Source organism: Streptomyces sp. V4I23 (assembly GCF_030817975.1).
Classification (GTDB): domain Bacteria; phylum Actinomycetota; class Actinomycetes; order Streptomycetales; family Streptomycetaceae; genus Streptomyces.
Map to the genome: position 1 here is coordinate 7,410,202 of NZ_JAUSZW010000004.1, position 57,671 is coordinate 7,467,872.

The 57,671-nt window shown below is 72.2% G+C and carries 44 protein-coding genes and 1 pseudogene (1 of these 45 running past the window's edge); 23 read left to right on the forward strand and 22 right to left on the reverse strand.

All coding sequences use genetic code 11. The features are described from left to right. Window positions 1-447 precede the first annotated feature (447 nt). Both tgmA and tgmB read left to right on the forward strand, forming a co-directional pair. Window positions 448-639, forward strand: coding sequence for a putative ATP-grasp-modified RiPP (gene tgmA / locus QFZ82_RS36060; protein WP_177148025.1), 192 nt, complete (start codon window positions 448-450; stop codon window positions 637-639). A 15-nt stretch (window positions 640-654) separates the two neighbouring features. Beyond that, window positions 655-1,584, forward strand: a complete 930-nt coding sequence (gene tgmB / locus QFZ82_RS36065) for an ATP-grasp ribosomal peptide maturase (protein ID WP_307717134.1) — start codon at window positions 655-657, stop codon at window positions 1,582-1,584. A gap of 66 nt (window positions 1,585-1,650) precedes the next feature. On the opposite strand, the gene QFZ82_RS36070 is transcribed toward tgmB, so the two are convergent. Both QFZ82_RS36070 and QFZ82_RS36075 read right to left on the reverse strand, forming a co-directional pair. Then, entirely contained in the window at window positions 1,651-2,049 is a 399-nt protein-coding gene (locus QFZ82_RS36070) for a DUF1992 domain-containing protein (RefSeq protein ID WP_177148027.1), read from the reverse strand. A gap of 71 nt (window positions 2,050-2,120) precedes the next feature. After that, entirely contained in the window at window positions 2,121-4,199 is a 2,079-nt protein-coding gene (locus tag QFZ82_RS36075; RefSeq protein ID WP_307717135.1) for a neutral/alkaline ceramidase, read from the reverse strand. A gap of 175 nt (window positions 4,200-4,374) precedes the next feature. Between QFZ82_RS36075 and QFZ82_RS36080 the strand changes: the two genes are divergently transcribed. The 6 genes from QFZ82_RS36080 to QFZ82_RS36105 all read left to right on the forward strand — a co-directional run bounded on the left by QFZ82_RS36080 (window position 4,375) and on the right by QFZ82_RS36105 (window position 8,867). Beyond that, window positions 4,375-5,439: an AraC family transcriptional regulator gene (locus QFZ82_RS36080; protein ID WP_307717136.1), complete on the forward strand. Its 1,065-nt coding sequence runs from the start codon at window positions 4,375-4,377 to the stop codon at window positions 5,437-5,439. Between the two features lie 150 nt (window positions 5,440-5,589). Further along, on the forward strand, window positions 5,590-6,045 hold the full coding sequence (locus QFZ82_RS36085; RefSeq protein WP_307717137.1) for a hypothetical protein: 456 nt from the start codon (window positions 5,590-5,592) through the stop codon (window positions 6,043-6,045). Between the two features lie 116 nt (window positions 6,046-6,161). Then, on the forward strand, window positions 6,162-6,569 hold the full coding sequence (locus QFZ82_RS36090) for a phage holin family protein (protein ID WP_307717138.1): 408 nt from the start codon (window positions 6,162-6,164) through the stop codon (window positions 6,567-6,569). After that, on the forward strand, window positions 6,566-6,874 hold the full coding sequence (locus QFZ82_RS36095; RefSeq protein WP_307717139.1) for a DUF3618 domain-containing protein: 309 nt from the start codon (window positions 6,566-6,568) through the stop codon (window positions 6,872-6,874). Before QFZ82_RS36090 ends, QFZ82_RS36095 begins: the two co-directional genes overlap by 4 nt. Then, a complete protein-coding gene (locus QFZ82_RS36100) occupies window positions 6,874-7,989 on the forward strand; it encodes a YihY/virulence factor BrkB family protein (protein WP_307717949.1) in 1,116 nt (371 codons plus the stop codon). The genes QFZ82_RS36095 and QFZ82_RS36100 overlap by 1 nt, the downstream gene beginning before the upstream one ends. Window positions 7,990-8,054: 65 nt before the next feature. Further along, window positions 8,055-8,867 (forward strand): SDR family oxidoreductase, encoded by an 813-nt coding sequence (locus QFZ82_RS36105; RefSeq protein WP_307717140.1) that lies wholly within the window; start codon window positions 8,055-8,057, stop codon window positions 8,865-8,867. A 40-nt stretch (window positions 8,868-8,907) separates the two neighbouring features. Here the strand turns inward: QFZ82_RS36105 and QFZ82_RS36110 are convergent, their stop codons facing one another. Next, complete coding sequence (locus QFZ82_RS36110; RefSeq protein ID WP_307717950.1) at window positions 8,908-10,743, reverse strand: SpoIIE family protein phosphatase; 1,836 nt, start codon at window positions 10,741-10,743, stop codon at window positions 8,908-8,910. Between the two features lie 137 nt (window positions 10,744-10,880). Further along, window positions 10,881-12,854 carry an FUSC family protein gene (locus tag QFZ82_RS36115; protein ID WP_307717141.1) on the reverse strand — a complete coding sequence of 658 codons (1,974 nt, stop codon included), beginning with the start codon at window positions 12,852-12,854 and terminating at the stop codon, window positions 10,881-10,883. Window positions 12,855-13,056: 202 nt separating this feature from the next. Between QFZ82_RS36115 and QFZ82_RS36120 the strand changes: the two genes are divergently transcribed. The 3 genes from QFZ82_RS36120 to QFZ82_RS36130 all read left to right on the forward strand — a co-directional run bounded on the left by QFZ82_RS36120 (window position 13,057) and on the right by QFZ82_RS36130 (window position 16,827). Continuing rightward, window positions 13,057-13,935 carry a PP2C family serine/threonine-protein phosphatase gene (locus QFZ82_RS36120; protein WP_307717142.1) on the forward strand — a complete coding sequence of 293 codons (879 nt, stop codon included), beginning with the start codon at window positions 13,057-13,059 and terminating at the stop codon, window positions 13,933-13,935. Between the two features lie 429 nt (window positions 13,936-14,364). Next, complete coding sequence (locus QFZ82_RS36125) at window positions 14,365-14,676, forward strand: hypothetical protein (protein ID WP_307717143.1); 312 nt, start codon at window positions 14,365-14,367, stop codon at window positions 14,674-14,676. Window positions 14,677-14,769: 93 nt separating this feature from the next. Next, complete coding sequence (locus tag QFZ82_RS36130) at window positions 14,770-16,827, forward strand: SpoIIE family protein phosphatase (RefSeq protein ID WP_307717144.1); 2,058 nt, start codon at window positions 14,770-14,772, stop codon at window positions 16,825-16,827. Here the strand turns inward: QFZ82_RS36130 and QFZ82_RS36135 are convergent. The 5 genes from QFZ82_RS36135 to QFZ82_RS36155 all read right to left on the reverse strand — a co-directional run bounded on the left by QFZ82_RS36135 (window position 16,824) and on the right by QFZ82_RS36155 (window position 22,566). Next, window positions 16,824-17,480, reverse strand: coding sequence for a pyridoxamine 5'-phosphate oxidase family protein (locus QFZ82_RS36135; RefSeq protein ID WP_307717145.1), 657 nt, complete (start codon window positions 17,478-17,480; stop codon window positions 16,824-16,826). The genes QFZ82_RS36130 and QFZ82_RS36135 overlap by 4 nt on opposite strands. A gap of 392 nt (window positions 17,481-17,872) precedes the next feature. Further along, window positions 17,873-18,724, reverse strand: a complete 852-nt coding sequence (locus QFZ82_RS36140) for a GNAT family N-acetyltransferase (RefSeq protein WP_307717146.1) — start codon at window positions 18,722-18,724, stop codon at window positions 17,873-17,875. A gap of 149 nt (window positions 18,725-18,873) precedes the next feature. Next, entirely contained in the window at window positions 18,874-20,217 is a 1,344-nt protein-coding gene (locus tag QFZ82_RS36145) for an amidohydrolase family protein (protein ID WP_307717147.1), read from the reverse strand. Between the two features lie 218 nt (window positions 20,218-20,435). Continuing rightward, on the reverse strand, window positions 20,436-21,731 hold the full coding sequence (locus QFZ82_RS36150) for an amidohydrolase family protein (protein ID WP_307717148.1): 1,296 nt from the start codon (window positions 21,729-21,731) through the stop codon (window positions 20,436-20,438). A gap of 139 nt (window positions 21,732-21,870) precedes the next feature. Next, window positions 21,871-22,566, reverse strand: a complete 696-nt coding sequence (locus tag QFZ82_RS36155) for a GntR family transcriptional regulator (RefSeq protein ID WP_307717149.1) — start codon at window positions 22,564-22,566, stop codon at window positions 21,871-21,873. 21 nt (window positions 22,567-22,587) lie between these two features. On the opposite strand from QFZ82_RS36155, the gene QFZ82_RS39885 reads away from it, so the two are divergent. The 4 genes from QFZ82_RS39885 (at window position 22,588) to QFZ82_RS36175 (ending at window position 29,131) form a co-directional block, all read left to right on the forward strand. Next, on the forward strand, window positions 22,588-23,142 hold the full coding sequence (locus QFZ82_RS39885; RefSeq protein WP_373429372.1) for a hypothetical protein: 555 nt from the start codon (window positions 22,588-22,590) through the stop codon (window positions 23,140-23,142). Next, window positions 23,073-24,803 carry a cytochrome c oxidase subunit I gene (ctaD, locus tag QFZ82_RS36165; protein WP_307717150.1) on the forward strand — a complete coding sequence of 577 codons (1,731 nt, stop codon included), beginning with the start codon at window positions 23,073-23,075 and terminating at the stop codon, window positions 24,801-24,803. The genes QFZ82_RS39885 and ctaD overlap by 70 nt, the downstream gene beginning before the upstream one ends. Before the next feature lie 96 nt (window positions 24,804-24,899). After that, window positions 24,900-26,738: a glycoside hydrolase family 15 protein gene (locus QFZ82_RS36170; protein WP_307717151.1), complete on the forward strand. Its 1,839-nt coding sequence runs from the start codon at window positions 24,900-24,902 to the stop codon at window positions 26,736-26,738. Beyond that, a complete protein-coding gene (locus tag QFZ82_RS36175) occupies window positions 26,738-29,131 on the forward strand; it encodes a SpoIIE family protein phosphatase (protein ID WP_307717152.1) in 2,394 nt (797 codons plus the stop codon). The genes QFZ82_RS36170 and QFZ82_RS36175 overlap by 1 nt, the downstream gene beginning before the upstream one ends. Window positions 29,132-29,152: 21 nt before the next feature. Here the strand turns inward: QFZ82_RS36175 and lpdA are convergent, their stop codons facing one another. Then, window positions 29,153-30,553, reverse strand: a complete 1,401-nt coding sequence (lpdA, locus tag QFZ82_RS36180) for a dihydrolipoyl dehydrogenase (RefSeq protein ID WP_307717153.1) — start codon at window positions 30,551-30,553, stop codon at window positions 29,153-29,155. 146 nt (window positions 30,554-30,699) lie between these two features. After that, window positions 30,700-31,221 carry a hypothetical protein gene (locus tag QFZ82_RS36185; protein WP_307717154.1) on the reverse strand — a complete coding sequence of 174 codons (522 nt, stop codon included), beginning with the start codon at window positions 31,219-31,221 and terminating at the stop codon, window positions 30,700-30,702. A gap of 305 nt (window positions 31,222-31,526) precedes the next feature. Here QFZ82_RS36185 and QFZ82_RS36190 point away from each other — a divergent pair, with 305 nt between their 5' ends. Then, window positions 31,527-33,008, forward strand: a complete 1,482-nt coding sequence (locus QFZ82_RS36190) for a short-chain fatty acid transporter (protein WP_307717155.1) — start codon at window positions 31,527-31,529, stop codon at window positions 33,006-33,008. Between the two features lie 45 nt (window positions 33,009-33,053). Here QFZ82_RS36190 and QFZ82_RS36195 read toward each other — a convergent pair whose 3' ends face one another. Both QFZ82_RS36195 and QFZ82_RS36200 read right to left on the reverse strand, forming a co-directional pair. Next, window positions 33,054-34,553 carry a SulP family inorganic anion transporter gene (locus tag QFZ82_RS36195; RefSeq protein ID WP_373429373.1) on the reverse strand — a complete coding sequence of 500 codons (1,500 nt, stop codon included), beginning with the start codon at window positions 34,551-34,553 and terminating at the stop codon, window positions 33,054-33,056. Between the two features lie 207 nt (window positions 34,554-34,760). After that, window positions 34,761-35,357 (reverse strand): carbonic anhydrase, encoded by a 597-nt coding sequence (locus QFZ82_RS36200; protein WP_307717156.1) that lies wholly within the window; start codon window positions 35,355-35,357, stop codon window positions 34,761-34,763. A gap of 382 nt (window positions 35,358-35,739) precedes the next feature. Here QFZ82_RS36200 and QFZ82_RS36205 point away from each other — a divergent pair, with 382 nt between their 5' ends. The 3 genes from QFZ82_RS36205 to QFZ82_RS36215 all read left to right on the forward strand — a co-directional run bounded on the left by QFZ82_RS36205 (window position 35,740) and on the right by QFZ82_RS36215 (window position 40,810). Beyond that, window positions 35,740-37,197 carry an amino acid permease gene (locus tag QFZ82_RS36205; RefSeq protein WP_307717157.1) on the forward strand — a complete coding sequence of 486 codons (1,458 nt, stop codon included), beginning with the start codon at window positions 35,740-35,742 and terminating at the stop codon, window positions 37,195-37,197. A gap of 207 nt (window positions 37,198-37,404) precedes the next feature. Continuing rightward, window positions 37,405-38,217 (forward strand): hypothetical protein, encoded by an 813-nt coding sequence (locus QFZ82_RS36210; RefSeq protein ID WP_307717158.1) that lies wholly within the window; start codon window positions 37,405-37,407, stop codon window positions 38,215-38,217. 100 nt (window positions 38,218-38,317) lie between these two features. Further along, window positions 38,318-40,810: a SpoIIE family protein phosphatase gene (locus QFZ82_RS36215; RefSeq protein WP_307717159.1), complete on the forward strand. Its 2,493-nt coding sequence runs from the start codon at window positions 38,318-38,320 to the stop codon at window positions 40,808-40,810. Between the two features lie 12 nt (window positions 40,811-40,822). Here QFZ82_RS36215 and QFZ82_RS36220 read toward each other — a convergent pair whose 3' ends face one another. Then, window positions 40,823-41,887, reverse strand: coding sequence for a cation diffusion facilitator family transporter (locus QFZ82_RS36220; RefSeq protein ID WP_307717160.1), 1,065 nt, complete (start codon window positions 41,885-41,887; stop codon window positions 40,823-40,825). 343 nt (window positions 41,888-42,230) lie between these two features. Here QFZ82_RS36220 and QFZ82_RS36225 point away from each other — a divergent pair, with 343 nt between their 5' ends. Further along, entirely contained in the window at window positions 42,231-42,605 is a 375-nt protein-coding gene (locus tag QFZ82_RS36225) for a transglycosylase family protein (RefSeq protein WP_307717161.1), read from the forward strand. A 69-nt stretch (window positions 42,606-42,674) separates the two neighbouring features. Here QFZ82_RS36225 and QFZ82_RS36230 read toward each other — a convergent pair whose 3' ends face one another. The 5 genes from QFZ82_RS36230 to QFZ82_RS36250 all read right to left on the reverse strand — a co-directional run bounded on the left by QFZ82_RS36230 (window position 42,675) and on the right by QFZ82_RS36250 (window position 49,795). Beyond that, entirely contained in the window at window positions 42,675-43,172 is a 498-nt protein-coding gene (locus QFZ82_RS36230) for a peptidylprolyl isomerase (RefSeq protein ID WP_307717162.1), read from the reverse strand. Window positions 43,173-43,244: 72 nt separating this feature from the next. Next, window positions 43,245-45,959 (reverse strand): SpoIIE family protein phosphatase, encoded by a 2,715-nt coding sequence (locus QFZ82_RS36235; RefSeq protein ID WP_373429374.1) that lies wholly within the window; start codon window positions 45,957-45,959, stop codon window positions 43,245-43,247. Window positions 45,960-46,111: 152 nt separating this feature from the next. Then, the gene (locus QFZ82_RS36240; protein ID WP_307717163.1) at window positions 46,112-47,008 is read right to left on the reverse strand and encodes an arginase family protein; all 897 of its coding nucleotides are present in this window, start codon (window positions 47,006-47,008) and stop codon (window positions 46,112-46,114) included. 171 nt (window positions 47,009-47,179) lie between these two features. Continuing rightward, on the reverse strand, window positions 47,180-48,631 hold the full coding sequence (gene aspA / locus QFZ82_RS36245) for an aspartate ammonia-lyase (RefSeq protein WP_307717164.1): 1,452 nt from the start codon (window positions 48,629-48,631) through the stop codon (window positions 47,180-47,182). A 141-nt stretch (window positions 48,632-48,772) separates the two neighbouring features. After that, window positions 48,773-49,795, reverse strand: coding sequence for an asparaginase (locus QFZ82_RS36250; RefSeq protein ID WP_307717165.1), 1,023 nt, complete (start codon window positions 49,793-49,795; stop codon window positions 48,773-48,775). A 130-nt stretch (window positions 49,796-49,925) separates the two neighbouring features. Here QFZ82_RS36250 and QFZ82_RS36255 point away from each other — a divergent pair, with 130 nt between their 5' ends. Beyond that, window positions 49,926-50,381: an Lrp/AsnC family transcriptional regulator gene (locus QFZ82_RS36255; protein ID WP_307717166.1), complete on the forward strand. Its 456-nt coding sequence runs from the start codon at window positions 49,926-49,928 to the stop codon at window positions 50,379-50,381. 68 nt (window positions 50,382-50,449) lie between these two features. Here the strand turns inward: QFZ82_RS36255 and QFZ82_RS36260 are convergent. The 3 genes and pseudogenes from QFZ82_RS36260 to QFZ82_RS36270 form a co-directional block, all read right to left on the reverse strand. Further along, window positions 50,450-50,617: pseudogene (locus QFZ82_RS36260) on the reverse strand (polyketide cyclase); the annotation flags it as partial. Window positions 50,618-50,636: 19 nt separating this feature from the next. Continuing rightward, the gene (locus QFZ82_RS36265) at window positions 50,637-52,694 is read right to left on the reverse strand and encodes a phosphocholine-specific phospholipase C (protein ID WP_307717167.1); all 2,058 of its coding nucleotides are present in this window, start codon (window positions 52,692-52,694) and stop codon (window positions 50,637-50,639) included. Between the two features lie 138 nt (window positions 52,695-52,832). Further along, window positions 52,833-53,954: a ricin-type beta-trefoil lectin domain protein gene (locus tag QFZ82_RS36270; protein ID WP_307717168.1), complete on the reverse strand. Its 1,122-nt coding sequence runs from the start codon at window positions 53,952-53,954 to the stop codon at window positions 52,833-52,835. A 509-nt stretch (window positions 53,955-54,463) separates the two neighbouring features. Here QFZ82_RS36270 and QFZ82_RS36275 point away from each other — a divergent pair. Both QFZ82_RS36275 and QFZ82_RS36280 read left to right on the forward strand, forming a co-directional pair. Next, window positions 54,464-55,687: an MFS transporter gene (locus QFZ82_RS36275; RefSeq protein WP_307717169.1), complete on the forward strand. Its 1,224-nt coding sequence runs from the start codon at window positions 54,464-54,466 to the stop codon at window positions 55,685-55,687. Between the two features lie 285 nt (window positions 55,688-55,972). Continuing rightward, window positions 55,973-57,671, forward strand: the start of a protein-coding gene (locus tag QFZ82_RS36280; protein WP_307717170.1) for an amino acid adenylation domain-containing protein. It continues 2,129 nt past the right edge of the window; 1,699 of the gene's 3,828 nt are visible here — the first part of the coding sequence; the start codon lies at window positions 55,973-55,975; its stop codon lies off the right edge, out of view.

Here is a 57,671-nt window from a genome sequence, read left to right on the forward strand (position 1 = left end):
CATCGCGGCGGAGCCGGGCCCGCCCCGGCGCGGTCGCGGAGGCGCCGGCGGATCACGGGGCGACGTACGTGTTCGTACAGCACGCATCTGCCGCACGACGAATAGCGGTTCGGCCATGGAGGGTTGACAAACGGTCAGGAGCCCCGCTGTTGAGGGAAGAGTGTGTCGCGCCTCTCTCAACCACGGGGCCCTTACGGTACTTTGGGCCCATTGCCGTGTCATCTGCGTCACGTCATGGCCAAAACTTGAAACCCTTGAGACGAGTGACGCGTCTGTCTGAATGGCTCCGGCGGGGACATGTCGCCGCCGGGTCACGTTCGGATCCGAAGGTTTTTCGGTGAAGAACATTCACAATGTCACTCTATGTGTTGAGACCATGACGGCTTCGCCACGTACTGTCACATGAGCAGCCCGGCGGGACCGCGCGGGCAGGGGAGGAAGCAGCACATGAAACCGTTCGCGTGGAACTACGCACGCCCCGCCGAACCGGCCCCGGCCCTGGCCGCGTACTCGTACGACTCCGCACTGCAGCTGAACGTCCTGCCCGACGGGCGTCCGGCCATCTCGGACCGGGCCCTGCTCGCCGCCGCCGGGACGACGACGTCCAAGGCGGGCTCCGCGACCCACTTCGACGACTGAGCCGGACTGCGCGCCGTGACGGTGTTGGTGCTGACGTGCGAGCAGGACGTCACCGCGGACCTGGTGGTGGCGGAACTTCACGAACAGGGCGTGCCGCTCGTGCGGTTCGACCCGGGAGACCTGCCCGGTGACGTCGCCCTGTCCGCGGAGTACGTACGGGGGGAGTTCCGCGGCTACCTGTCCACCGGCGGTCGTGTGGCCAGCGTCGACGGACTGCGGTCGGTGTGGGTGCGCAGGCCGGGCGAACCTGCCGCGCACGCGGACGAGCCCTCCGCCTGGCTCTCCGACGAGAGCGGCCACGCGCTGTACGGCATGCTCGACTCCACGGCCGCGCGCTGGATGAACCACCCGAGCGCGGCCGCCAGGGCCCGGCGCAAGCCGTGGCAGATGCGCGTCGCCCACCGGTGCGGCTTCCCGGTGCCCGCGACCCTCGTGACCACCTACCCCTCCATGGCCAAGCGGTTCGCCGAGCAGTACCGGCAGGTGGTGGTGAAGTCCGTCTCCGGCAAGTCACCGGGCGATCCGCCCATGGCGCTGCCCACGACGCTGGTGCCGGCGGACGCCGACTTCTCCGGCGTCGCCGCCGCCCCCACCCTGCTGCAGCGCTACATCCCCAAACGTGCCGACATCCGGCTGACCAGCGTGGGGGAGACGCACTTCGCCGCGCGCAAGGTCGCCGACGCCGGCCAGGTCGACGGCCGGTTCGGCGACACCGGCCACACCTGGGAGCCCGTGGAGGTGCCCCTACAGATCGCCCGGGCCGTCGAGACGTACAAGAAGCACGCGGAACTCGCCTACGGGGCCTTCGACTTCGCGGAGGACGCGGACGGCACCTGGTGGTTCCTGGAATGCAACCAGGGCGGTCAGTTCGGCTTCGTCGAGCTGGAGACCGGGCAGCCGATAGCCCGCGCCGTCGCCTCGTGGCTGGGCGCCGAGCCGGTCTGACGACGGGCGCGGGACCGGCCCCGCTCGCGCGGCCGTCCGGGCCCGCGCCCTTCGGCCGGCGCGCCCTCAGGAGCGGCCCCGCCGCCACTCCGCCACGACCGCGTCCGCGTCGTACGGCTTCAGGCCGAGCGGCGGTCCCGGCGGCGGACGCAACAGCATCGCCCTGATCTTCTCGTTGATCTCGGCGACGACACGGCGCACCGCCGCCTCCGACGGCGCCCGCGAGGCCTTCTCCAGCGCGTCCTCGGCCTCCTTGCGCAGGGCCAGGGAGGGCGGGAGGACGGACAGGCCCTCGCGGTGCATCTTGCGCTTGATCCACCACAGCTCGTCGTAGCCGGCGTCCCCGTCCGGCAGGGGCTTCCCGAAGCCGGGCAGTTCCGTGAACTCCCCGCGCTCGGCGGCGTCGCGGATCTGCTTGTCGACGAAAGACTCGAAACTCACGCCCGGGGGCTTGCGCTCCGTCATGGCACCAGCCTACGGCCCCCGCCCGACCCCACGACAGGCCGCCCGGTCCGCCCGCGGGTGGGCCTTCCGCGTCAGCCGACCCTGAACGGCCTCGTCGCCCCGGTGAACGCCGTGACCTTGCCGAACAGGCTCTTCCAGTCGCCGTGGTGCACGATCCGGTACGTCCCGGCCGCGGTCCCCGCCGGCGGCTTCCAGGTGATCACGGCCTTCGAGGTGCCGGTCACCCCGTTGATCCGCACCCAGCGGTACGTGGTGTCCCAGTCGCCGTCGTCCCGCACGCGGTCCCACTGCCCGTCCACCAGTCGCTGCACCTCCAGGAACGTACCGCCCCGGCGCAGATTGTTCTTGGGGTGCCCGGTCACGAACTCCGCCGTCACCGTGGCCCCCGGCGCGTACCAAGCCGCGGGCTCGCTCAGGACGTCCCCGAACGCCCTGCCCGACGGCGGGTTGTCCATCACCACGCCGGTCTGCAAGGTGATCTGTCGGTCCGACAGGTCGGGCGGCGTCGGTCCGCGCCCGGTGTCCGTGCCGTCCCTCAGCGACGCCGCGAGCCTGCTGAACTCCTGCTGGTAGGCGGGCAGCGTGTAGCGGCCGTAGAGCGTCGAACCCCCCTCATACTGCTGGAGGTCGTACTCCTCCGGCGTCGTCACGTACTGGCTGTAGGCGTTGGCGTAGCCCTGCATCAGGACGTTCTCCACCGGTACGCCGAGTTCCTCGGCGACCGACCGGCGGATGCGCAGCCCGGACACGATCGTGTACTCCGCCGGTCCGGCCACCAGGTAGAGCTGCCCGATCTTGACGATTTGGACGGGCAGGACCTTCGGAGTTGCCGGTACCGCCGCGGAGATCAGACCCGTGGGCACCAGGTCGGCCTTCGGGTACTGGCAGCCCACCAGCCACTCGGGCGGGTCGATGCGGAACGGCTCCAGCAGCTTGGCGACGGGACTGTTCATGCCCTCGGTGAACCCGGGGATCGCGGGGCCGTCCTCCACACTTCCCGCCAGGGTCGAGGCGCCGACCATCGCCGGGCAGGTGCGGTGCTCCCTGCCGTCCGGGGTGTACCTGCCGGAGACGGTCACCTCCTCCATGTCCACGTACCGCATCCGCGCGTCCACGCTGCCGGTCAGCGGGGTGCGGGCGGCGCCGTATATCTGCCGCGCCCGGGTGAACTGGCGGTCGCCGATGATCCGGGTGTTCTCGAACTCGTCCTCCGTCGGACCCGAGCCGGGTTTCAGATGCAGATTCGGCGACATGTCACCGGCATTGGTGTTGGGGAACGCGGCGACGAACCCCTTCGCCTCCTCCAGGTAACGCACGCCCTTCTCGTCGTGCTCCCACTCGTAGGACGCGTAGCCCTTGTTGTCCGGGCTGAGCAGGGTGTTCTTGTTGGTCAGCGAGGTGTTGTGGGTGGCGAACCAGCTGATCGCGCCGATGTCGCCGCCGCCCTGCCGGAACCGCAGCACCGTCATCGCCGGGTCGATCGCGCCGGGGAACGCCGCCCTGTCGAACGCGGGATTCCTGTCGAACGCCACCTTGGAGCGGTTGACGCTCGCGTTCGTCAGCTCACCCCGGCCGAGCGTGATCGACCCCGGTCGCAGGTCCTCGTGGGCCTCGGCCACCGACTCGACGATGCCGTCCACGATCGCCTGGTACGTGTCCTTCTGGAAGCCGAGCGACGCCAGGTTGTACGCGACGTGGTGGGAGTGCCCGCCGGAACCGGCGTGGGTGTGCGTGGCCGACAACAGCACATTGCGCTCGGTGTAGAGGGAGCCGTACCGCTGCTTCAGGCGCGCGAGCACCCCTTGATGCACCGACTGGAAGATCATGCCGAGATCGGCGTTGACGTAGACGATCCGGCTGCCGCTCGCCGGGTCGGCGACGACGAACGCCCGTGAGCGCTGCCGCTGATGGATCCCGGTCGCCTTCTGCTCGAAGCTGGAGTAGCCCATCATGCCCACTTCGGCGGCCTCGCCGGTCACATCGGCGATCCCGCGGCCGACGAGGTAGTCGCCGCCTTTCTGGGCCGTCCTGTCCGGCCCCGGGGCCGCACCGGCGGGCACCGCACCCGGCACCGCCGCCAGGGTCAGGGCGCCGAGAGATCCGGCGAGCAGCAGGGACACCGCCCTGGAGCGCGTCGTGGGGAACCGCATGCCTACTCCCTCGCAGATGGACACCGGGTGCGTTTGATCACGTGTGTGACCGACGGTAAGGGGCGCGGCGGCCCGGGGACAGGACCCGACCGGCCAGTAACGGGACTTCGGCGGCCACGGACCCTGTCCCCGGGCCGCCGCGGTCCCTACAGTGACGGCCCGGAGGTGCGACCGCATGAAGCGTCAGGCTGCGCAGGCCCCGCCCCTGACCGACCCGCGGTACGGATCGGCGACGATCACGCCGCACCTGCTGCGCTACCTCACCCTCGTCGCCGCCGAACGCGGCCACGACCTCGGCCCGGCCCTGCGCCGCGCCGGCCTCAGCGAGGCCGCCCTGAGCGCCGTCGGCCAGCGCGTCTCCTACCGGCAGGGCAGCTCGGTCATACGCGAGGCCATGCGCGACCTCGACGACCCCGCTCTGGGCCTCGCCGTCGGCCGCCGCCAGCGCGCCACCGCCTGGGGCCTCGTCGGTCTCGGGCTGCAAGCCGGCCCCACCCTCCACGACGCCCTCGAACTGGGCGTCCGCCACCACGGCGTCACCGGGTCCATGCTCGACTACCGCACGCAGACCGTGCCCGAGGGCGCCGCGATCCTGGCCACGGCCCGCTACACGGACTCCGAACTGCGGGCGTTCCTGCTGGAGGAGGCCTTCGCCAGCATCGTCGCCCTCGTCCGGGACTGTCTGGGCGAGACCTTCGCCCCGCACACCGTCGCCGTACGCCACCCCCGCCCGCCGTACGGCGACGCGTACGAGGACTACTTCCGCTGCCCCGTCGTCTTCGACGCCCCCGACGACCGGATCGTCTTCGGAGGCGACTGGCTGCGCACGCCGCTGCCGGGTGCCGACGCCTACACCCTCGCCCAGGTGCTCGCCCTCCTCGACGCGGCCCGTGCGCAGGGCCGCGACCGCCAGGACCTGGTGCAGGGCCTCGAGGTCTCCGTGGCCCGCGGCCTGCCCCATGTGCCGCCGCTCGCGCGGCAGGCGCTCGCCCGGGGGATGAGCGAGCGGACCCTGCGGCGCCGCCTCGCCGAGCACGGCACGTCGTACGAGGCGCTGGTCGACTCCGTACGCCTCGTCCGCGCCGAGGAGCTGATCATGGGGAGCGACCTCCCGCTGCACAACATCGCGGGCCTGCTCGGCTTCAGCGACGCCCGGACGCTGCGCCGCGCGGTGGCACGCTGGTTCGGCACCAGCCCCTCCGCGCTGCGCGGCGCCCGCTCCCCGCAGCGCAGGCCCTGACGGCCCCGGCCGGCGCACCGCGAAAGATCTCGCGTGAGCGCGGCATGCGCACTCCCCGTGACTTTTCGTCGCATACCGTATGAAACGCCTCCGAGTCAGGAGACGGAGCACACCGCGGAGAACAGCAGCGAGCGTGGGGAGCGGGCGACCATGAGCACAGGCGGAGGCAGCGCGGACCACGAGGGACCGGACCCGCGGCACCTGCGCCCGCCGGGTGTCGGCGACACGACGGTGGAGGCACTCGGGGCCCTGTCGAAGGCGCTGGAGACCACGGAACGGGCCCGGGGCCACCTCTACGCGTTCCACCAGCTGACCGGCCGGGCGGACCTCGGCCTCGACGACGCCGTACGGCTGCTCCGCGAAGCCGGGCACCACCGCGAGGCCGACCTGGTCGAGCGGGAGATCCTGGGCCGCAACGTGATCCCCGGCCACTGGACGTACCAGATCGTCGAGGCGTACAACGCCACGTACTACCGCCCCTTCGCCGAGGTCGAACTTCAGGTGCGCAACCGGCTCGCGGAGGGCCGCGACCATCTGTACGAGGCGGAGATGAAGGAACGCCGCAGGACTCCTCATCACCCCGACCACACCGCACTGCCCGACTGACCACGCCGGTGTGCCGGTCCCGGGCGGACCCGCGTGCGTGGCGGCATCCGACCTGGGTACCCGGGGTTGTGCCCACGAAATGGACGGGCCACGACCTGGAAAGGCGGTGAGGATCCGTGAGCCAGACCTATCGGACCAGGGCCGAAGAGCCGATAGGCGCACTGGTCTCCGACGCGTCCCAGCAGATCTCGCAGCTGGTGCGCGCGGAGATGCGTCTCGCACAGGCGGAGATGACACAGAAGGGCAAGCGTCTCGGGAGGGGCGGCGGGCTGTTCGGCGGCGCCGGACTCGTCGCCGTGCTCGGCCTGCAGGCCCTGGTCGCGGCAGCGATCATCGCGCTTGCGCTCGTGCTGCCCTGGTGGGCGTCCGCGCTGATCGTGGCCGCCGTCCTCTTCCTCGTCGCAGCGGTCCTCGCGGCCGTGGGCAGGAAGAACATCAAGCAGGCGACTCCGCCGGCACCGCGGCAGACGATGGACAGCTTGCGGGCCGACATGGAGGAGATCAAGGGAAGGGCACACCGATGAGCGGCACACGCGCCTCCCACGACGGGGGCAGGCCGGGGCTGCAGGAACTGCGGGCCCAGGTGGAACACTCCCGCGAGGAACTCGGCCGGACCGTGGAGGAACTGGCCGCCAGGACGGACGTGAAGGCTCGGGCCCGCAGATCCGCGACCGAGGCGAAGCAGCACATGGCTGCGAAGACCGGGCACGCCAAGGAACAGGTCGCCGCCACCGTCGGAACGCCGCGTGGCAAGGCGGCGTCGCTCGCCGCCGGCGCGGCCGCGGTTCTGGTGCTGCTGATGCTGGCGCGGCGGAGGTGGCATCGGTGATGTCGCGCCTGGCCCACCGCCGACGCGGCCACGCGCATCCGCCTCCCACCGCCGCACCGCGCGGCGGCGCGGACCCCGCGGCCGCGGCAGCCCGGCGCGACCAGCCCGACCGGCCCGCCGACGACGGCACGCGCCCCGGCGCCGAGCGGACGCAGGAGACCGGTCCGAGCACTCCCGACAAGCCCACCCAGCTGCCGAAGCGCTCCTGGGGGCAGGTGCTGCGCCGGACGCTGAAGGAGTTCAAGGACGACGAACTCGCGGACCGCGCGGCGGCACTGACCTATTACGGGGTGCTCGCCCTCTTCCCGGCCCTTCTCGTTCTCGTCTCCCTGCTCGGGATCGCCGGAGCGAGCGCCACGCGGACGGTCCTGGACAACCTGCAGCAGCTCGCTCCGGGTGCGGCCCGCGACGTGATCACCAACGCGGTCACACAACTGCAGGGCAGCGGCGGCACCGGGTCGGTCCTGGCCGTCGTCGGTCTGCTGGGAGCCCTCTGGTCCGCCTCCGGTTACGTGGCCGCCTTCATCCGCTCATCCAACGCGGTCTACGACATGCCCGAGGGCCGCCCGGCCTGGAAGATCCTTCCTGTGCGCCTGGGGGTGACGGTCACACTGATGATCCTGGCGTGCGTGAGCGCGCTGATCGTGATCCTCAGCGGAGGCATCGCCCGCCAGGTGGGGGCGGCGTTCGGGATCGATGACACCGCCATGACGGTGTGGTCGATCGCGAAATGGCCGGTCCTGGTCGTGCTGGTCTCCCTGATGATCGCCCTGCTGTACTGGGCCGCGCCGAACGCGCGGGGCCGCGGCTTCTCCTGGGTCACCCCCGGCAGCTTCCTCGCCGTGATGATCTGGCTGCTCGCCTCCGCGGGCTTCGCCTTCTACGTCGCCAACTTCGGCTCCTACAACAAGACCTACGGCACCGTCGCCGGCGTGATCGTCTTCCTGGTGTGGCTGTGGATCACCAACCTCGCGATTCTGCTGGGCCTGGAGTTCGACGCGGAGATGAGCAGGCAACGGGCCATCGCGGGCGGCCATCCGCCCGCCGACGAGCCGTACGTCGAGCCGCGCGACACCCGCAAGTGGAGCGACGAGGACCGACGGCGCGCGACCTGACCGGCCCTGTGCCGCGTACGGCCGCCCGTGCCCGCGCCGGTACGCACCCAGCGACGGAGACTGCCATGAGCACCCACCAGGAAGAACACCCCGCCCCGGTCGCCATCGTGACGGGCGCCGACTCCGGCATCGGCCGTGCCACCGCCGTCCGTCTCGCCACGGCCGGCATGGACATCGGCATCACCTTCCACACCGACCGCGAAGGCGGCGAGTCGACCGCGGACGAGGTGCGCGCACACGGCCGCAAGGCGGCCGTGGCCCGGATGGACCTGACCCGACTGCCCGGCGCCGCAGGGGTGGTGGACGACCTGGCCGACGAACTCGGCCGTGTGGACGTCCTCGTCAACAATGCCGGAACGGGAACCGCCACCCCCTTCCTGGAACTCGACCTGGAAACCGTGCGCCAGGTCGTCGACGTCGACCTCCTCGGACCGTTCCTGTGCGGTCAGCGCGCCGCACGCCGGATGATCGCACAGGGCGACGGCGGCCGGATCGTGAACGTCACCTCCGTCCACGAGCACCAGCCGCGCGTCGGAGCCGCGCCCTACTGCGCCGCCAAGGGCGGACTCGGCCTGCTGACACAGGTCATGGCGCTCGAACTCGCCGAGCACGGCATCACGGTGAACGCCGTGGCCCCCGGCGAGATCGCGACCCCCATGACCGGCCAGGAGGACACGGACGTGCGGCGGGTCGAGCGGCCGGGCATCCCCCTGCGCCGCCCGGGCGACGCCCGCGAGGTGGCGGCGGTCATCGCGTTCCTGGCCGGCCCGGATGCGTCCTACGTCACCGGTGCGTCGTGGTCGGTCGACGGCGGGATGCTGCGCATGGGCCCGATGGCCGGCTCCCACCTGCGCGAGGACGACTGGCGGCGCCCCTGAACCCGTCCGGCACGAGGCCGTGTGCGCCGCGCCCGGAGCGTCAGGTGTCCCGCACCTCGTCGGAGGCGTTGCGCACCGGCGTGTGCTCGACACGGGAACCCGGCGCCGCCCGGTTGTCGGCGGCGGGGCTGTGCGCGGGGCGCGCCGGCAGCGGCTCCTCGTCGTCCGCCCCCTCTCCCGCGGCCGGCAGGCGCAGGGCGAGCAGGGCGACGTCGTCGCCGCTCGGCTCGATACGGTCGAGCAACTCGTCGCAGAAGTCCTCCACATCGAGGCGAGCGAGCGCGGAGGCGTGCCGCCGCAGCAGCGCGAGCCCGGTGTCGATGGGCCGCGAGCGGCTCTCGACCAGCCCGTCGGTGTAGAGCAACAGGGTGGACAGCGGCGGGAGCTCCACGCGCGCGTCGGGCCAGCCGAGGCCGAGGTGCAGTGCGGAACTCATCCCCAGCAGCGGCCCGTGGCCCTCCTCGAGGAAACGGGCCCGGCCGTCGGCGGTCACCAGCAACGGCGGCGGATGCCCCGCGTTGACCCAGTGCATCCGCCACGGCCCGCCCGACGACCCCTCGATGCGGGCGAAGATCGCCGTGGCCATCGGGGCGTCACTGGTGTGGGTCATGGCCTCGTCCAGCCGGCGCATGATGAGGCTGGGCGGCTCCTGCCGGTCCCAGGCCAGGGCGCGCAGCATGTTGCGGACCTCTGCCATGTGCGCGGCCGCCTTGAGGTCGTGCCCGGCGACGTCGCCGATGACCATCGTGGTCACGCCGTCGGCGAGGAGGAACGAGTCGTACCAGTCGCCGCCGATCTCCGCGGCGCTCTGCGCCGGCCAGTAGCGGGCCGCCATCCGCAGGCGGTTGATCTGCGGCAGCGGGGTGAGCAGTTGACGCTGCATGGTCTCGGCGACATGGCGCTGCTGGTCGAACAGGAGGGCGTTGTCCATGACCAGCCCAGCCCTGCGGCCGACGTCGGCCAGCACCAGCAGATCCGCTTCCGTGTACGCCGGTGAGCCGGCGGTCCGGGCGACGGTGAGCGCACCGTAGATCTTGCGGCGCGAGTACAGCGGCACGACGGCGGCCGAGTGGCCGCCGAGGCGGTGGAACAGTTCGCGGTGGGCGCGCCCGAAGGCGGAGTCCGGTTCGGCGCTCAGATCGTCGGCGTCGAGGAGAACGTGCTCCGCGTGGCGCAGGACCCGCGACAGCACCCCGGCCGACGTCTGCGGCAGCGGCGGCAGGGGGCCCTCCAGGGAGCGCGCGCTCTCGGGGGCGTGCCGGCTGTGGACGGCGAGGCGCCGCGCCACCTGTGTGTCCTCGCCGGTGAGCAGGTCGGCCGCGGCCCAGTCGCCGAGTTCGGGCACGATCAGTCGTACGAGCCGGTGCAGCATCTCGTCGAAGTCCAGCGTGGAGATGAGCACGGTCGAGATGCCTGCCACGGTGCTCAGCCGGCCTGTCAGCTCCTCCAGCGCGGCCAGATGCGCCGCGGTCCGTTCGGCCGCCTCCCGGTGGAGGGTGAAGTCGTGGAAGACGATCACGGCACCATCCACCCGGTCCTCCTGCATCAGGGCGGTCGCCGCCCAGATGATCGGTGTCACCGTGCCGTCCGCGCGGAGGTAGTGGGCGTCGCTCCCCTCGGCCGGCCGGCCGTCGGCCAGCACGTCGAGGATCCGGCACGTCTCACGGGGGGTCGGCCTGCCGTCGGCGTCGCGGTGGAGCAGGTCGTGCAGGTCGCGCCCGACCGTCTCCTCCTCGGAGCGCCCCACGATCCGCTCCGCCCAGGGGTTGGCCGCCGTGATGCGGCCCTCGGCGTCCGTGACGTAGATCCCCGCACCCAGGGCGTCGAACACCGCCTTGAGGAACGAGGGCGCCGGAAGCCGGTCCGGGCTGTTCATCGCCCTGCCGGTGCCGTCGGCGGGTGTGAATTGCACGCGTCACCGCTTTCGGTGCGGCTTGCAGGCTGACGTCTCCATGCTTCACCGGAGCACCTCGTTGTGCACGTCCAGTACCCGCGGACGGACCCGCGCTCCGCTCAGCGCGCCCATACGGGCGCGCGCCGGTGGTGCCCGCCGGTGTGCGGGCACGGACCGGCCGTGCCGTCCTGAGCCAGCGCCTCCAGACCGCTGTGGCGCAGGTGTGCGGCCAGCGCCTGTGCCGACCGTCCGACGGCCTCTTCGAGATGGCGCGCCTGGTCCAGGGTGTCGGCCGCGGCCGCCAGGGCACGGGCCAGCCGGTGGACGGCGGCGGCCGGCGGGCGTGATCCGTAGGCCAGGTGGACCGCGTACGCGGTGGTCGCGTCCACGATGCGTTCCGTGGTCGTGAGCAGTGGCTGCCAGTCGCAGCCGGGGACCCCGCGCGGCAGGAGTTCGGCGGACGCGGTGCCGGCGGCGGAGCGGGCCTCGGCCAGCGCCGTGTACGCGGCGCGCCGCAGCACCGGACGCTGCCCGGCGGGCTGCCCGGGGACGGTGGCCAGTACATGGCGCAGGTACCGCTCGGTGCGGCGCACCGCCGCGGCGGTGCGGTGGCGTACGCGCCGGCGGGGATCTCCCAGGCGGGGCAGATGGCCGACCAGCAGCACGATGCCGCAGGCGATGGAGGTGTCGAGCAGCCGCAGCCCGGCGACCTCGGTGTCCCCGCCGACGTGCACGAACGACAGGACGAGCACGGTCACGACCGACGTCTGGAAGGCGAAGTGCCGGGTGGCCACGGGCAGGAGGGCGCCGGCGAACCCCGCGGTGGCCACGGGCCACCACACTCCGGCGAAGACGGACGAGGCGGCGCCGAACGCCGCCACCCCGGCTGCCGTCCCGGCGAAACGGTTCACCGTACGGGAGAACAGCGGGCCGAGATCGGGCTTGACCAGGAACGCGGCGGTCGCGGGCAGCCAGTACCAGTGATCGGCGCGCAGGGCGAGGGCCACGGCGGCGCTCGCGGTGACGCACAGGGCCACCCGCAGTCCGTAGTCCTGCCCGGCGGGGCCGAGCACACGGCGCCGGTAACCGTGCCCCGGCCGTACCGGCGTGCGGGCGGTCCCTGTCGGCGTGCGGGCAGGACGCCCGGACGCCGGCACGGCGCCCGCGACGGCCACGGCCGTGTCCAGGAGCGCCTGGTGGAACGCCGCACACGCCGGGGTGACCGAGGCGGGCGCGGGCAGGACGCCCGGCCGGCCGCCCGTGCGCACGGCCCGCGCCAGCCGCCGGGGGCCTTCGCAGATCCGCACGGGCAGCGGCCGGCGCTCCCACAGCAGGGCCACGGCGGCCTCGCAGAGCGCGGTGGCCGCGGCGAACCCTTCGAGAAGCGCGGCCCCGTCGCGGCGGCGCCCCACACGCAGCCGCCGCAGCAGGAGCACCTCCTCGTCGGCACGGTCGAGCGCGGCGGTCAGCTGCCGCCGCGCCGCCTCCGCCCCCGGGCGCCCCACTTCGGCGAGCGCGTCGGCCAGCGCGTCGAACACGGTTGCCACCGCCTCGCGCTCGCCGCTCAGCGGCCCGGCGGCCGAGCGACCGCGCGACGACAGCAGGAGACGCAGCAACAGCAGCCAGCCCGCGCCGCCGAGGAAGCACAGGGCCTTGGCCCACGGCGTCCCCGGCAAAGGCATGCCAAGACCGACGATCGCGGCGACCAGCATCTGCATCCCCGCGGCCGAACTGACGGGGCCGGCCGCGCTGACCGCGCCCGAGACCAGCGAGACCGCGCACACCACGGGCACGGCCCACCAGCCGGAACCGAGCGGTGCGAGCCCCGAGCCGAGGAGCATCCCGAACGCCCCGGCCAGCGCGGGCAGACCGATGTGGACCACGCCCCTGCGTCGCGTTCCCGGGCGGTCGTTGACCCCGGCGAGCATCGCGCCGAGGGCGGCGGGGACGGCCAGGTGCGCACGTCCCGTGGCGAGACCCGCGGCGAGCAGCGGTCCGCAGGCGATCGCGCCGCGCACGACGGCGGCCCACGGTATGGGCAGCCGCTGCCGCTGGAAGAGATGGGCGAGCCAGGGAGGAGCGTCGAGCAGCATGGGCCTCGTTCGAAGGTGCGGGAGGGGGCCCGTGGGGCGGCGTCGGCCGACGGTGTGTTGTCCCGAGCGTAGACCCGGCGCCGCGCAGGGCGGCTACGGCCGCGTTGCCGCCGTGTGAACCCGTTGCCGTGCGCCTATCCGGCCGCGCGCACCGGGAAACCTGAACGCCATTCCGCCCGCGGCGTGACAGGATGCCGGTCCGATGACGGACACGACGCACTGCGTGCGATGCGGCGGAACGGTCGCCCCCGACGGATGGTGCTGGGACTGCGGCGCGCGGCAGCCTGCGTTCCGCGCCCATGTGGAGATCACGGTGGCGGGTGTCGCGGCCGGGGTCAGCGACCGGGGCAGCCGCCGCGGCGTCAACGCGGACGCGATGGCGCTGGCGACGACGGGCGCCTGGACCGTCGCCGCCGTGGCCGACGGTGTCTCGATGGCGCCGCGCGCGGAGCGCGCCGCCCGCGTGGCCGCCGAGGCGGGCGTGACAGCGCTGGCCGCGCTGCTGCGGGCGGGCGCCCTGCCGGAAACCGCCCTCGCGGACGCCGCCCGCCGCGCCTATCACGCCGTCACCGCCCTGGCGCAGTCGCCGGACAGCGCGCCCGCCTGCACGTTCGTCGCGGGAGCCGCCGGCCCCGAGGGCATCTGGAGCACCGGCGTCGGCGACAGCCGTGCCTACTGGCTGCCCGACGAGGGGCCCGGCATGGCGCTGACCGAGGACGACACCGGCGAACACGAGGCGCTCTCCGCCTGGTTGGGGGCCGGCGCCGACGAACCGTCACCGTACGTCCGCAGCCATCGGCCCCGGGGACCGGGCCGCCTTCTGCTCTGCACCGACGGCCTGTGGCGCTGCCTGCCCGGAGCGGGCGACCTGCGGGCGGCGCTCGCCCGCCGCCCGCGCGCGTCGGAGTCCGGCGACGAACTCCTGGACGACGCACGCTTCCTGGTCCGCCGCGCCCTCGACGCGGGCGCCCACGACGACATCACGGCACTGCTCCTCCAGCACGGCCGGGCTGCCGAGCCGCCCCTGCCCGGCGGCGTCCGCACCGCCATGGCCCGGCGTACGCCGGGAGAGGCCCGGTAGCCGCGCGGCTCCCCGCCCGCCGCGCCACCGCTCGCCCGGCGTCCGCAGCAGGTACGCAGGTGCCCGGCGGCGTGCGGGTGAAAGAGGACGGCGCGCGCGGTCCCGGCACGGTTGCCGGTCGGTTTTGAGAGTCACGGCACGCGGGAGCATGCTGGGACCAGAGCCGCGAACGGCCCGTGGGTCAGCGGGACCGAGCGGCGCAGGACGAAGTGGTGGCCCCATGGGCATCCGCACGAGCGGCCGGCCGGGTGGCGCCGACGGCGGCGCGTCCCGGCCGCTGACGCCGACCGGACTCCCGCCGGCACCCGCGGCGACCGGTCCCGCAGCAGGCGCCGTCGTGAACGAGCCGGCCCGGGCCGGCTGGACGGACCGGCGCACCGCCACGGCATCACCGCGCCCGCCGGCATCACGGCGCCCGCTGCCGGCATCGTGCCGGGCGACAACACCGTGCCCGCCGACAGCACCAGGCCCGTCCACGACGACAGCGCGGCCCCCCGGCCGGGCGACCCGGTGCCGTTCGACCTCTCGTGCCGGATCAGCTGGGCGGCCCCTCCGGCGACCGCGGCGGCGGCCGCCGCGTTGGCCGAGACGAGACGCCTGCCGCGGTCGAAGAACGCCACAGCGACCGGAAGCTGCTCACGCGGGCTCCTCCTGGTCGCGAGCCTCACCGAATGCTGGGGCACCCGTTACCACGCCACGGGCAAGACGATCTGGGCCGAGCAGACCCTGCCGCATGCATGACGGCCACCGTGCGGGCGGGCCGCCCGAGAACATGCCCGTCGCCCGAGCAGTGCGCAGAATGGGCATGCGGGCTGCCGTCGGAAAGGTTGTGGCATGGGCAGAGCCGATCCCTCAGAGCTCGTGCGCCACGTGCTGCGCGTCCTGCGCTGCCGTGAACCACAGGCTATGGTCGACGCCCTGACCGCCGCGGGCGAAGGGCTCTGGAGTCTCCCGGCCGGACACACACGGCTGTACGTCGGACGGGGGGCCGTGCTCGAGGTGTTCCCCGACCCGCCCGGCGACGAAGCAGTCGAAAAGGCCGCGCGCGAGGTGGTGCACACCGGACGGCCCAGGACGGTCCACGGTGCGGCCGGCCGGACGTCGGTTCTCCCCCTGGCGACGGACGGGCAGGTGCTCGGCGCGCTCTCCGTGGGCATGGAGGACGGCGCCGGGCGGGACGGCGACCGGCCGGACCCCGGCCTCTGGTCCCTGCTCGCCGAGGGGTGCGCCCTCGCGCTCAGGGCCCGCGCCGAGGCGGGGCTCCTCGCCTCGGCGATGGACGCGGCGGAGGCGGGCGTCTTCGCCTGGGACTTCGCCGCGGACGACGTCTACTGGGACGACCGCGCGTGCGCCATCTACGGCGTCGACCCGGCCGAGTTCGACGGCAGGGGCGAAACGTTCTTCGCCCTGCTGCACCCCGAGGACGTGCCGGTGCTGCAGGCCGCGATCGCCCAGGTCACCGAGGCCGCCGTCGCCGCGGCCGAGTCCGGTGACCTGGCCGGTTCCGACCGGTACCACCTGGCCTACCGGGTCGTCCACCGCGACGGCAGCGTGCACCATCTGGCCGAATACGGCCGCGTCCTGGTCGACCACACAGGCCGCCCGTCCCGGGCGCTCGGGTTCGTCTACGAGACCGGGGCCGACTCCGCCGCGGCGTCCGCCGCCCGCGTCTCGCCGGACACCTCCCGCGACGCCTTCCTGTTCACGCTGACCCGTGCCCTGTCCAAGGCGGTCACGGTGCGCGACGTCACCCAGGTCATGACCGATCTGGCGCGCCCCGCCCTCGGCGCCGAGAACCTGGTCCTCGGCATCGCGGAGGACGGCCGCCTGGACATCGTGGGGGAGACCCGTATCGCTCCCGCACTGGAGCACCTGCGCGGACCGGCCCACGCGATGATGGCCTTCGCGGCCACCCAGGACGAGCCGCTGTTCATCGAGGACCTCACGCAGCAGTCCCTGCCGCACATCCCCGGCCTCGCCGTCGCCGGTCCGCTGCCGCCGAGGTCCTGGGTGGTGCTGTCCCTCGGGTCGGCCGACCATGTCACCGGGGCGTGCCTCATCGCCTTCGCCGGACCTCGCCACTTCGACGCAGGCGAACGCACCTTCTACACGGCGGTCGCCGTCATCCTCAGCCAGAGCCTGGAGCGCGCGCAGCTGTTCGACGACGAGCACCAGCGCGCCACCGACCTGCAGGAGGCCATGCTCCCGCGCCACCTGCCCACGCTCTCCGCGCTCAGCGTGCAGTCCCGCTACCTTCCCGGAACCCGCGGCATGCACATCGGCGGGGACTGGTACGACGTCCTGCCCCTCAGCGACGGAACGGCGGCCCTGGTGATCGGTGACGTCCAGGGCCACGACGCCCATGCCTCCGCCGTCATGGGGCAGTTGCGCGTCGCTCTGCGGACCTGCGCCGAAGCGGGCCTCGCACCCGGAACGATCCTGTCCCGGGTCAACCGCGTGCTGTGCGACCTGGAAACCGATCGGTTCGCGACCTGCGCCTACCTCGTCCTCGACCCCGTCGACGGCACGCTGAACGGCGCCCGGGCCGGACACCCCCATCCGATGCGTGTGCGCCCGGGCGCCGTCGACGAGATCCGTCTGGCGGGGGGTCCGCCCCTCGGCGTGGACCCGCGGGCCCACTACCCGACGACGGCGGCGACGCTCGGCGCCGACGAGGCCCTGGTGCTGTTCACCGACGGACTCGTCGAGCGCCGGGACGCCGACATCGACACGTGCGTGCGCCGCATGGCGGACGACATCCGCGGCTGGCTGCGGACGACGGCCCGCGGCGGCGACATGGATCTCGCGGCCCTGGCGGAGTTCCTCACCGGCCAGGACGACCCGGGCCGCATCGACGACGTCGCCCTGCTCGCCGTCCGGCGGACCGCCTAACCTCCGTGGCCGTAGTGCCGGGCCGGGACCGGGACGGGCGCCTGGGACGGCGGAGCGGGCGGGCGCGGGGCGACGAAGTACTCGGCGTCCTTGGGCCGGCTGTCCGGGGAGAGCCGCGGCCGCTGGGCGGGTTCCAGGTGCGGGATGTGCTTGGAGCAGTGCACGTACGCCTCTTCGACGACGAGGTGCACCCACAGGTCGGGGCGGCGCCCGGGCGCCGTGTCGACGGGGAGCCGCGGATACGTCCGCCGCTGCTCCTCGTCGGTGCGCAGCAGCGCCCTGCCGTTGACGTGCAGCCCGATGTGATGGTGGGTGAAGTCGATGAACAGAAGGCCCATGTGCGGATTTTCCGTGACGTTCCCGGCGCTGGCGAGGACACCGTTGCCGCGGTACTCGGGATACGTCAGGGTGCGTTGGTCCAGATCGACGACGAAACCCGGCGGGCCGGCCCGGAAGCTCGCGTCGCACTCTCCGCCGGCGTCGGCCGTGGAGATGAAGACCATGTTCTGCTGGCGTATGAATTCCCGCATCTGGGGCGTGAGCTGGGGTTGTACCTGGCGGCCGTAGAATCCGGCGGCCCGTTCCGCGCTGCCCAGGTGGTTCTGCAGCAGACGCTCGCCGGCGGATCCGAAAGTGCCGCTGTGAGGTGTCACGGGGGGTCGTCCTCTTCCTTGGGGCCTGGTGGAACTGATGGTGCGTGCCGTCGGGTTCATCGCCCGGCGACGGCCGGGCGATGGGGCCACTATGCTGCCCGGCCGAGGCTGTGGGAAGGCGTCGAAGCCGTCGCGCAGTTGTGAAGATCCATTGATCACGCGCCGCGCGGAATGCGGCGCAGGGGTGTCGTCGGCGCTCCGCCGACGACAGACCCGGCCGAACACCGTACCGCGGGCACCGTACGCGTCCGGCGCGCGGCGCCGGTGCCCGGCGACGGAAGGCGGTGGGGGCAAGGGGCTGCGCGGCGTGGGGGTCTCGGGACGGCCCGGCGTTGTGAGGAGGCAGTGGACCGAGGCGGCCGTCGCCGCAGGCCCGACCGCGCACGCGGCGGTCAGCCGAGTTCGAGGCTGGTGACGCCGAACATTCCTGACCGGTCGCCCTCGGGGGCCGGACCGGTGTACATGCGGGCCGTCTCGAAGCCCGGCGCGAGCCCGAGCTGCGGCATCAGGTCCAGGGCCGCGGTGTTGTGGTCGGGGACGTCGACGGCCACGGCCGCGCCGGGAGCGGTCGCCGCGAGCGCGTGGACCAAGGCGGCCGCCACGTCCGCGTCGGCCGCGTAGAGCGGGCCGATGCGCGAGGCGCCGCTGCAGGGGCGGATGACGCCGAGCCCCTGCAACGCGCCGTCCCGCAGCGCGGCCACCGCCGTGCGCCCGGGGAGACCGAGCCAGGCCGCCAGGAACGCGTGCCGTGCCTCGGGGAAGAACCGGCGGTCGTACGCGGCGAGCCGGCCGAAGGGAAGGGAACGGGCGTCGACCAGTTCCACCTTCGCCCGCGTCGCCGCGTCGCCCTGGGGCGGTACACCTTCGAAGCGGACGTTGTTCCAGGCGTGACGGAACCCGGACCGGCGGTAGTTGTCCTGCTGGTCGACGACCCCGTCGAGCCCGACGACCCGTTCGGCCAGACGTTCCGTCCCGGCGCGCCAGAGCTGGATGCCGTAACCCTGACCACGTACTGCGGGGCGGGTGATGTAGAAGCCGATGAACCCGAACCCGGAGCCGTAGCGCACGGCCGAGATGCACCCCACCGGCTCACCGTCGAGGTGCCCGACCAGGAATCCGTGCGGATCGGCGACGGTGAACGCCCAGGGATCGGAGTCGCCCGGATTCCAGCCCTCCTCATCGGCCCAGTCCCTCATCAGCGCGATGTCGAGAGCGCTCGCGTTCCGGATCTCGAATTCCGCCATGGTCCGTCCCTCCGCCGAGCAGCACCGCAGCCGCCGCCCGTGTGCCTCGTCCTCGGTGTCCGACGAGGCGTTTCTAGCAGCCGTGTCGCACGGAACCGATCAGGACAAGCCATTGCGGGCGGTGACGCCCGGCGGAGCCGGAGCCGGGCCTAGCCGACCAGATTCCCGTCGCGCGCCACGACGCGTCCGCCGCGGACGACCATGTCGCGCCGCGGTGTGTCCACCACCACTTGCGGCAGGCACTCGCCGCGTACGAGGACGAAGTCGGCCGGAGCCCCGGGTGCGAAGTCCGCGTGGGCGAGTCCCAGAATGTCCGCGCCGCCGTGGGCGGCCACGCGGTAGCAGTCCGTCAGCTCCTCGTCGAGGCGTACGTCCGTGACCCAGCCCAGCAGGTGCGTGCGGTGGAGCATGTCCGCGTTGCCGAACGGGCTCCACGAGTCGCGCACGCCGTCGGATCCCAGCCCGACGTCCACGCCGTGCTCCCGCAGCCGCGCGACGGGCAGGACCAGAGAGTCGGACGGCGCCACCGTGGTCAGCGACATGTCGAGGTCCCCCATGTCCGAGGCCACCGCGCCCAGTTCACGGTCGCCGAGCCCCGGCAGGCAGAACACGTGGCTGACGGTCACCTTCCCCCGCAGGGACAGCGCCCGCGTCCGGTCGATGATGCCGCGCAGCGCCGTGAGCCCCTTCTCGCCGCGGTCGTGCAGGTGGATGTCGACGCCGACCCCGTGCCGGTCCGCGATGCCGAAGACCAGATCGAGCTGCTCGTCGAGCGCATGGTCGAAGCCGATCGGATCGATGCCGCCGATCAGGTCGACGGCTCCGGTACGCGCCGCCTCCTCGAGCAGCTCCGCCGTACCGGGAGTGCGGATCACGCCGTGCTGCGGGAAGGCGACGATCTGGACGTCGAGCGCGTGCCGCAGACGCTCGCGGGCCGTGCCCACGCCTTCGACACCGGCCAGGTCGTACGCCGGGGCCACGTCCGCGTGGGCACGCATCGCACGGGTGCCCCGGGTCACGGCGTGGGCCATCAGGCCGTACGCGCGTTCCGCGACGGGCCGGCGCCGGCTGCGGAACAGCTCCACGTCCTGGGCGACGTAGTCGGCGAGGCCGTTCGCCGGCTTGCGCGACACCCAGGAGCCGCCCCAGGTCGTCTTGTCGGGGTGGATGTGCGCGTCCACGAGCGAGGGGAGCGCGATGCGGCCGTCGCCGTCGACCACTTCGGCACCGGGCGGCGCGGGCCGGTCGGAGATCCGGCCGTCGACGACCGTCAGGTCCACGGGGGTCTGCGCGCCGAACGGGCGCACGTCCCGGAAGACGACGGCCCTGGAGGGGCGGCCGCCCTGTGGCTGCGCGGCGGGGGCGTGGGCGGCCTGGGCCTGGGACAGCGAGGCGGTGGCGGACAGCGCCGCGGTGGTGCCGGCCATGGCGGCGGCGCCGGCGATCACCCTGCGACGGCTCAGGCCGCTGGCGGATTGCGAGGACGGTGTCATACGGACTCCTTCGGCTTCGGCTTCGGCGGTGGCTGGATCGCGGCGGTGCGGGTGTGGCGGAACGCCGGTGCAGGCGTCGGTAGTGACGGCAGAGGCGGAGCGGGTGCCGGGGGAACGCACGGCGTCGGCGGCCGGCGGTACATGCGCAAGCGGTGGCCAGAGGCGGGCAGGGACCCAACGGCCCTGCCCGCCCCGGCGGTTCACGGCCCGGACCGGGCTCAGAGCGCGATGCCCGCCCGGACGACCCGTACGGGCTTCTTCAGCACCGACACGTCCGCCAGCGGGTCACCGTCCACGACGATCACGTCGCCGGCGAACCCCCGTGCGAGCCGGCCCGCCGTGCGCTCCAGGCCCAGCAGACGGGCAGCGCCGGTCGTGGCCGTACGGATCGCGTCGAGCGCAGGCAGTCCGGCCTCCCGCATCAACTCGACCTCACCGCCCACGGGGTCGACGGTCCCGCCCGCCGAGTCGGTGCCCGCGGCCAGCGGCACACCGAGCTCGTGCGCGGCCAGGACCGCGCGCTTCAGCACCGGCAGGAAGGTGCGGCCGCGCTCGGCGAGCACCGGGTCCGGCGACGTGGCCAGTCCGGCGATGGCGGTGAGTGTGGGAGTGAAGTACGTACCCCGGCGTCGCATCTCGTGCAGGGTGCGCTCGCCGACGAACACGCCGTGCTCCAGGGAGCGGATGCCGGCCGTGACCGCGTCGTGGCAGCCCTTCTCGCTGTAGCTGTGGCACAGGACCCCCTTGCCGCCGCGCCGGGCCGCGGCCACGACGTCGGACAGCTGCTCGTGCGAGTACACCTGCGTCAGCGGATCCTGGTCGGGCAGCCCGGCACGCTCGTTGACGCGTGTCTTGACGACGTCGGCGCCGCGCGCCAGGTTCACCTCGACGACCCGGCGCAGTGCCTCGGCGGAGCGGACGCTGTCCTTCAGACGGACGAGCGGGGTGAGGTCGGGGTCGGCCAGCACCGTGTCGCCGAGGTGCGGTGTGACGAAGACGCCCGCGGCCCGCAGACGGGGCGCCTGGACCGGGGTGTGGCGGGCCAGTTCCCGTACGGCGATGTCCTGGTAGAAGCTGGTCGAACCGCTGCGCGCGCTGGTCACGCCGAGGCGGACCGCGTCACGGGCCTCGGCCGTCGTGCTCAGGTGGATGTGCGCGTCGATCAGGCCGGGCAGGATCCACCGGCCGTGGGCGTCGACGACTTCCGCGCCCTTCGGCACGTCCGTCTCCGCCCGGCCCCCGGCCGCCAGCACCACGCCGTCCCGGATGACGACGACCGCGTCCTCGGTGACCTCGCCGGTCGCCGGGTCGAGCAGCGTGCCGCCGCGGACCACGAGGTCTCCGCCCGCCGCCCTGCCGCCTCCGGCCGAACCGTTCCGGTCGGCCGCCGTCGCCGTCGTCGCTGTCGCGGCGGTGGAGGCGACCGCGACGGTGCCGGCGAGCGCGGCGGCGCCCGCGAGGATCCCGCGGCGGGTCAGTCGGCTGGAGGGCGGCGGTGCGGCGTCGACACACATGGCGGTTCCCTGGGGAGTAGGTACGGTGGATCCCCAGTTTGTATACCAAGCGAATTGCGATGAGCAAGGGTGATGCCGGGAAGCCCAACAGGAGAGCGGTGCGGGCTGGTCTCGCGTGGCAGCGTGGTATACAAATGCCTCAGTGGGAGGTGTCGCCGAAGAGGGAGCGCAGGGCCACCCTCCTGCTGTCGCGCACATGCAGCAGCGTGCTCGCCGCGGCGGCCTCCGCGTCGCCCAGCGAGATGTGGCGGAACATGTCGGCGTGCTGGGCACGCATGTGCGCGGGCTCCTCGCGCATGCCGAACAGCAGTTGGAGCTGCCAGCTCAACTGCTCCATCGTGCGGGCCAGGAGGGGGTTGCCCGACAGCGTCACCACGCCTTCGTGGAACGCCGTGTGCGCGGCCACCTCGCGTTCCCCGGCGTCGTCCGCGGCCGCCTGCTCGGCCTGCCGGAGGGTCGCCTCCAGGGCGGCGAGCCCCTCGGGGTCACCGGCCGCCTCTCGCGCCGCGAGCCGCGACGCCTGGACCGCCAGCGGCTCCCACACCTCGTACAGGTGCTCCACATCGGCACGTTCCAGGCGGCGCACCCGCACCCCGCTGTGCGGCAGCAGCTCGAGCAGGCCCTCGGCGACCAGCGCCCGCAGGGCCTCGCGGACCGGGACGCGCGACATGCTGAGCTCCTCGGCGACCTCGCGCTCGACCAGGCGCGCACCCTGCGGATAACGCCGGTCGACGATGCGCTGCCGGACGGCCTCGCGCGCCTGCGCGCTGAGCGAGGCGGAGGGACGCGAGCCGCCTTCCGTGCCGCCCGAAACGGTCTTCCTGCTCTCCGCCACCTCTACGGCCCTCCACTCGGCATGCCTCGGGTGAGGATATGCGCCGCGCGGCGCCGCTCCGCCGGAGCCGTCCTCGGCACCGCAACTGTCGTGGGTCCGGCCACGCGCCCCGAGCCGGTCCTCAATACCGCGACCGCCATGCTCGACGCGTACGCCGCCGAGGCCTGGCCCGAAGTCGGCGCGGAGTCGCGCGGCCTCGCGGTCGAGGTCATCGTCCGGCTGACGGCCAGTCATATAGTGCAGCCCGGCGCGTCCCCCGAGGAATCCGCCCGGCGCATCGCCGAGATCACGGTCCGCACCGCCCGGTACGCCCGCCCCGGCGGCGCCCGGGATGAGCGGGACCGCCCTGCCGACGAGGGCTTGGGCACGCAGGGTCACTCTTACGCGCCGCCGTTTCGGCGGGCGTCACCTCGTGGACTCGGGGTAGTCAGGAGACCGGCACGCCGTGTCCGGCCGACCGCCCGGTGCGCGCCGTGCTCCGCCCCGCCCGACACGGAAGGGTTTCCATGGCGACGCCGACCGAGCAGACCGTCACACCGGTTCCGGTTCCCCACCGCGGACGAGGCCAGGCGGTGATCTCGTGGATCACCACCACCGACCACAAGAGGATCGGCCACCTGTACCTGATCGCGTCGTTCCTTTTCTTCGTCATCGGCGGTGTGATGGCGCTGCTGCTCCGTGCGGAGCTGGCACGGCCGGGCCTCCAGATCATCAGCAGCGAGCAGTACAACCAGACGTTCACCCTGCACGGCACGATCATGCTGCTGCTCTTCGCCACCCCCACGTTCGCGGGATTCGCCAACGCCGTCATGCCGCTGCAGATCGGCTCGCCCGACGTCGCGTTCCCCCGGCTGAACATGCTGTCCTTCTGGCTGTTCCTCTTCGGCGGTCTCATCGTGGTGAGCAGCCTGCTGACACCGCAGGGGGCGGCGGATTTCGGCTGGACCGCCTATACGCCGCTCAGCGGCGGCGAGCGCACCCCGTTCGTCGGCGGGGACCTGTGGATCATGGGGCTCGCGCTGGCCGGGTTCGGCACGATCCTCGGCGCGGTCAACTTCGTCACCACGATCATCTGCCTGCGGGGCCCGGGCATGACGATGTTCCGGATGCCGATCTTCACCTGGAACGTGCTGTTCACCTCGGTGCTGGTCCTGATGGCGTTCCCGGTCCTCGCGGCCGCCCTGCTGGTCCTGGAGGCGGACCGCCGCTTCGGCGCCCAGGTGTTCAACCCGGGGAACGGCGGGGCACTGCTGTGGCAGCACCTGTTCTGGTTCTTCGGCCATCCCGAGGTCTACATCATCGCGCTGCCGTTCTTCGGCATCATCACCGAGATCATCCCGGTGTTCTCGCGCAAACCGATCTTCGGCTATGTCGGGCTCGTCGGCGCCACCATCGCCATCACCGGTCTGTCCGTGGTGGTGTGGGCGCACCACATGTTCGCGACCGGTGCCGTGCTGCTGCCGTTCTTCTCCTTCATGACCTTCCTCATCGCCGTGCCGACCGGTGTGAAGTTCTTCAACTGGATCGGCACGATGTGGACCGGCTCGCTGTCCTTCGAGACGCCGATGCTGTGGTCGATGGGCTTTCTCGTGACCTTCCTCTTCGGCGGCCTGACCGGCATCGTCCTCGCGTCGCCGCCGATGGACTTCCATGTCACCGATACCTATTTCGTCGTGGCCCACTTCCACTATGTCGTCTTCGGGACGGTCGTCTTCGCGATGTTCGCCGGCTTCTACTTCTGGTGGCCCAAGATGACCGGCACCCTGCTCGACGAGCGCCTCGGGAAGATCCATTTCTGGACCCTGTTCGTCGGCTTCCACACCACGTTTCTCGTGCAGCACTGGCTCGGCGCCGAGGGTATGCCTCGCCGCTACGCCGACTACCTCGCGGCCGACGGCTTCACCGCGCTCAACACCGTCTCCTCCATCGGCGCCTTTCTGCTGGGCATCTCGACACTGCCGTTCTTCTACAACGTGTGGAAGACCGCGAAGGCGAACGAGCGCGTGGACGTCGACGACCCCTGGGGCTACGGGCGCTCCCTCGAATGGGCTACCTCCTGCCCTCCGCCCCGCCACAACTTCACCACACTGCCGAAGATCCGCTCGGAATCGCCCGCCTTCGACCTGCACCACCCCGGGCTCGCGCAGCTCGACGAAGCCCGCTCACGCGGCCGCCGCGACGCCGTGGAGCCGGGCAAGGGCGTCGCGAGGCCGGCGGGGGAGGGGGACCGGGGCTGACAGGGCCCTGCCCGCCCGGACCGGCGCGGGTCGCCGCCGCCAAGAGGCGGTCCTAGACTGAAACGCGGGTGTCCTGCGACGTCATGGGAGGCTCGCGTGACTGCCGGAGCCACGAGTGCGCGCCCCAGCAAGGCGGGCGCGCCGCGATACCTCCCCATCGCCGAGCACGGGCTCATCGGCGACCTGCGCAGCGCGGCGCTCATCGGCACGAACGGCACCATCGACTGGTACTGCTGTGGACGCTTCGACGCGCCCAGTGTCTTCGCCTCGATCCTGGACGCCGACCGCGGCGGCTCGTTCGCCCTCGCCCCGGACGTGCCGGTCCGCACGAAGCAGTTCTACTTCCCCGACACCAACATTCTCATCACCCGCTTCTACGCGGACGACGGCGTCGGCGAGATCCAGGACTTCATGCCCGTCGTCGACGACTCGCGCGAGGCCGACCGGCACCGCCTGATCCGCCGCGTGCTCGTCGTCCGCGGATCGCTGCCCTTCACCGCGCGGGTGGCGCCCCGGTTCGACTACGGCCGGCAGAGCCACTCGGTCAGCACCCGGCAGGGCCAGACGGTCTTCGACTGCGCGGATCTCTCGCTCGCCCTGACGTCCACCGTGCCGGTCGAGATCGACGGCCCGGACGTCCGCTCCTCGTTCAAACTCCTCGAAGGCGAGTCCGCGGTCTTCGCGCTCGACCGGATCGGCGGCAGGGTCGAGCCGCGGTCCTGCGCCCTCACCGAGGCGGAGGACCTGTTCGACGCCACCGTCCGGTACTGGCGCCGCTGGCTGTCCGGGTCCCTCTACCGCGGCCGCTGGCGGGAGATGGTGCACCGCTCCGCGCTCACCCTCAAGCTGCTCACCTACGCGCCCACCGGTGCCATCGTGGCCGCGCCGACGACCAGCCTGCCGGAACAGATCGGCGGCGAGCGCAACTGGGACTACCGGTACGTGTGGGTCCGCGACGCCGCCTTCTGCATCTACGCCCTCCTCAGACTGGGCTTCACCGACGAGGCCGAAGCGTTCGTCAACTTCCTCTCCGAGAAGGCCCTCGCCCCGGCCGGGCCGGACTGCCGGCTGCAGATCATGTACGGCATCGACGGCCGCCACGAGCTCCCCGAGGAGGAACTTCCCCACCTCGAAGGCCACTTGGGCTCGGCCCCGGTCCGTATCGGCAACGCCGCCGTCGGCCAGCTCCAACTGGACATCTACGGCGCGCTCATCGACTGCCTGTACCTCTACGACAAGTGGGGACAGCCGCTCTCCAGCGGACACTGGGACACCGTCGTGGAGCTGGTCGACTGGGTCTGCGAGAACTGGGACCAGCCCGACGAGGGGGTGTGGGAGACCCGCGGCGGCCGCAAGAGGTTCCTGTACTCGCAGCTGATGTGCTGGGTCGCGATCGAACGCGCGATGAGGGTCGCCAGGCGCCGCGGCCTGCCGGCCGACATGATCCGCTGGGGCGGCGTGCGCGACACGATCTACCGGCGGATCATGCAGCGCGGCTGGTCCGCCGAGCGCAAGGCGTTCGTCCAGCACGAGGACGAGGACGTCCTCGACGCGGCCGTCCTGATGATGCCGCTGGCCAAGTTCATCTCCCCGACGGACCCCAAATGGCTGTCCACCCTCGACGCGCTCGGCGAGGGCCTGGTGTCCGACTCCCTGGTCTACCGCTACGACCCGCAGGCCAGCCCGGACGGACTGCGGGGCGAGGAAGGCACGTTCTCGATCTGCTCCTTCTGGTACGTCGAGGCGCTCGCCCGCGCCGGGCGCCTGGACGAGGCCCGGCTCGCCTTCGAGAAGATGCTCACCTACGCCAACCACCTCGGCCTGTACGCCGAGGAGATCGGCCGCACCGGCGAGCAGACCGGCAACTTCCCGCAGGCGTTCACCCATCTGGCGCTCATCAGCGCCGCGTTCAACCTCGACCGGGCCCTGGGCTGATGCGCACGGCTCGCGGCAACGACGATCCACTCGACGCGGGGAACACGGCCGGACTCGTGGTGGACGGCACCGGAACCGTCCTCGGCTGCACACCGGCGGCCGAAACGCTCCTGAACCGCCCGGCCGATGACCTGTCGGGCCGTCGGGTCCGCGAGCTGCTGGCCGACCCCGCCTGCTGGCCGGACGTCCTCGCCCAGCGCGACGGCCCGGTCTGGGAAGGCAGCGCCGTGGTGCGCAAGGGCGGGGGAGAGGAGGCGGAGGTGCTGTTCCGCGTGCTTCCCCTCGACCCGGGACGGACCGGCAGGCACGACGCCCGCCTCCTCGTCCTCGGCGCGCCCAGATCCATGCTGGCGAAATGGCGCCAGGCCCACGCCTTCCTGGAGGAGCTGTTCCTCCAGGACCGCGTCGGGCTCGCGATGTTCGACACGGATCTGCGGCTGGAGAGGACGAACACGCACCTCCTCCCGTACACGGGCGTGCCCGACGACCTGCGCGGACTGCGGCTCGCCGCCTTCCTTCAGGACGAGGACGCGCGGAGCATCGACGGCGTGCTGCGGCAGGTGCTCACCACCGGGACCCCGCAGGTCGGGACGGAGATCCTCGTCCGGACCCGCGTGGACCCCGGGGCGGGCCGCATCGTGGCCCTGTCCGCGTTCCGCCTCCAGGACCCGCAGGGCCGGGTCATGGGCGTCACGGCCCTGTTCGTCGACGTGACGGAGCAGCGGCGGGCACGCGAACGGCTCGACCTGCTGCACCGGGCCACCGCCGTCGTCGGCAACTCCCTCTCGCTCGCGGAGACGACCGGCGACCTGGTGGACGTCCTCGTTCCGGCCCTGGCCGACGCGGCGGCCGTCGACATCGCCGAGTCCGTGTTCGCGCACGAGGAACCGGAGGGGCACGAGGACGGGCGGCACCTGCTGCGCCGGGCGGCCGTGACCGGGCCGGGAGGAGATTCCCTGCGGGTCGGCGCCCCCGTGTCCGCCGACAGGCCCCGGCCGGCCGCCCGCGGAGCCGCCGCGGGCGCGCGGACCGGGACCGCGGCCGACGCGCCGCCGTCCGGCCCCCCGGGCGCCCACTCCGGGATGAGTGCACTGCTCAGGGCCAGAGGGCGGCTCCTGGGGCAGGTCACGGTGTGGCGCACCGGCCCGCGCACCCCCTTCGAGAAGGACGACCTGGCCCTGCTCGAGGAGATCGCCTCCCGTGCCGCACTCGTCGTGGACAACGCACGCCGCTACGCGCGCGAGCGTCACGCGGCCGTGAGCCTCCAGCGCAGCCTGCTGCCACCGACGACAGCCGACACCGTCGCCGTCCAGAGCGCCAGCGTCTACCTGCCCACGGACACCGCGACCGGCGTCAGCGGCGACTGGTTCGACGTCATCCCGCTGTCCTCGGCACGGGTCGCCCTCGTCGTCGGCGACGTGGTCGGCCACGGTCTGCAGGCCACGGCCACGATGGGACGCCTGCGCACCGCCGTACGCACGCTGGCCGACCTCGATCTCGAACCCGACGAACTGCTCGCCCACCTCGACGACCTCGTCTCCCAGCTCACGGACGAGACCGCCGACGCGGCCGGCGCGCACGACCGCGGTCCGCGCACGGCTTACGACTCGTACGGCGCGACCTGCCTGTACATGACGTACGACCCCGTGACCCGGCACTGCGTCGCGGCCAGCGCCGGGCACCCCCCGCCCGCCCTGCTGCGCCCCGACGGGAGCGTCGGCTATCTGGACGTCAGCCCGGGACCGCCGCTGGGAGTCGGCGGCCTGCCGTTCGAGCCCCTGGAGACAGAGGTCGAGGAGAACAGCGTCCTCGCCCTGTACACCGACGGCCTGGTCGAGCGGGGCCGGGCCGACCTCGACGAGGGGATGGCGACCCTCGCCTCCCTGCTGACACGCGCGGGCGCCCCCGGCCGCCCGCTCCAGGAAGCCGGCCGGCAGATCGTGTCCCGCCTCGCCCCGCGCCCCCTGTCGGACGACGTGACGCTGCTGCTGGCCCGTACGCGCGTGATCGCCCCGGACGACTGCGCGACATGGCGGCTGGAAGCCGACCCAGCGGTGGTCGCGCACGCGCGCACCCTGGTGGTGCGGCAGCTGTCCCACTGGGGCCTGGACGAACTCTCCTTCACCACCGAACTCGTGGCGAGCGAACTGGTCACCAACGCCATCCGCTACGCGGGCGGCGGCTCCGTCGAGCTCCGGCTCATCCGGGCCGGGGCACTGATCTGCGAGGTCTCCGACGCGAGCAGCACCCAGCCCAGGATGCGGCGGGCACGGGCCACCGAGGAAGGCGGACGCGGCCTCTTCCTGATCGCGCAGCTCACCGAGCGCTGGGGGAGCCGGTACACACGCCACGGCAAGACCATCTGGACCCAGCAGCCGCTGCCCGGTCCGTGAGGGCGGCGCGGAGCGGGTCCGCTACATGTTGATCATGTGGCCGGCCAGGCCGTGGACCGCTTCCTTCACCGCCTCGCCCAGGGTCGGGTGGGCATGCACGTTACGGGCCACCTCGTGCACCGTCAGGTCCCACTGCTGCGCCAGGGTCAGTTCCGGCAGCAGTTCGGTGACCTCGGGGCCGATGAGGTGGGCCCCCAGCAGTTCGCCGTGCCGGCCGTCGCTGAGGATCTTCACGAAACCGGCGGCGTCGCCGAGGCCGTGGGCCTTGCCGTTGGCGGTGAAGGGGAACTTCTGCACCCGCACGTCGAAGCCGCGTTCGCGCGCCTGCGTCTCGGTCCAGCCGAAGCTGGCGATCTGCGGCTGGCAGTAGGTGGCGCGGGGGATCATCGTGTAGTCGAGTTCCATGGTCTCCGCGTCCGCGATGGTCTCGGCGGCGACGATGCCCATGGCCTCGGCGGCGTGCGCGAGCATCAGCTTCGCCGTGACGTCACCGATCGCGAAGATGTGGGGAACGCTCGTGCGGCAGCGGCCGTCCACATCGACCGCCCCGCGATCGGTCAGCCGCACACCGGTGTTCTCCAGGCCGTAACCGGTCACCCGCGGCTGGAACCCGATGGCCTGCAGCACCTTGTCGGCCTCGAGCACCTGGCGCTGCCCGCCCGTCGTCACATGCACCCGCACCTGCGGCCCCGAATCGTCGATCGCCTCGACCCGCGTCGACGTCAGGACGTTGACACCCAGCTTGCGGTACCGGCGGGCCAGTTCCGCCGAGACCTCCTCGTCCTCCAGCGGGACCACCCGGTCGAGGAACTCCACGAGCGTCACCTGCACGCCGTAGTTGTGCAGCACGTACGCGAACTCGACGCCGATCGCGCCGGCTCCGGCGATGATGACGCTGCCGGGCAGCCGGTCGCTGAGGATCTGCTCCTCGTACGTGACGACGCGTTCGCTCAGGCTCGTGCCCGGCAGCAGGCGCGTCGTGGCCCCGGTGGCGAGGACGCAGTGGTCGAAGTCGATGCTCTGTTCCGTGCCGTCGGCGGCCCGGACCAGCAGGGTGTGCGCGTCGGTGAAGACGCCCGTCCCGTCGTACTCGGTGACGGCGTTCTTCTTCATGAGGTAGTGCACACCGCGGACGCGTCCCTCGGCCACCTTCCGGCTGCGCAGGAACGCCTCCCCGTAGTCGAAGCCGACCTGACCCTCGATACGGATCCCGAAGGTCTTCGCCTCGTGCGTGAACAGATGGGCCAACTCGGCATTGCGCAGCAGCGCCTTGGAGGGGATGCACCCCACGTTCAGGCACACGCCTCCCCAGTACCGCTCCTCGACCACCGCCACCGACATGCCGAGCTGGGCGCATCGGACAGCAGCGGTGTAGCCGCCGGGGCCGGCGCCGAGGACCACGACATCGAAGTGTGCACTCATGCCGGCACGATAGGCGTCCGGCCCTTGGCGAGCGGGGCAATCCCCGGACGACATGGGCGGAATGCACCGGGCGGACCAGAGGCGCGGGACCGCACGGCCTTGCCGAGCGGAGGGGGTCCCGGTGCGGAGACCGGGACCCCGTGCCGTCACCGGCCGCAGACCGGTGGCGCGTGCCGGATGTCGATCACGAAGCGCTCCGGCGAGTGGAGGACGCGGGTCGTGTAGGTGGGCTTGGTCGTGAACGCGGCTCCCAAGGTGACCACTCCTTCGAAGTCGCCGGTGAGGGCGAGGCCCTTCAGGGAGGGAAGCCAGATCTTGGTGAGCTTGGGGCCCTTGTAGACGGACCTGCCGTTGTCGTCGTGTGCGGCGGCCGGCGAGAGCCTGATCTCCAGGAAGTGCTTTCCGGCGAGCGGGACCTCGGTCCCGAGGCCGTCGTAGTGCAGCTTCTTCACCGCCTGAACGGTGACGGGCGGCACCTTGCCGCGGATGTCGATGACGATCCGGTCGAAGGAGCTGTGGCCGCCCCAGCGTGCGTTGGTGACGAGGGCCGTCGCCGGAGCCCGGGAGGGTGCGGCGGACTGCGAGGCGGAGGCGGGGATCGTCGATCCGATCCCGGCGGTGAGGAGGATGGCCGCAGCGGCGGCCGCGAGCCGTGACTGGTGGTGCATGGTGTCCCCCGTTTCTTCCTGTGCGGGGACTGCGGTGTCACTGATGGAGACACGCCTCGAATATGAATGGTTGCAGCATTATCGCCCCATTCCTTGATATTTACCGATGCCGTCGAGCGATGTCCCCGGACCTCCCGCGCAAGCGCCGTTCCCGGCCGCTCATCGGGCACTCAAGGGGCTGTCCACCATGACCACCGCGCGGTCTATGGGCTCCGGGCCCATAGTGATCGTCGCCGTCCTGCTCTACCTTCCTGGTCCGCGGTGCGCATGATGCGCCTGGGCTGTGCGGTGTGAGGAGATGTCGGATGGCTGTGACGAGGGCAGGGCGGACCACGGACGACACGCGCGAGAACGTCCTCGCCCGCATCGCCCTGCGATTCACCGCCGCCACGGAGCGCTGGCTGCCGGACGCCTTCGGCTTCGTCCTCGTCGGCACCTTCGTGGTCCTCGCACTCGGCCTGCTGACCGGTGCGCCGGTCACGGGGGCGCCCGACGATCCCACGGCGACCACCGGATACGGGCTCGTGGACGCCTGGGGCAAGGGCTTCTGGTCGCTCATCCAGTTCACGCTCCAGATGGCGATGATCATCATCGGGGGTTACGCGGTCGCGGTGTCCCGGCCCGTCGCCCGGCTGATCTCCCGCCTCGCCCGAGTGCCCCGGAGCCCGCGCGCCGCCGTCGCGTTCACCGCCGCCGTGTCGATGGTGTCGTCGTACCTCAACTGGGCGTTCAGCCTGATCTTCACCGCGATCCTCGCCAAGGAGATCTCCCGGCTGGTGCGCGGTGTCGACTACCGGGCGATCGGCGCGATGGCGTTCCTCGGACTCGGTACCGTCTGGGCGCAGGGCCTCTCCGGCTCGGCAGCCCTCCAGGTCGCCAGCGCCGGGGCGAGCCCCGAGGCGGTGCAGAAGGTCATCGAGGAAGGCCGCGGCTCGGGCCTGATCCCGCTCACCGAGACCATCTTCCTGTGGCAGGGCATGGCCGCCACCGCCGTCGTGTTCCTCGTCGCGGTGGTCCTCGCCTGGTTCCTCGCCCCCTCGCCCGAGGCCGCCAAGACGGCCGAGGACCTGGGCATCCGCCTGCGGCCACTGCTGGAGGAGAAGCGCGAGGACACCGGCGCCGGCGAGCCGCGCCGGCCCGGCGACTGGCTGGAGCACAGCCCGGCGTTCGCCGTCCTGATCTTCCTGCTGGGCGTGTGGTACCTGTACCGCTACTTCGCATCGGCGACGGGCAATCCCCTGAACGCCCTGGATCTGAACACGGTCAACCTGATCCTCATCCTGCTCGCCCTGATCCTGCACTGGAGGCCGGCGCGGCTCGTGGCGGCCGTACGCGAGGGAGTGTCCGCCGCGTCCGGTGTGCTGATCCAGTTTCCGCTGTACGGCGGCATCTTCGGCATGATCGCCTTCACCGGCCTGTCCTCCACCATCGCCGGCTGGCTGACGGACATCTCCAACGCCTTCTTCTATCCGGCCCTCATCGCGGTCTACTCCTGCGTCCTCGGTGTGTTCGTGCCGAGCGGCGGCAGCAAGTGGGTGATCGAGGCTCCGTACGTGATGGACGCGGCCAACCAGCTCGAGGTGCACCAGGGTTGGATGGTGGTGGTGTACGACCTGGGCGAGGCGAGCGCCAACCTGCTCCAGCCCTTCTGGATGCTCCCGACCCTGGCGATCCTGGGCCTGAAGGCCCGGGACATCATGGGCTACACCTTCGCGATGTTCCTCGTCTGCTTCCCCGTCGTCCTCGTGGTCGTCACCCTGTTCGCGCAGACGCTCACCTTCCCGTGACGGTCCCCGCCGCCCGGGCAGGCCGGGCGGCGGGGCAGGGGCCCGTCAGGGCAGCAGGGCACCCGTCGGTTCGCAGTGGCGGATCCGTACGGGCTCGGTGTCCGGGTGGTTGTGCCGGTGCGCCCAGCTCTCCAGGGCCACACGGCAGGCGTGGTCCAGATGGCGCAGGCGCGCGAGGTCGAGCTCGATCGGCTGGTCCTGCGGCAGCTCTTCCAGCTGTTCGAGGATGCGAGGCAGGCGCAGGAAGGTGGCGTTGCCCGTCAGGGTGACCACGATGCGGCCCCCGGTCAGGCGGCGCGTGCTCAGATGGACGTGCGAGGTCTCCCACGCCGACTTGACCACCGCGAGCAGCAGGCCCAGGATCACGCCCTCGAAGAGGTTCGTGGCGACGACGGCCAGAGCGGTGACGGCCAGCAGGACCGCCTCGCTGCGGTGTGCGCGCCACAGCGGAACGAGGTCCTTGACAGGGACGAGTTTGCATCCGGCGTGGACCAGGACACCGGCGAGCGCGGCCAGCGGGATGATGCCGATGACCGCCGGCAGCAGGGCGGCGAACAGCAGCAGCCACAGGCCGTGCGCGATACGGGACAACGGCGTGCGGGCGCCGGCCTGGACGTTGGCCGCGCTGCGCACGATCACGGCCGTCATCGGCAGCGCACCGAGCGCTCCGCACAGCGTGTTGCCCACGCCCTGGGCCACCAGCTCCTTGTCGTAGTCGGTGCGCGGCCCGTTGTGCATGCGGTCCACCGCCGCGGCGCTGAACAGGCTCTCGGCCGAGGCGATGAGGGCGAACGCGAGCACCGTGCCGACGACCGCCGTGCTGCCGAGCTGTGCGAAGTCGTCGAAGCCGGGCGGCCGGACGGCCTGGAGCAGCCCGCTGACCTCGACCGTCGCCGGGGACAGACCGGTGACGGCGGAGGCGGCGGTGGCCAGCGCCACTGCGGCCAGCGGACCCGGTACGACGCGGACCTTGGCGGGCATCCGGGGCCACAGGACCAGTACGGCGACGGTGCCCGCGCCGACCGAGAAGGCAGTGAGGGCGGCGGTGCCGGTGGCGATCTCGGCCGCGAGACCGGGCAGGCCGGCCAGCTTGCCGAGGCCGCTGCCGGGCTGCGAGACGTCCGCCATGGCGTACAGCTGGCCGAGCACGATCACCAGGCCGATGCCGGCGAGCATGCCCTGCACGACGGAGACGGAGATCGCGCGGAACCAGCGGCCGAACCGGGCCGCGCCGAGGGCGACTTGCAGCAGTCCGGCGGCGAGGACGATCGGGCCCAGCGCGCCGAGGCCGAACTCCTGGACGGTTTCGTAGACGAGGACGGTCAGACCGGCGGCCGGGCCGCTGACCTGAAGGGTGCTGCCGGGCAGCGCACCGACGACGAGACCGCCGACGATGCCGGTGATCAGGCCGAGTTCGGCGGGGACGCCGGAGGCGACGGCCACGCCGACGCACAACGGCAGTGCGACGAGGAAGACGACGAGGGAGGCGAGCAGATCGCGTCGTACGACGCGGGGCTCGCTGAAGAGACGCGACAGTGACACCACGGGCGAGGGTCCTCAGGGTACGGTCCGGACCGGCCGTGGCGGGCCGGTGCGCGGAGGAGGCGGTGGGGGAGGGTACGCGGCATGGCCCAAGGGGTCATGCCGCCGGGGCACGGTGGGCCGTGCGCCCGACGGACGGCAGTGGGGGCGCCTGTGCCGTGGGCGCGGGGGCAACTCGGCCCCGTCGGCGGCCGGTTGCCGCCCTGACCGTCAGAGCCGGTCGAACACCGCCCCGGTGCCGGGGCGGTGGACGCGGACGACGCCGGTGTGCACCTCGTAGTACCAGCCGTGCAGTGTCAGGGAACCGTCCTGGAGGCCCTCCTGGACAGCGGGATAGCCGCGCAGTGTGTCCAGTTGCGCGAGCACGTGCTGCTGGACGGCGCGGGCCAGCTCCGGGGAGTCGTCGGCGCCGCGCTCCACGCCGGCGGTGTGCTCCAGCCACGCCCGCACGGCGGGCACCGAGGACAGGTCGTCGCCGCGGACCACGGCGCCCACCGCGCCGCAGTGGGAGTGGCCGCAGACGACGATGTCGCGGACGTGGAGCACGCGCAGCGCGTACTCGATGGTGGCTGCCTCGCCGGCGGGCCGGACCTGCGTGGGGTAGGCGGGGACGATGTTTCCGGCGGTGCGGAGCTCGAATAGCTCGCCGGGGCGGGCGCCGGTGAACCACGAGGGCACGACGCGCGAGTCCGAGCAGGTGATGAAGAGGGCTTGCGGCGCCTGGCCGTCCGCGAGGCGTGTGAACTCCCGCGCGTCGGCGGCGACACGGTCCGCGAAGGACCTGGCGTTGTCGATGAGCGACTGCATGATGGCCTGCCTCCTGCACCGCGGCGAGTGCCGGGGCGGTGCGGTGTGGTCGGGTCAGATGGACAGTGGTGTGGACGGCCGGCAGGGCGTCGGGGTGGGTGCCCGGCCTCGCGTCCGATGTTCTGTGCGGCGACGCTCGGGGTGCTGCGATCGCCGGTCCGCGGTGCGATTCTCGTCGACCGCCACTACCAGGATTTTACCGTCACATTACCTGGTGATGACAGATCACAAATACGCCATCCCGGTGGATCCGCGCGACTCATTCTTTGCGCCGGCCAACACGGGATCCGCGCGTGACACCAGCGCGGCCCCTTCCGCCCATGCGACACCTCGGCCATCATGATCGGGCGTCAGAGATGCCTTCAGCGAAGAGGTGACGCTCATGGCCGGGTTCCGGATGGGGCACGGAGTTCTGCGCCGCAAACCCATCGAGCAGATCGAGGAGGTTGACGTCCACCAACGGCTGACCCGCACCCTCGGGCTGTGGCAGCTCACCGCGATCGGTGTCGGCGGCATCATCGGCGCGGGCATCTTCAGCCTTGCGGGCGCCGTCGCCAACGGCACCGCGGGCCCGGCCGTGCTGGTCTCGTTCCTGATCGCGGGCGTCGCCAGTGCGGCGGCCGCCTTCTCGTACGCCGAGTTCGCGGGAATGATCCCGAAGGCCGGGTCGGCCTACACCTACGGCTACGCGGTCCTCGGCGAACTGGCGGGCTGGTTCATCGGCTGGGACCTCCTGCTGGAGTACACCGCCATCGTGGCCGTCGTGGCGATCGGCATCTCCGGGTACTTCAACTTCCTCGTCGAGGAGACGGGCGCCGAGCTGCCGGCCTGGATGCTGGGCGCGCCGGGCACCGGGGAAGGGCACAGGGTCGACCTGTTCGCCATGCTGCTCTGCCTGTTCATCGCCTACCTCCTCACCCTCGGCATCAAGAACGCGGCCCGCTTCGAGACGGGCGTCGTGGTGCTGAAGGTGCTCGTCGTCCTGCTCGTCATCGCCGTCGGCGTGGTGCACGTCGACACCGCCAACTACGATCCGTTCTTCCCCTACGGCGTGGGCGGGGCGTTCACGGGAGCGGCGACGGTGTTCTTCGCCGTCTTCGGCTACGACGCGATGTCGACGGCCGCCGAGGAGTCCAAGGACGCCCAGCGCCACATGCCGAAGGCGATCGTGTACTCGCTGGCCGTCTCCATGGTGCTCTACGTGCTGGCCTGCCTCGTTCTGACGGGCATGCAGAACTACCGTGACATCGACAGGGAGAGCGGCTTCTCCACGGCCTTCAAGTCGGTGGGGCTCGCGGGGCTCGCCGACGTGATCGCGGTCGGCGCCATCATCGGCATCCTCACCGTCATGTTCACGTTCATGCTGGGCGTGACACGGGTCTGGTTCTCGATGAGCCGCGACGGACTGCTGCCGAAATGGTTCGCGCAGACGCACGAGACCCGGCACGTGCCGACCCGGGTGACGTGGATCGTCGGCTTCGCCTCGGCGGCCATCGCCGGCTTCCTGCCGATCGGCGAGGCGGCCGAACTGACCAACATCGGCATCCTGCTGGCCTTCGTCGTGGTGTGCATCGCCGTGATCGTGCTGCGCTACCGGCGCCCCGAGCTGCCGCGCACGTTCCGGTGCCCGGGCATGCCCGTGGTGCCCGCCCTCGGCGTGGTCTTCTCGATCTGGCTGATCACCTTCCTCCAGTGGCAGACGTGGGCGCGGTTCGCGGTCTGGTTCCTCATCGGCTTGGTCGTCTACTTCGCCTACTCGTACCGGAAGTCGGAGCTGGCCAAGGCCGAGGCGGCGGCGAAGGCCGGTTCCGCGGCGCCGCCGCGCGAGCCCGGAAGCTGACAGAGGCGCGGGCCTGGCCTTCACAGCGGCCGGGCCCGCGTGTCCGCGCGTACCGCCCCGGAGATACCGCCCCGCCCGTCCGCAGCGGACGTGAGGCCATGCGGCCGTGCCCCGGTGGAGTGAGTACGCGGGCTGGGTGACAGAGGCGGCAGCGGACGGGGTACCCATGCGGCGTTGTTTTCCCGAGCGCCGGAGGATGCTGTCCCCATGCCCCTCAGTCTCAGCAACGGCGCCGCAAGGTGGCTGGTCGGAGCCCTGTGTGCTGCCCCGCTGCTCGCCGCGTGCACGCAGACACCGTCCGTACCCCCCTCGCCGCCCTCCTCTGCGGGATCCCGATCGGCGTCCGCAACCGTCGACGGGCCGTTCGGCCGCCACGACGCCGCGGGGCAGGACGCCCGCCCGGGCGCCCGGTTCCGGCCGCCGTCTCCTGCCCACCTTCCCGGGGTCGGACCGGCCACCCGCGCCGACGTCCCGGCCGGCACGCGCCAGGCCCTGGTGGTCGTCGGCGAGACGCTGGACACCAGCGACGCCACCGCGGTGCTCTACGAACAGGACGTGACACGGCAGTGGAGGCGCGCCGCCGGGCCGTGGCCCGCACACAACGCCCTGCGCGGCTGGACCCTCGACCACCGGGAGGGCGATCTGCGCACACCGATCGGAGTCTTCGGGCTCGGCGACGCCGGCGGGCTGCTGCCGGATCCCGGGGCCCGGCTTCCGTACGACCAGGACGACGAGTTCGTCGCCACGGGCACCGGCTTCCTCGGCGAATCCCTCGACGGCTCCTTCGACTACGTGGTCGCCATCGACTACAACCGCGTCCGGGGAACGACTCCGCTGGACAAGGAACGGCCGCTCGGCTCCGACCGGGGCGGCGGCGTGTGGATCCACGTCGACCACGACGGCCCCACCCAGGCGTGCATCTCGCTTCCCCGGAACGCCATGCGGGAGCTGCTGCGCGCCCTGGACCCCGCAAAGCAGCCCGTGATCGTCATGGGCCCCGCCGCCGAACTCGCGCGATGACCGCCCGGCGGACGGGGCCGCGGCGGCGTGCCGGCGCGGCTTGTGCGCGTATGTGCCGGGGTGGATTCTGGAGGAGATGAACGGTGCCGGTTCAGCCGCCATGAGTCCGTGGAACGCGGCGAACACATGGACCGCATGGAGCGTGCCGGAGAGCGCTGATCCGCGTGGCCCTCTCGACCTCGCCAACGCGGCCACGGTGGTCCTCGATGCCCGGAACACGGTCATCGGGTGGAGCCCCGCGGCCGAGTCACTGCTCGGCCACCCGGGCGAAGCGGTCATCGGGCAGCCCGTCGACGTGCTCCTCGGCTCACATCCGGCCGACTCCGGGCGGGGTTCGGTGCACGACCTCCCGTCCAGCGGCAGCGACACCCGCATGGCACGGCACCGCGACGGCCACGCCGTGCAGGTGGTCGTCGTCGTGTGCCCGCTCACCGGCGGTGGTCCGGCGGCACGCATCCTGCTGATCGCCGAATTGGAGAGCCTGCGTCTGACCGAGACCCGGCGGGCCATGCTGCACGGGCTGACCACCCAGTCGGCGATCGGACTGGCCGTCTACGACACCGATCTGAGGCTGACGTGGGCCAACACCGCGCACGACCACGAGGTGGGCCGCCCGCTGGCCGAGTACCGCGGCCGGACGGCCGACGAGCTGTACCCCGACGGCGCTCTGCTCACCCTCGACGGCCGGACGCTCAACGAGGTCATGCACCAGGTGATCGACACCGGCGAGCCCGTGATCGACCTGCACTACCGCGGAAAACTCCCCAGCGATCCGGGTAAGGACCACGTCTGGTCGTGTTCGTACTACCGGCTGCTGGACGCCGACGGGCGCGTGCTGGGCGTCTGCGAGGACGCGTTCGACATCACGGACCGTTACGAGGCCCAGAACCGCCTGGCCCTGCTCGTCGAGGCGGGCCGCCGTATCGGCACCACGCTGGACATGTCCGTCACGGCGCAGGAGATCGCGGACGTCGCCGTCCCGGACTTCGCGAGCGCGGTCACGGTCGACCTGGAGCGCGCCGTGCTGGAGGGCGGCGAGCCCGGCACCGAGGGGGCGGCGGACTCGGTGTACGTCCGTGTCGCCGCCCGGTGCGACCCGCGGACCGCCGCGGAGGCCGTGCTGCCGGTGCCGTACCCGGACGAGGGCGAACCGCTGCCCGGGCACGAGGGCGAGCCGGTCCGCCGTGTGCGCTACCCGCGGGGTTCGCCCCAGCTGCGGAGCCTGGCGTCGGGCGGCCGGGTGCTCGACGAGAACACTCTGGTCGTGCCGTTGCGCACCCGGAGCGGCACGATGGGCCTCGTCACCTTCGTGCGCACCGGCCGCCCCACCGTCTTCGACAACGGCGAGGTCGCGCTCGCGGACGAGTTGACCGCCCGCGCCGCCGTGTCCATCGACAACGCCCGCCGCTTCACCCGCGAACGCGGGGCCTCCCGCACCCTTCAGCGCCAGCTGCTGCCCCAGCATCTGCCGCAGCAGCCGGCTGTGGACGTAGCCCACCGCTACCTCCCCACGGACGACGTGACCGGTGTCGGCGGCGACTGGGCGGAGGTCATCCCGCTCTCCGGCGCACGGGTCGGCCTCGTCGTCGGGGACGTCGTCGGGCACGGGCTTCAGGCGGCGGCCACCATGGGACGGCTGCGCACGACCGTGGAGGCGCTCGCCAGGCTGGACATGGCTCCCGACGAACTGCTGACCCGCCTGGACGACTTGGTCGGCCGGTCGCCGGAACGACATCCCGGTCTCCTGGAGGACACCGCGGACGGCGGGCCGGCCGGAGCCGGCGGCCTGTACCCCGACGTGGCCATCGGCGTGACCTGCCTCTACGCGGTCTACGACCCGGTCTCCCGCCGCTGTGCGATGGCCAGAGCCGGTCACCTGCCGCCCGCGATCGTGACGCCCGACGGCTCGTGCGCCTTCCCCGAGCTGCCGGCCGGGCCGCCGCTGGGACTGGGCGGCATGCCGTTCGAGGCGGTGGAGACGGAGCTGCCCGAGGGCAGCCTGATCGCCCTGTTCACCAACGGCCTCGTCGAGGCGCGCGACCGCGACATCGACGACCAACTCGACACACTGAGCCGTCTGCTCTCCGACGGCCACGGCAGGCCGCTGGAGGAACTGTGCGACCGGGCGGTGGCCGAACTGCGCCCCGATGGGGCCGCGACGGACGACACCGCGCTGCTCCTCGTCCGTACGCGTCAACTGGGCGCTGCCCAGGTCTGCGTCTGGGAGCTCCCGGCGGAACCTGTCGTGGTCGGCCGCGCCCGCGAGCTCGTCACCGGACAGCTGGGAGAATGGGGCCTGGACGAGCTGGCGTTCGCGACCGAGCTCGTCGTCAGCGAACTGGTCACGAACGCCGTCCGGTACGCCGGGGGACCACTGCACCTGCGACTCATCCGGGACCGTGCCCTGCTGTGCGAGGTCGCCGATGCCGGGCACACGTCACCGCATCTGCGCCACAGCACGGTCGAGGACGAAGGCGGCCGCGGACTGTTCATCGTCGCCCAGCTCGTGCAGCGGTGGGGCACGCGGTACACGAGCTCGGGCAAGATCATCTGGACGGAACAGGAGTTCCCCGACGGCGCCGACGGCGTCTGAGGCGCCCGCGGGTCACGCCGCGTGGTGCGCGAGTGCGGCGTGCGGATCGGCCGTCCCGGGCAGGGGCGCCGGGTCGGCATGGACCAGGGCGGCCGTCAGCCGGGGCAGCGCGTGGAGCAGCGCGTGCTCGGCGTCCACGGCCACCCGGTGTGCCTCGAGCACGGTCAGCCGGCCGTCGACGACGACGGCGACCTCCGCCCGCAGATGGTGCCCGATCCAGCGCAGCCGCAGCTCGCCCACCGCGCGCACCCCCCTCACGCCACGCAGCGACTGCTCCGCCGCGTCCACCAGGGCGGGGTCGACGGCGTCCATCACCCGGTGGAAGACCTCCCGGGCGGCGTCGCGCAGCACCAGCAGGATCGCGGCCGTGATGGCGAGGCCGACGATCGGGTCGGCCAGGCGCCAGCCCGCGGCCGCGCCGCCCGCGCCGAGCAGAACCGCCAGCGAGGTGAAGCCGTCGGTGCGGGCGTGCAGCCCGTCGGCGACCAGCGCCGCCGAGCCGATCCTGCGGCCGGTGCGGATGCGGTAGCGCGCGACCCACTCGTTGCCCGCGAAGCCGATCACGGCCGCGGCGGCCACGGCCGGGAGGTGGCTCACCTCCCGCGGGTTCAGCAGCCGGTCCACCGCCGACCACGCGGCGAAGGCGGCCGATGCGGCGATGGTCAGCACGATCACCATGCCGGCCAGGTCCTCGGCCCGCCCGTAGCCGTACGTGAACCGCCGGGTGGCCGCCCGCCGGCCGAGGACGAACGCGACGGCCAGCGGTACCGCGGTCAGCGCGTCGGCCGCGTTGTGCACGGTGTCGCCCAGCAGCGCCACTGAGCCCGACAGCACCACCACGACGGTCTGCGCCGCCGCCGTGGCGCCGAGGACGGCCAGGGAGATCCACAGCGCCCGCATGCCCTGGGCGGACGTCTCCAGTGCCCGGTCGACCTTGGCGGCCGACTCGTGGGAGTGCGGGCGGAGCAGGTGCGCCGCCCGGTGACGCATACGGGACCACCGGGCGTCCGGCCCGTGCCCGTGAGGGTGATCGTGCCGGTGTGCGTGGTCGTCGTGTGTGTGCTCTGTCCCCGCCATACGGCCTACCGTCGCACGCGGAACCCATTGCGGCTACAGCCGTCGTACACCATCTGACCAGGTGCGACACTCTCGCAGGTGCGTCCGGTTCGGCCCTGGGGGACAGGCGGGGGACACAGGCCTGTTCAGCCGGGGTGCGGGGCCTCGCCGATGTGATGGCCCGCCACCGCGAGGCCCTCCGTACGACGGTGGCGGCACCTCGTGCGGGTGCCGCCGCCGTCATGCATCCGTCCGGGCCGCACCCGATGGGCGCAACAGCGGATGCCGCCTTTCTCACATGAACCTATGGTCATGGACAGCCTGTCCCACCGTCGTGGCAGGTCCGCCGAGAGAAGGGCGTCTGATGCATCGTCACCACAACGGCCCCGCCGCGGGAATCCGCGTCGGAGCGGGTCTGTGCGCCGCTGTCTCCGCCTCACTTGTCCTGCTGTGCGCCGCTCCGGGCGCCCAGGCGGACCCAGCGCGCGGCACGGCCCCGACGGGCCCACGGGTCGACTGGAACGCCATCGCCCAATGCGAGTCCAGCGGGGACTGGCAGGCCAACACGGGCAACGGGCACTACGGCGGCCTGCAGTTCACCCAGTCGAGCTGGCGGGCGGCGGGCGGTCTGAGGTACGCGCCGCGGGCGGATCTGGCGACGAGGTCGGAACAGATCGCGACGGCGAAGAGACTCGCCCGGATCCAGGGCATGGGCGCCTGGACCTGCGCCGGCCGCTGAGGCGTGAGGCCGGGGGAGTGCCGGTGGTGGTCCTGCCCGGACCGCCGGCACTCCACCCGTCGACCGTGATCAGCCCTCGAGAACGCCCGACTTGGCGATCGTGACCTTGGACTTGACCGCGCCGCTGCGCGAGCCCAGCGACTCGATCTGCTTCACGACGTCCATGCCCTCGACGACCTCGCCGAAGACGACGTGCTTGTTGTCCAGCCAGTCGGTGACGATCGTGGTGATGAAGAACTGCGAGCCGTTGGTGTGGGGGCCCGCGTTGGCCATGGAGAGCTGGCCCGGCTTGGTGTGCTTGATCTGGAAGTTCTCGTCGGCGAACTTCTCGCCGTAGATGCTCCGGCCGCCCGTGCCGTCGCCGCGGGTGAAGTCTCCGCCCTGGAGCATGAAGTCCGGGATGACGCGGTGGAAGGACGAGCCCTCGTAGCCGTAGCCGTGCTCGCCCGTGGCCAGCTCGCGGAAGTTCTTGGCGGTCTTGGGGACCACGTCGTCGAACAAGGTGAAGACGATCCGGCCGGCGGGCTGGTCGTCGATGGTGATGTCGAAGTACACGTTGTTACTCATGACTGCATCCTGACATCTGTCGTCACCACCGCGCACACCAGGCACACCCTTCGCCCCGCTTCGGGCGGAGCGTCACGTACCGAGCAGGGCATCCAGCGGGATGTGACCGTCCGTCAGGGACTGCTCCGTCCAGATCACCTTGCCCGTCGGTGTGTACCTCGTCCCCCACCGCGTGGTGAGCTGCGCCACGAGGAACAGGCCGCGGCCTCCCTCGTCGGTGAGGGCCGCGCGGCGCAGATGGGGCGAGGTGCTGCTGCCGTCGGAGACCTCGCACACGAGAGCACGCTCGTACAGGAGCCGTACGTGGATCGGCTCGGAGCCGTAGCGGATCGCGTTGGTGATCAGCTCGCTCAGTACGAGTTCCGTGGTGAATCCCACCTCGTCCAGCCCCCACTCCTCCAGCCGGCGGCTGCAGGCGTTGCGGACCGGGGCGACGGCGGCAGGGTCGCGGGGCACGTCCCACGTGGCGACCCGCCCCGGATCCAGCAGCCGGGTACGCGCCACCAGCAGGGCGATGTCGTCGCGGCGCGGCGTGGGCAGCATGTTGTCCATCACCGCCTCGCAGATCTCCTCGGGGGCTCCGTCGGCATGCTCGGACAGCACCCCGCGCAGCGCCTCCAGTCCGGTGTCGATGTCGCGGCCGCGGTGTTCGACGAGGCCGTCGGTGTACAGGACGAGCCTGCTGTCCTCGGGCAGGCACACCTCCGTGGCCTCCATCGGCAGGCCGCCCAGGCCCAGCGGGGGTGAGACGGGTACGTCCACGAACCGCACCGTCCCGTCCGGGTGCACCAGGGCGGGCGCCAGGTGTCCGGCCGTCGACATGCAGCACAGGCCGGAGACGGGATCGTAGATCGCGTACAGGCACGTCGCTCCGGTCGTGCCCTCGCCGTCACCGCCCGGCTCGTCCTGGTCGATACGGCTGACCAGTTCGTCGAGCCGGGTCATCAGCTCGTCCGGAGGCAGGTCCAGCGTGGAGAAGTTGTGCACCGCGGTCCGCAGGCGGCCCATGGTCGCCGCGGCGTGCAGTCCGTGGCCGACCACGTCGCCGACGACGAGCGCGACCCGCGCCCCGGGCAGCGGGATCACGTCGAACCAGTCGCCGCCGACCCGCGCCTGCGCCGGCAGGTAGCGGTACGCGATGTCGAGGGCGTTCTGGCTGGGCAGCACGTGGGGCAGCAGGCTGCGCTGGAGCGTTTCGGCCATCCGGTGCTCGCGCGTGAAGCGCCGGGCGTTGTCGACGGCGACGGCGGCACGGGCGGCCAGTTCCTCGGCGAAGGTCAGGTCCTCCTGCTCGAACGGGTCGGGCCGCTCCGAACGCCAGAAGTTCACCATGCCCAGCAGCACGCCGCTGCCCTGCAGCGGCGCCGTGATGAGCGAGTGGACCCCGTAGGCCAGGGCGACGTCCGCGCCGTGGCGGTCCTGTGCCCGCCAGGCGTCCGCGACCGTCAGATCGGCCTCCAGGGCGGCGTGACCGCTGGCCATGGCCGCCGCCAAAGGCGTGGCGTGCGCGACGAAGTGGATCACGTCTCCCACCGGCTGGAAGGGGTGGTCGGCCCGGATTCCGCACAGCGCCGCCCGGCGCATCGCCGACGGCGCGCCCGAGGGCTCGTCGCCGTGCAGCACCGCGTCGGGCAGTTCGACCGTGACGAAGTCCGCGAAGCGGGGGACCGCCACGCGCGACAGCTCCTCCGCGGTCCGCACCACGTCCAGCGTGGTCCCGATCCGCACCCCGGCCTCGTAGAGGATCTTCAGGCGCTCCCGGGCCACCTCCGCCGTGCCGGCCAGGGCCCGCAGCTCCGTGGTGTCGCGGAGCGTCGCCACGTTGCCCGAGTTCCCGCCGTAGGGCGCGGTCGGCCGGGTGCTGACGGCCAGCAGCCGGTCCCCCGCCAGGTGCACCTCGTCGGTGACGGCACGGTCGGAGACCAGCAGCCCGGCGATGTCGAGGTCCAGGTCCAGATCGGCGACCGGCTGCCCGTCGGCGTCCGGTGGCAGCTCCAGGAGGCGGCGGGCCTCGTCGTTGGCCAGCATCAGGCGGTCGTCGCCGCCGACGATCAGGACGCCTTCGCGCACCGCGTGCAGGACCGCGTCGTGGTGCTCGTACATCCGGGTCATCTCTTCGGGGCCGATGCCGTGGGTCTGGCGTCGCAGGCGCCGGCTCACCAGGGCGGCGCTGGCCGTGGCCAGGGCGAGGGCTGCGGCGGCGGAGGCCAGGAGCACCGGGAGCTGCCGGTCCACGGCGTTGCCGACGTTCTCGATCTGGACGCCGGCACCGACCAGACCGATGACGGTTCCGTCGGGCGTCGTGACCGGAACGATCGCGCGGGCCGCGTCGCTCGGAGCTCCTTCGAAGATCTCCGCGAACGCCTCCCCGTCCCCGGCCCGCTCCACCCCCACGGCGACCCGGCCGACGAGGTCGGGGTAGGTGTCGGCGTAGCGCATGCCGTCGGGGGCCATCACGGTGACGAAGTCGACCCCCGACTCGCGCGCGGCGGCCGTCACGAGCGGCTGGAGCACGGCGCTGGGATCGGACGAGCGCAGGGCGGCCGCGGTCCCCGGGGCGTGGGCGAAGGCGGCGGCGGTGGCCATCGACCGGTTCTGCGCATCCTGCTCGCTGTTGTGCTGCGCCTGCAGTACGAGGGCGATCACGGCGGCCACGATGAGCAGCACCGCGACCACGGTCTGGAGGAAGAGGACCTGTCCGGCGACGCTGCGGGAACTCAGCAGGGACATCGGGCCGCGCAGGGCGCGCCGCAAGGCGTCGAACCTGTCGAGCCTGTGCCGGTTCATAGCGTTCCACTCCCGGGGACCTGGGCGTCCGTTGCGGGCGGACCTCCGGTGAGGCGGCGGGCGGCCGAAGGCCGGGGGCCGTGACGACGGCCCGATCATGACCCTTCTAGCATCAATGTACTTTTCGCCCTCCTGGGCTGCGCCCCGGGGGGTCAGGCACGCCGGTCCGTGCGCGCCGACAACCCCTCACGCAGGCATTCCACGAGACGGGTCGCCATCGTTCCCCCGGGATCGAGCCGGGGATTGAAAATGGTGACGTCCAGCCCCCGGGCCCGCTCGTCGGCCAGTGCCGTCGCCAGCACCGTCTCCAGTTCCGTCCACGACAGCCCGTCCGGGATCCGGTAGTCGACGGCAGGCATGATCGCGTCGTCGAGGACGTCGACGTCGAGGTGCACCCAGAAGCCGGCCGTCTCCCCGCGGGCGAGGTGGTCGACCGCCTGGCGCGCGGCCGCGGCGGCCCCCGCCGCCCGGACACGGTCGAGCCCCATCGCGTGCAGGCGCGGCGGCAGCGGCTGCATCCCCGCCCGCGCCGACTCGGCCGCGTCGCGGAAGCCGAAGGCGACGACGTCCTCGTCCCGCAGCAGCGGCCCGCGCCCCTCCAGGTCGGTGAGGAGCCGGGGGCCGCGGCCCGTCGCCAGGGCCAGTTCCATCGACGCCGCCTCGCCGGCCGGCTCCGCGGACGGCTGGTAGAAGTCGGTGTGGCCGTCGAGGAACAGCAGGCCGTGGCGTCCGCGGCGGTGCAGGGCGAGCAGGTTGCCGAGCAGGATGCTGCAGTCGCCGCCGAGCACGACGGGAAAGTGGCCGCGGCGGAGCACGCCGCCGACGGCGTCGGCCAGTTCGACCGAGTACCGCGCGATACCCGCGGGGTTGAGGACCCCGGTCTCCTCGTCACGCCTCGGGTCGTACCCCGGCGCTTCGACGCGGCCCGCCCGCACGGCCCCGGGAAGACCCGTCAGCCCGGCGTCCAGCAGCGCCCGCGGGAGGTCCTGGACACCGGACGGCCGCAGACCGAGCACGGACGGCGCCTCGATGAACTCCAGTACCTGCACGTGCGCACCCCTTCGCCGGCGAGGCGGCCGCGGCAACCGCGCGACGGGGGCCGACAGCGCGGGGCCGCGGACCGGACCCTACGCCGGGCCGCCCGGGGGCGGCACGGGGACATCGCCGCAGGGACCGTTCTCGTGAACGGGGCCACCCGCCCGGGCGCGCCGTCGCGCGGTTCAGCCGAGGGCCGGGCTCGCGGCCTCGGTCAGGACGTGCGGGCGGGCGAGATTGTCGGGGTGCAGGACGAGCTGGAGCTCGCTCTCGGTCAGCAGTCCCTTGGCCAGGACGAGTTCGCGCACACTCCGGCCGGTCAGCAGAGCTTCCTGGGCGACGGCGGTGGCCTGCTCGTACCCGATGTGCGGATTGAGCGCGGTCGCCAGGCCGATGGAGTGGGTGACGAGGTGGGCGAGGTGCTCGCGGTTCGCGGTGATGCCGGCGACGCAGCGCTCGGCGAGGGTCAGGCAGCCGGCGCGCAGGTGCGACAGGCTCTTGAGGAGGCTGTGGGCGATGACCGGTTCGAAGGCGTTCAGCTGGAGCTGACCCGCTTCGGCGGCCATCGTCACGGCCATGTCGTTGCCGATGACCTCGAAGGCGATCTGGTTGACGACCTCGGGGACGACGGGGTTCACCTTGCCGGGCATGATGCTGGATCCCGCCTGCACCGCGGGCAGGTTGATCTCGGCGAAGCCCGCGCGGGGTCCGCAGGACAGCAGCCGCAGGTCGTTGCAGACCTTGGAGAGCTTGACGGCGATCCGCTTCAGCACACCCGACAGCTGGACGAACGCGCCCGCGTCCTGGGTGGCCTCGACGAGGTCGTCGGCGACCGTCAGCGGCAGTCCGGTGACGGTGCGCAGGTGACGGCAGGCCAGCGCCGCGTACTCGGGGTGGGCGTTGAGCCCGGTGCCGATGGCGGTGCCGCCGAGATTGATCTCGCGGATCAGCTCCCGTGCCTCGGTGAGCCGCTTGTGGTCCTCGGCCAGCATGATCGCGTAGGTGGCGAACTCCTGACCCAGTGTCATGGGTACCGCGTCCTGGAGCTGGGTGCGGCCCATCTTCAGGACGTCCGCGAACTCCTCGGCCTTCGACGCGAACGCCGAGCGCAGCACCTCCATGGCGTCCAGCAGCCGCTGGGCCGTGAAGTCGAGCGCGATCTTGACGGCGGTCGGGTAGACGTCGTTGGTGCTCTGGCCCGCGTTGACGTCCTCCAGCGGGTGCAGGTGCGCGTACTCGCCCTTGCGGTGACCGAGGAGTTCCAGGGCGCGGTTGGCGACGACCTCGTTGGCGTTCATGTTGGTCGAGGTGCCGGCGCCGCCCTGGATCACGTCGACGACGAACGCGTCGTGGAGCCGCCCGGCCCGGATCTCCTCGCACGCCGCCACGATCGCGTCCGCCTTGCGTCCCTCCAGCAGGCCGAGGTCGCGGTTGGCGAGGGCCGCGGCCTGCTTGACGCAGGCGAGGGCGGTGACGAGGTCCGGGTAGGCCGAGACGGGAGTGCCGGTGATGGGGAAGTTCTCCACCGCCCGCAGGGTGTGGATGCCGTAGTACGCGTCGGCGGGGACGTCGCGGTCACCGAGCAGGTCGTGTTCGGTACGTGTCCCGGGGCGGACGCGGTCCTGGTACGTGGCCATGGAGGTTCGGACTCTCCTGTCGCGTGGGTACGCGGGGTCGGGGCGTGGGTGAGAAGGGTGAGGGGGGCCCGGAGCACGAGTGGCGCCGGGCGCGGCGTTCGTGGTGACGGCCGCAGGTCCGCGCGGTGCGCGGCGGCGGGCCTAGACCCGGGCGAGTTCGGCCGGCGACGCGGCGTCCGCCGGCACGGGGACGTCGAGGGCGTGGCGCAGTACCTCGTCGCGCTCGCGCGGGTCGGTGGTGGCGAGCAGCGCGCTGAGCACGGCGATACGGGTCTGGCCGGCGCGCAGCGTGCCCGCCGGCACGGCCCCGGCGGCGACGAGGTCGACCGCACCGCCGTGGGTGTAGATCTCGGTGACGGGTCCGGCCTGGACACGTGTGGTCAGCGCGACGAGCACGCCGCGGGACACCGCGGCGGCGACGGCCTCGACGGTCTCCGGAGTCGCGTTGCCGGCGCCGGTGGCCACCAGGACGATGCCCTGCGCGCCGGCGTCGACGGCCGCGTTCAGCAGATACGGGTCGGCGTCGCAGTGGTGCATCACCATGTCGACGCGCGGCGGGCTGTCGGGCATGGCCGGGAGCGGCAGGCCCGCAGGACGCCGGGGGTGGCGCAGGACCGAGACGCGCCCGAAGCCCACGTTGCCGATGCGGGCGCCGGAGGGGTCGGCGAAGGCGTCCGCCGCGAGTGTCTGGGTCTTGACGGTGCCGCGTGCGGCGTGCACCTTGCCGTCGAAGGCGACCAGCACGCCGAGGCCGCGGGTCGTCGAGGCGGTCAGCAGCGCGTCGTGGAGGTTGCCGGGGCCGTCGCCGTCGGCGGCGTCGAGCGGCAGCTGGGCGCCGGTGAAGACGACCGGACGCGGGTCGTCGTGGTGGAGGTCGACGAGGAACGCCGACTCCTCCAGGGTGTCGGTGCCGTGCGTGACGACGATGCCGTCCACGTCCGGGTCGGCGAGGACCTCGTGGACGGTGCGCAGCAGGGTGAGCTGGTGGGCCGTGGTGAGACGGGGGCTGTTCACGCTGAACAGGTCGACGATCTCGATGGTGACGTCCGCGGGGACCGCCGCGGTCGCCATGACCTCCTGGCCGTGGGCGTCGGCGGCGAATCCGGATCCCTGCCAGCGGCTGGCTATGGTTCCGCCGGTGCTGATGACGACGATCCGTCCCATCTGCGTTCTCCTCGTCGGTGCCCCGGTGGGGGCGGTGGTTCGAGTGCGACGCAATGATAGGCGGATTGTCCCGCAATATGATTGCCTCTTCGATTCGCCCGGTCGAGAAGGCGTGGTGGATAATTGCGCAATGGATGCCATCGATCGTGCAATCTTGCGTGAGCTCCAGAACGACGGACGGCTCAGCAACCAGGACCTGGCGCAGCGCGTGGGCCTGACGCCCTCGCCCTGCATGCGCCGGGTCCGGCAACTGGAACAGGACGGCGTGATCCAGGGCTACCGCGCGGTGATCGACCCCGAGGCCGTCGGGCGCAGCTTCGAGGTGCTCGTCTCCATCGAGGTGCGGCGTGACCGCGAGGCGGTCGAGGCGTTCGAGGGGGCGCTCCAGGACATCCCGGACGTCATCGAGGCGTACCGGCTGTTCGGCAGCCCGGGGTGTCTGCTGCGCATCGCGGTGGCGGACCTGCGGGCGTACGAGCAGCTGTGGATCGAGAAGCTCACGGCCCTGTCCGGTGTCACCGAGGTCAACTCGCAGATCATCATGAAGCGGATCAAGGACCCCGCCGGCCTGCCGGTGGACGGCTGACGGCCCCGTCGCCCAGTTCGTCTCGACGAGCCTCGCGAGGTTGTCCAGGGCCATGCGCGTGCCGGTCTCGTGAGAGAGATGCGGAACGCGCCGCCCTCGCGGGCGTCGAACTCGTGCACCTGGCTGCTCATGCCGGCAGGCACCCGCCCTGTGGCGAGTGCCTCCGCATCGAGGAGCGCCCGGTGGACGACGGAACGCGGCGCCCTGATGTGCCGGGAGACCTGCGTCGCGTACACGCCCGGCGGCATACGGCTCTCAGGTGGTCCGGATCGCCGGGTCGCTCACCCCCGGCGCGCCGGTCTCCACGTGACCGGCGAAGCGGCGCAGGAACACGCTGTTCGTGTCGCAGACCACCGACACGTCGTACCAGCGCCCGGTGCCGCTCAGGTCCACCGTGTGCGTCACCGTGGCCCCGGCGCGCAGGGCGAGGGTCCGGGGCGCGCCGCCGTAGGCGTTGGTGAGGGTGAGGTTCGCGGCCGTGGCGCCGGGGTTGGTCAGGGTCAGGTCGAGGTTTCCCGTGGTGGCGTTGTGACGGGCCCTCGCTTCGACGGTCACGGTCTTCCCCGGGCTCCTGAAGGTGCGCAGGAAGCCGTTCGGTCCGTGCACGGTGAGGTGGTGCGTGCCCTTGGAGTAGGCGGAGTTCCAGGTGTCGGTGACGGTCTTGCCCGCCTCCGCCGTGTACGTCCACGGGGCGTCGGTGCGGTTCGGCGACGTCACGTAGAACTGCGCTCCGGCCGCCGCGCCCGGACCGAAGGTGAGGGCGATGCGGCCGTCCGCCGTGTTGACGGCGCTGTCGACGTAGGGCGCGTAGGGCAGCGGCCGGGTGGGGCGCGCCCCGGGCTCCTGCGCCGGCATGCTGCCGACGGCGGGCGGGGTGGGCCGGTAGTCGGGGTGGCGCTCGCGGTCCGGCGGCTCGTAGGCCGAGGTGTCGGGCAGCGTCACCGGAGTGGTGTCGGTGGCGCCGAAGTCGAAGGCCGAGGTGAGGTCGCCGCAGATCGCGCGGCGCCAGGGGGAGATGTTGGGTTCGGTCACACCGAAGCGGCGCTCCATGAAGCGGATGATCGAGGTGTGGTCGAAGATCTCGGAGCACACGTAGCCGCCGGTGCTCCACGGGGAGACGACGAGCATCGGCACACGCGGGCCCAGGCCGTAGTTGCCCGCAGCGTACGACGTGCCGCCCGCGTAGAACTCGGTGGAGGTGTCCGCGGTGGACCTGCCCTGCGCGGCCGACGCCGGCGGGTACGGGGGCACGATGTGGTCGAAGAAGCCGTCGTTCTCGTCGTAGGTGATGAACAGGGCCGTCCTGCTCCACACCGCCGGGTCGGCCGTCAGAGCGTCGAGGACGCGCGCGATGTACCAGGCACCGTAGTTCGAGGGGAAGTTGGAGTGCTCGGTGAACGCCTCGGGGGCGGCGATCCAGGAGATCTGGGGGAGTCTGCCGGCCTGGACGTCGGCCTTGAGGTCGTCGACGTACCCGTCGCCGCTCTTGACGTCGGTGCCGGTGCGGGCCTTGTCGTACAGCGGGTTGCCCGGCTGGGCGTTGCGGTACTGGTTGAAGTAGAGGAGCGAGTTGTCGCCGTAGTTGCCGCGGTAGGCGTCGCTGATCCAGCCCCAGTGGCCGGCGGCGTCCAGGCCGTCGCCCGTGTCCTGGTAGATCCTCCAGGAGATCCCCGCCTGCTCCAGCCGCTCGGGATACGTCCTCCAGCCGTACCCCGCCTCCTCGTTGCCGAGCACGGGTCCGCCGCCCGCGCCGTCGTTTCCGGTGTAACCCGTCCACATGTAGTAGCGGTTGGGGTCCGTGGCCCCGATGAACGAGCAGTGGTACGCGTCGCAGACGGTGAAGCTGTCGGCGAGGGCGTAGTGGAAGGGGATGTCGTCCCGGTCGAGGTACGCCATCGTCGTCGGCGTCTTGGCGGGCACCCACTGGTCGTACTTGCCGTTGTTGAACGCCTTGTGGCCGCCCGCCCAGTCGTGGTTGAGGCCCTGGAGGAACTGCATCCCGAGATCGTCGGCCGTCGGGTGGAAGGGCAGCGTCACCTTCTTGCCGTCCGACTGGTGCCAGACCGGCTTGCCGCTGGGCAGCGTCACGGGGCGAGGGTCGCCGAAGCCCCGTACGCCCTTCAGCGCGCCGAAGTAGTGGTCGAACGAACGGTTCTCCTGCATCAGCACCACGATGTGCTCGACGTCCTGGATGGTGCCGGTGCTGCGGGCCGCGGGGATGGCCGCGGCGCGGTCGATGCTGCTCGACAGCGCCGCGAAGCCCGCTGTCGCGCCCGCGATCTGCAGAAAGCGGCGCCGGTTGATGTCAGGCATGGGCGAGGCCTCTTGGGGGGGGTAGGGGAACAGGAGCGACCGGAATCCTCCAAGAGGGCCGAGGGGAAGGGAAGGGGCCCGGGCTGCTGTTCCGGTGAACTGTGGCTGTACGGGGTCTTGACGCGGTGTGCCGGGCGCTCAGCCCGGTGTGTTCCAGTTCTGGTTGGCGCCGCCGGTGCACGGGTAGGTGATCAGCCGCGTACCGTTCGCGCTGCTCCCGCCACTGGCGTCCAGGCATCTGCCCTGATTGACCAGGGTGTTGCCGCTGCGTGTCCACTGCTGCGAGGCCGAGCCGTCGCAGGTCCTCAGCTGGACGCCGCTGCCGCTCGCCGTCATGCACTTGTACAGGGCGCGTACGGTGCCGTTGTGGGCGAGCACCCAGTTCTGGTGGTTGGCGCCGTTGCAGGTCCACAGCTGGACCGGCGTGCCGTCCCCGCTGCTCCCGCCGTCGATGTCGGCGCACTTGCCGCCGATGCCGGTGATCGCACCGGACGCGGAGTTGCCGATCGCGGCCTCCTGCACGCTGCCGCCCGGCACCTTGGTGACCTTCGCATAGGCGCTGCAGGTGCTGCTCGTCGAGGTGCCGCCGGCCGAGGCCGTGACGGCGGTGCCGGACGTCGAGGTGCCCCGGGGCAGGTCGTAGCGTGCGCGGGAGTAGGGCTCGTCCTCGCATCTCGCGGCGCTGTTGTTCCAGTCGAAGTACTCGACCCAGTCGACCATTCCGCCGGTGCTCACCCGGGCGCCGGCGCCGACGCGCAGGCTGCCGAGCACGAAGGACGTGCCGGCCGTGACGTCCGTAACAGTGGCCTGGTACCAGCCGTCCTCGGCCGCCGGCGCGATCCGGTAGGTGTAGCGGTGTCCCGCGGTGAAAGCCTGGTCGGAGCGGCATGTGTAGCCGCTGCCGCCCTCCTCGAAGGTCTGGCAGTAGGTCCCCGCGGACCCGGCCCTGGCGGCGGTCGCGTCCCACAGGGAGAACAGGAACATGCCGGTGCCCGTCCGCCATCGCTGCTGTCCGATGTATCCGCCGACACCGTTGGTGAACCCGAACTGGTGGGCCCAGAAGACGTTTCCGCGGCCGGGGTCGGCCTCGACCGTGGTGCCGAAGGTGACGTCCGAGAGCGCGCCGGTGCCGGAGGGGAAGCCGTAGTCGGTGTAGGTGCCGGGCGTCTCGCCGCCCGCGGCGGCGGCAGGAGCGGCGAGCCCAGCAGACGCCGCGACGGCCAGGGCCGCGGCGACGCACAGGGATCTGATGCGGTGCACGAGTGCCTCCAGGAGAGGAGCTGTGGGGGAGGGCGGGGCACGTACACACCACAGAATGGGAGCGGCGGCTCGGTGAGGGCATGGACTTACGGGGAGGCCGGTTGGACTCTTGTGGGCCTGCCCCTGGGCAGCGGCGGCCGACGGCAAGGGTGATCAGCGGCCGGCGTGTTTCAGTGACCATACTCGCCGGTAAATGGGGTATCAGCGACAATCTCCCTCAATGTTTTTCTGAAGAATTTACTTCCGGCCGAATAGATATTCAGTGTGACGGGCATCACAGCGGGCTTTCCTGGACACGGCAGTGCGCACCCCGTTTCGATAGACCCCGCGGGGCCGACGATCTTGGCCCTGGATTACGGGGGAATTCCCGAATCTTGTCGTTGGCAATGGTGCTGAACGAGGGGTGGGGGCGTGTCAGGGATCCTGACGTGCACAAAATCAGGGGACCGGTGTCACCACCGGGGCCCCGGTCGGATGTCCGGTGGTCGGGGGCGCGGTACGGCAGGACCATGCTGAGCCGCTTCCTTCCGGCGCGCGGACCGGCGCGCACCCTCACCGGCATCACGCTGGTGCACACCATGGGGCAGGGCCTGTGGATGGCGCTCAACGCCATCTACGCCACCACCGTCCTCCACCTGACGCCCGGCCAGTTCGGCATCGGGGTCGGCATCGCCGCCGGAGTCGCCCTCGCGGTGAGCACCCCGACCGGCCACCTGGCCGACCGGATCGGCCCGCGGGCCGTGCAGATCTGGTCCTTCGTCGCCCTCGGGCCCCTCACCGCCGCGCTCCTCGCCGTGCAGGGTTTCGGCATGTACGTCCTCGTGGTGTGCGTGCAGGCGGTCGCCTACAGCGCCAGCCGCAGTGCGCGGATGGCCATGGTCGCCGGCCTGATCCCGCCCGAGGACCGGGTCGTTGTCCGGGCCCACCTCCGGGCCACCGGCAACATCAGCGTCTCCGTCGGCGCCGCCCTCGCCGGCATGCTGCTCGCCTTCGACTCGGTCTCGGCCTACAAGGCCGCCGTGGTCTTCAACGCCTCCACGTACCTGATCACCGGCCTGCTCTCGCTGCTCCTCCCGGCCGTCGAGCCGCAGCCCGCCCGCCCGGGGCCGGCGCTGATCGTGCTGCGGGACCGGCCCTACCTGACCTTCGTCGTGCTGGACGGGCTGCTGTCCATGCACAACCTGCTGCTCGACGTCGTCCTGCCGCTGTGGATCCTGCACCACACGAACGCGCCGCGCTGGATGATCGCCGCCATCCTGCTCACCAACACCGTCGCCGTGGTCCTGCTGCAGGTCAGGGCGGCACGCGGCACCGACGAACCACCTGCGGCGGCGAAGGCGTCCCGGTCCGGATCGCTGTGTCTCGCGCTCGCCTGCGTCGTCTTCGCCCTCACAGGCGGCGCCTCCGCGGTGCTCGCCTGCGTGCTGCTGCTGGTCGGCGCTCTGGCCCACGTCCTCGGCGAGATCCGGCAGTCTGCCGGGAGCTGGGGCATGTCGTTCGGCCTGGCACCCGAGCATGCGCAAGGCCAGTACCAGGGCACGTACGCGATGGGTTCCGACATGGGCAAGATGATCGCTCCCGCCCTGCTGACCTGGCTCGCCATCGAGCACGGCACCGTCGGCTGGATGGCGATGGCCGTCGGCTTCGCCCTGGTGGGCTGCACCATGCCGTTCCTCGTGAACTGGGCGAGGCGAAGCGCCGAGCAGCCCGCGCCCGACCCCGTCGCGGCGTGAGCGGACGGCCGTCGAGCCGCGGAGGACGGGCATAGTCCGGCCGCGGCACCGGGAACACGGAATTCCACAGCACCGATTCGCCTGACGCATTTCCTCGGAAAGCCCGGCTCGCCGGCCGGTGGAAACGCATGCGGACAAGGCGAATAAAAACCGCTGCCCCGATGCGCAACTGTGGCGGAATCCAAGTAGGCATTCCGCCGTATGTGTATGCGGCATGCGTGCACGACGGATGCTGCGCATCCGGCACGGCAGGACAGCGAAAAGCGAAATCCGACGAGGGGGAACATGACAGTGGGCGACATCTCCGCCGCCTCATCCGCCGTAGTACCGTCCGGCGCGGCACCGGCTCTGCAACTGCCCGTCAGGGACGTGGGCAGCGGTGCCGCTGAAGCGGCGGGCACGGGCACGTACTCCTGGTCCGGCGACCGCCTCGCGCCGGTGAGGGATGCCGAGTCCGGCACGCCCGCGGTCTCGGACCTGCTCCACGCCGCGTTCACGGTGCTCCTGCACCGCTACAGCGGCCAGGACGACATCGTGGGAGCACGGGCGGGCGGCGCCGGCGGTGCGCCCCTCCGCCGGCCCGTCGCCGTGCGCTCGCGGATCGCCGAGGACGTGACACTCTCCGCGCTGGCGGTCTGCCTCGGCGCCCGCTACCGCGACGCCGCCCGGAACACGGCGCCCGACGCCCCCGCCGACCTCGGCACCGGACTGCGCGCGGGCTACGTCGAGCACGACGGCACCCAGGCGGTCGCCGCCGACGGCTTCGCGCTGCTCCTGGAGGCCGAACTCACCGCCGCAGCCATGCGGTTGACCCTCCACTACGACCACGGCCTCTTCGCCGGCGAACTGATCACCCGGATGGCCGCCAACCTGGGCACCCTCCTCCGCGACGCCGCCGCACGACCCGAGGCGCCCGTGGGCGAACTGACCGTGCTGTCCGCGGCAGAGACCCACCACCTGCTGTCCGGGCTCAACGACACCGTCCGCCCGTACGCCTCCACCCCGCTGCACGCCCTCGTCGAGGCCCAGGCGGCCCGCACCCCCGACGCGCCCGCCGTCGAGTGGCAGGGCGCCGTACTGACCTACCGTCAACTGGACGAGCAGGCCAACCGCTTGGCGCGTGCCCTGGCCTCCGGCGGGATCACGCCGGGGTCCCGCGTCGGCCTCTGCCTGGCGCGCACCCATCGCACCGTTGTCCTGCTGCTCGCCGTGCACAAGGCGGGGTGCGCGTACGTGCCGCTCGACCCGGCCTATCCCGCGGACCGGCTGAGCGCGATCGCCGCCACGGCCGACATGGCCGCCGTCGTCCACGACGGCGACGACGCGCCGGGCTGGCTCGACGGCGTGGCAGCGGCCTCTCTGCCATGGACGGAACTGTGGGAGAAGGCGTCCGCCGAGGACGGCGGTCCCCTGGAGACCGGTGTCGACCCGGGCGCCACGACGCACCTCATCTACACCTCCGGCTCGACCGGCCTGCCCAAGGGCGTCGTCATCAGCCACCGCAACGTGGTCGCCCTCCTCGCCTGGGCCGAGGACACCTACGGCTCCGACGAGCTCGCCCGGGTCCTGTTCTCCACCTCGCTCAACTTCGACCTGTCGGTCTTCGAGCTGTGGGCGCCGCTCACCCGCGGAGGCTGCGTCGTCGTCGTGGACAACGTCCTCGCGCTCACCGAGGACGAGGAGCTGCGGCCGACCCTGGTCAACACCGTGCCGAGCGCGCTGAACGTACTGCTCCAGCGCGCGGCCGTGCCCGCCTCGACCCGTGTCCTGAACGTGGCGGGCGAGCCGCTGTCCAAGGAGCTCGTCAACGCCGCCTTCGACGGCACCGGCATCGAGCGGCTCTACAACCTGTACGGCCCTTCCGAGGACACCACGTACTCGACCTGGAAGTGCTTCACCGGCCCCACGGCCGCCGCACCGACCGTCGGCGTACCGATCCACAACACCGTCGCCCACCTGCTCGACGCGCACGGACGGCTGGTGC

Coding starts and splice junctions, on each gene's coding strand:
- QFZ82_RS36255 (WP_307717166.1), top strand. CDS start 49,926: ATGGATGCCATCGATCGTGCAATCTTGCGTGAGCTCCAGAACGACGGA.
- QFZ82_RS36070 (WP_177148027.1), bottom strand. CDS start 2,049: ATGACGGAGCGCAAGCCCCCGGGCGTGAGTTTCGAGTCTTTCGTCGAC.
- QFZ82_RS36225 (WP_307717161.1), top strand. CDS start 42,231: ATGCATCGTCACCACAACGGCCCCGCCGCGGGAATCCGCGTCGGAGCG.
- lpdA (WP_307717153.1), bottom strand. CDS start 30,553: ATGAGTGCACACTTCGATGTCGTGGTCCTCGGCGCCGGCCCCGGCGGC.
- QFZ82_RS36275 (WP_307717169.1), top strand. CDS start 54,464: ATGCTGAGCCGCTTCCTTCCGGCGCGCGGACCGGCGCGCACCCTCACC.
- QFZ82_RS36205 (WP_307717157.1), top strand. CDS start 35,740: ATGGCCGGGTTCCGGATGGGGCACGGAGTTCTGCGCCGCAAACCCATC.
- QFZ82_RS36095 (WP_307717139.1), top strand. CDS start 6,566: ATGAGCGGCACACGCGCCTCCCACGACGGGGGCAGGCCGGGGCTGCAG.
- QFZ82_RS36210 (WP_307717158.1), top strand. CDS start 37,405: ATGCCCCTCAGTCTCAGCAACGGCGCCGCAAGGTGGCTGGTCGGAGCC.
- QFZ82_RS36115 (WP_307717141.1), bottom strand. CDS start 12,854: ATGCTGCTCGACGCTCCTCCCTGGCTCGCCCATCTCTTCCAGCGGCAG.
- QFZ82_RS36080 (WP_307717136.1), top strand. CDS start 4,375: ATGAAGCGTCAGGCTGCGCAGGCCCCGCCCCTGACCGACCCGCGGTAC.
- QFZ82_RS36220 (WP_307717160.1), bottom strand. CDS start 41,887: ATGGCGGGGACAGAGCACACACACGACGACCACGCACACCGGCACGAT.
- QFZ82_RS36250 (WP_307717165.1), bottom strand. CDS start 49,795: ATGGGACGGATCGTCGTCATCAGCACCGGCGGAACCATAGCCAGCCGC.
- QFZ82_RS36140 (WP_307717146.1), bottom strand. CDS start 18,724: ATGGCGGAATTCGAGATCCGGAACGCGAGCGCTCTCGACATCGCGCTG.
- QFZ82_RS36190 (WP_307717155.1), top strand. CDS start 31,527: ATGGCTGTGACGAGGGCAGGGCGGACCACGGACGACACGCGCGAGAAC.
- QFZ82_RS36215 (WP_307717159.1), top strand. CDS start 38,318: ATGAGTCCGTGGAACGCGGCGAACACATGGACCGCATGGAGCGTGCCG.
- aspA (WP_307717164.1), bottom strand. CDS start 48,631: ATGGCCACGTACCAGGACCGCGTCCGCCCCGGGACACGTACCGAACAC.
- QFZ82_RS36120 (WP_307717142.1), top strand. CDS start 13,057: ATGACGGACACGACGCACTGCGTGCGATGCGGCGGAACGGTCGCCCCC.
- QFZ82_RS39885 (WP_373429372.1), top strand. CDS start 22,588: ATGCCTCGGGTGAGGATATGCGCCGCGCGGCGCCGCTCCGCCGGAGCC.
- QFZ82_RS36145 (WP_307717147.1), bottom strand. CDS start 20,217: ATGACACCGTCCTCGCAATCCGCCAGCGGCCTGAGCCGTCGCAGGGTG.
- QFZ82_RS36100 (WP_307717949.1), top strand. CDS start 6,874: ATGTCGCGCCTGGCCCACCGCCGACGCGGCCACGCGCATCCGCCTCCC.
- QFZ82_RS36105 (WP_307717140.1), top strand. CDS start 8,055: ATGAGCACCCACCAGGAAGAACACCCCGCCCCGGTCGCCATCGTGACG.
- QFZ82_RS36230 (WP_307717162.1), bottom strand. CDS start 43,172: ATGAGTAACAACGTGTACTTCGACATCACCATCGACGACCAGCCCGCC.
- QFZ82_RS36110 (WP_307717950.1), bottom strand. CDS start 10,743: ATGAACAGCCCGGACCGGCTTCCGGCGCCCTCGTTCCTCAAGGCGGTG.
- QFZ82_RS36085 (WP_307717137.1), top strand. CDS start 5,590: ATGAGCACAGGCGGAGGCAGCGCGGACCACGAGGGACCGGACCCGCGG.
- QFZ82_RS36130 (WP_307717144.1), top strand. CDS start 14,770: ATGGGCAGAGCCGATCCCTCAGAGCTCGTGCGCCACGTGCTGCGCGTC.
- QFZ82_RS36075 (WP_307717135.1), bottom strand. CDS start 4,199: ATGCGGTTCCCCACGACGCGCTCCAGGGCGGTGTCCCTGCTGCTCGCC.
- QFZ82_RS36235 (WP_373429374.1), bottom strand. CDS start 45,959: ATGAACCGGCACAGGCTCGACAGGTTCGACGCCTTGCGGCGCGCCCTG.
- QFZ82_RS36200 (WP_307717156.1), bottom strand. CDS start 35,357: ATGCAGTCGCTCATCGACAACGCCAGGTCCTTCGCGGACCGTGTCGCC.
- QFZ82_RS36265 (WP_307717167.1), bottom strand. CDS start 52,694: ATGCCTGACATCAACCGGCGCCGCTTTCTGCAGATCGCGGGCGCGACA.
- QFZ82_RS36185 (WP_307717154.1), bottom strand. CDS start 31,221: ATGCACCACCAGTCACGGCTCGCGGCCGCCGCTGCGGCCATCCTCCTC.
- tgmA (WP_177148025.1), top strand. CDS start 448: ATGAAACCGTTCGCGTGGAACTACGCACGCCCCGCCGAACCGGCCCCG.
- QFZ82_RS36150 (WP_307717148.1), bottom strand. CDS start 21,731: ATGTGTGTCGACGCCGCACCGCCGCCCTCCAGCCGACTGACCCGCCGC.
- ctaD (WP_307717150.1), top strand. CDS start 23,073: ATGGCGACGCCGACCGAGCAGACCGTCACACCGGTTCCGGTTCCCCAC.
- QFZ82_RS36175 (WP_307717152.1), top strand. CDS start 26,738: ATGCGCACGGCTCGCGGCAACGACGATCCACTCGACGCGGGGAACACG.